The sequence below is a fragment of the Caldococcus noboribetus genome, assembly GCF_055389385.1.
Genome location: NZ_AP042475.1, coordinates 797102 through 854024, shown reverse-complemented (window position 1 = coordinate 854024; position 56923 = coordinate 797102). Strand labels below are relative to the sequence as shown.

At 59.1% G+C, this 56923-nt stretch carries 57 protein-coding genes, 1 tRNA gene and 1 pseudogene (1 of these 59 only partly in view); 31 read left to right on the top strand and 28 right to left on the bottom strand.

Annotated features, from left to right (window positions below):
• The first annotated feature begins 64 nt into the window (after positions 1 to 64).
• The 4 genes from ACZ5GQ_RS04410 (at position 65) to ACZ5GQ_RS04395 (ending at position 1934) form a co-directional block, all read left to right on the top strand.
• Positions 65 to 646, top strand: coding sequence for a hypothetical protein (locus ACZ5GQ_RS04410; protein WP_498855975.1), 582 nt, complete (start codon positions 65 to 67; stop codon positions 644 to 646).
• Positions 639 to 1229 (top strand): hypothetical protein, encoded by a 591-nt coding sequence (locus tag ACZ5GQ_RS04405; protein WP_498855974.1) that lies wholly within the window; start codon positions 639 to 641, stop codon positions 1227 to 1229. The genes ACZ5GQ_RS04410 and ACZ5GQ_RS04405 overlap by 8 nt, the downstream gene beginning before the upstream one ends.
• Positions 1230 to 1332: 103 nt before the next feature.
• On the top strand, positions 1333 to 1650 hold the full coding sequence (locus ACZ5GQ_RS04400; protein ID WP_498855973.1) for an ArsR/SmtB family transcription factor: 318 nt from the start codon (positions 1333 to 1335) through the stop codon (positions 1648 to 1650).
• Positions 1641 to 1934 (top strand): hypothetical protein, encoded by a 294-nt coding sequence (locus tag ACZ5GQ_RS04395; protein WP_498855972.1) that lies wholly within the window; start codon positions 1641 to 1643, stop codon positions 1932 to 1934. The genes ACZ5GQ_RS04400 and ACZ5GQ_RS04395 overlap by 10 nt, the downstream gene beginning before the upstream one ends.
• Here the strand turns inward: ACZ5GQ_RS04395 and ACZ5GQ_RS04390 are convergent.
• From ACZ5GQ_RS04390 to ACZ5GQ_RS04370, 5 genes are read right to left on the bottom strand one after another with little or no spacing between them, the layout of a single operon-like run.
• Positions 1902 to 2822, bottom strand: coding sequence for a DUF4350 domain-containing protein (locus ACZ5GQ_RS04390; RefSeq protein WP_498855971.1), 921 nt, complete (start codon positions 2820 to 2822; stop codon positions 1902 to 1904). The two genes, ACZ5GQ_RS04395 and ACZ5GQ_RS04390, sit on opposite strands and share 33 nt — an antisense overlap.
• The gene (locus ACZ5GQ_RS04385; protein WP_498855970.1) at positions 2819 to 4606 is read right to left on the bottom strand and encodes a DUF4129 domain-containing protein; all 1788 of its coding nucleotides are present in this window, start codon (positions 4604 to 4606) and stop codon (positions 2819 to 2821) included. Before ACZ5GQ_RS04385 ends, ACZ5GQ_RS04390 begins: the two co-directional genes overlap by 4 nt.
• Entirely contained in the window at positions 4596 to 4838 is a 243-nt protein-coding gene (locus ACZ5GQ_RS04380) for a hypothetical protein (protein WP_498855969.1), read from the bottom strand. Before ACZ5GQ_RS04380 ends, ACZ5GQ_RS04385 begins: the two co-directional genes overlap by 11 nt.
• On the bottom strand, positions 4825 to 5532 hold the full coding sequence (locus ACZ5GQ_RS04375) for a hypothetical protein (protein ID WP_498855968.1): 708 nt from the start codon (positions 5530 to 5532) through the stop codon (positions 4825 to 4827). Before ACZ5GQ_RS04375 ends, ACZ5GQ_RS04380 begins: the two co-directional genes overlap by 14 nt.
• 45 nt (positions 5533 to 5577) lie before the next feature.
• A complete protein-coding gene (locus ACZ5GQ_RS04370) occupies positions 5578 to 6135 on the bottom strand; it encodes a DUF8471 domain-containing protein (protein WP_498855967.1) in 558 nt (185 codons plus the stop codon).
• A 97-nt stretch (positions 6136 to 6232) separates the two neighbouring features.
• Between ACZ5GQ_RS04370 and ACZ5GQ_RS04365 the strand changes: the two genes are divergently transcribed.
• Together ACZ5GQ_RS04365 and dnaG are read left to right on the top strand one after the other, a co-directional pair.
• Positions 6233 to 6769 (top strand): hypothetical protein, encoded by a 537-nt coding sequence (locus tag ACZ5GQ_RS04365; RefSeq protein ID WP_498855966.1) that lies wholly within the window; start codon positions 6233 to 6235, stop codon positions 6767 to 6769.
• Positions 6770 to 6925: 156 nt separating this feature from the next.
• Complete coding sequence (gene dnaG / locus ACZ5GQ_RS04360) at positions 6926 to 8236, top strand: DNA primase DnaG (RefSeq protein WP_498855965.1); 1311 nt, start codon at positions 6926 to 6928, stop codon at positions 8234 to 8236.
• 30 nt (positions 8237 to 8266) lie between these two features.
• Here dnaG and ACZ5GQ_RS04355 read toward each other — a convergent pair whose 3' ends face one another.
• Both ACZ5GQ_RS04355 and ACZ5GQ_RS04350 read right to left on the bottom strand, forming a co-directional pair.
• Positions 8267 to 10651, bottom strand: a complete 2385-nt coding sequence (locus tag ACZ5GQ_RS04355; protein WP_498857370.1) for a DNA-directed DNA polymerase — start codon at positions 10649 to 10651, stop codon at positions 8267 to 8269.
• 64 nt (positions 10652 to 10715) lie between these two features.
• Positions 10716 to 11921: an NRAMP family divalent metal transporter gene (locus tag ACZ5GQ_RS04350; RefSeq protein ID WP_498855964.1), complete on the bottom strand. Its 1206-nt coding sequence runs from the start codon at positions 11919 to 11921 to the stop codon at positions 10716 to 10718.
• A 131-nt stretch (positions 11922 to 12052) separates the two neighbouring features.
• On the opposite strand from ACZ5GQ_RS04350, the gene tmk reads away from it, so the two are divergent.
• From tmk to ACZ5GQ_RS04330, 4 genes are all read left to right on the top strand, one after another.
• On the top strand, positions 12053 to 12697 hold the full coding sequence (gene tmk / locus ACZ5GQ_RS04345) for a dTMP kinase (RefSeq protein WP_498855963.1): 645 nt from the start codon (positions 12053 to 12055) through the stop codon (positions 12695 to 12697).
• Positions 12698 to 12758: 61 nt separating this feature from the next.
• Positions 12759 to 13073: a transcriptional regulator gene (locus tag ACZ5GQ_RS04340; RefSeq protein WP_498855962.1), complete on the top strand. Its 315-nt coding sequence runs from the start codon at positions 12759 to 12761 to the stop codon at positions 13071 to 13073.
• 71 nt (positions 13074 to 13144) lie between these two features.
• On the top strand, positions 13145 to 13936 hold the full coding sequence (locus ACZ5GQ_RS04335; protein ID WP_498855961.1) for a DsbA family protein: 792 nt from the start codon (positions 13145 to 13147) through the stop codon (positions 13934 to 13936).
• Positions 13929 to 14381 (top strand): hypothetical protein, encoded by a 453-nt coding sequence (locus ACZ5GQ_RS04330; protein WP_498855960.1) that lies wholly within the window; start codon positions 13929 to 13931, stop codon positions 14379 to 14381. The genes ACZ5GQ_RS04335 and ACZ5GQ_RS04330 overlap by 8 nt, the downstream gene beginning before the upstream one ends.
• 161 nt (positions 14382 to 14542) lie before the next feature.
• On the opposite strand, the gene ACZ5GQ_RS04325 is transcribed toward ACZ5GQ_RS04330, so the two are convergent.
• Positions 14543 to 15397 carry an NAD(P)-dependent oxidoreductase gene (locus tag ACZ5GQ_RS04325; protein WP_498855959.1) on the bottom strand — a complete coding sequence of 285 codons (855 nt, stop codon included), beginning with the start codon at positions 15395 to 15397 and terminating at the stop codon, positions 14543 to 14545.
• Between the two features lie 68 nt (positions 15398 to 15465).
• On the opposite strand from ACZ5GQ_RS04325, the gene ACZ5GQ_RS04320 reads away from it, so the two are divergent.
• Genes ACZ5GQ_RS04320 through ACZ5GQ_RS04300 form a run of 5 tightly spaced genes read left to right on the top strand, consistent with a single transcriptional unit; the run spans position 15466 to position 19245 of the window.
• Positions 15466 to 16512, top strand: coding sequence for an NMD3-related protein (locus tag ACZ5GQ_RS04320; protein WP_498855958.1), 1047 nt, complete (start codon positions 15466 to 15468; stop codon positions 16510 to 16512).
• 6 nt (positions 16513 to 16518) lie between these two features.
• On the top strand, positions 16519 to 16851 hold the full coding sequence (locus ACZ5GQ_RS04315) for a translation initiation factor aIF-1A (protein ID WP_498857369.1): 333 nt from the start codon (positions 16519 to 16521) through the stop codon (positions 16849 to 16851).
• Positions 16848 to 17630, top strand: a complete 783-nt coding sequence (locus ACZ5GQ_RS04310) for a serine protein kinase RIO (protein WP_498855957.1) — start codon at positions 16848 to 16850, stop codon at positions 17628 to 17630. Before ACZ5GQ_RS04315 ends, ACZ5GQ_RS04310 begins: the two co-directional genes overlap by 4 nt.
• Positions 17612 to 18205, top strand: a complete 594-nt coding sequence (locus ACZ5GQ_RS04305; protein ID WP_498855956.1) for a KH domain-containing protein — start codon at positions 17612 to 17614, stop codon at positions 18203 to 18205. The genes ACZ5GQ_RS04310 and ACZ5GQ_RS04305 overlap by 19 nt, the downstream gene beginning before the upstream one ends.
• 50 nt (positions 18206 to 18255) lie before the next feature.
• Positions 18256 to 19245: a ketol-acid reductoisomerase gene (locus ACZ5GQ_RS04300; RefSeq protein WP_498855955.1), complete on the top strand. Its 990-nt coding sequence runs from the start codon at positions 18256 to 18258 to the stop codon at positions 19243 to 19245.
• Between the two features lie 15 nt (positions 19246 to 19260).
• Here ACZ5GQ_RS04300 and ACZ5GQ_RS04295 read toward each other — a convergent pair.
• Positions 19261 to 19338, bottom strand: a tRNA-Asp gene (locus ACZ5GQ_RS04295).
• 41 nt (positions 19339 to 19379) lie between these two features.
• Between ACZ5GQ_RS04295 and ACZ5GQ_RS04290 the strand changes: the two genes are divergently transcribed.
• Positions 19380 to 20411: a Clp1/GlmU family protein gene (locus tag ACZ5GQ_RS04290; protein WP_498855954.1), complete on the top strand. Its 1032-nt coding sequence runs from the start codon at positions 19380 to 19382 to the stop codon at positions 20409 to 20411.
• Here ACZ5GQ_RS04290 and ACZ5GQ_RS04285 read toward each other — a convergent pair.
• The gene (locus tag ACZ5GQ_RS04285) at positions 20395 to 23358 is read right to left on the bottom strand and encodes an alpha-mannosidase (protein ID WP_498855953.1); all 2964 of its coding nucleotides are present in this window, start codon (positions 23356 to 23358) and stop codon (positions 20395 to 20397) included. The genes ACZ5GQ_RS04290 and ACZ5GQ_RS04285 overlap by 17 nt on opposite strands.
• A gap of 224 nt (positions 23359 to 23582) precedes the next feature.
• Between ACZ5GQ_RS04285 and ACZ5GQ_RS04280 the strand changes: the two genes are divergently transcribed.
• The 3 genes and pseudogenes from ACZ5GQ_RS04280 (at position 23583) to ACZ5GQ_RS04270 (ending at position 26538) form a co-directional block, all read left to right on the top strand.
• Positions 23583 to 24107, top strand: a complete 525-nt coding sequence (locus ACZ5GQ_RS04280; RefSeq protein WP_498855952.1) for a hypothetical protein — start codon at positions 23583 to 23585, stop codon at positions 24105 to 24107.
• Between the two features lie 283 nt (positions 24108 to 24390).
• Positions 24391 to 25311: pseudogene (locus ACZ5GQ_RS04275) on the top strand (UbiD family decarboxylase); the annotation flags it as partial.
• A gap of 150 nt (positions 25312 to 25461) precedes the next feature.
• The gene (locus ACZ5GQ_RS04270; RefSeq protein ID WP_498857368.1) at positions 25462 to 26538 is read left to right on the top strand and encodes a tyrosine--tRNA ligase; all 1077 of its coding nucleotides are present in this window, start codon (positions 25462 to 25464) and stop codon (positions 26536 to 26538) included.
• On the opposite strand, the gene ACZ5GQ_RS04265 is transcribed toward ACZ5GQ_RS04270, so the two are convergent.
• On the bottom strand, positions 26539 to 27918 hold the full coding sequence (locus ACZ5GQ_RS04265; RefSeq protein WP_498855951.1) for a dihydrolipoyl dehydrogenase family protein: 1380 nt from the start codon (positions 27916 to 27918) through the stop codon (positions 26539 to 26541).
• On the opposite strand from ACZ5GQ_RS04265, the gene ACZ5GQ_RS04260 reads away from it, so the two are divergent.
• Genes ACZ5GQ_RS04260 through ACZ5GQ_RS04250 form a run of 3 tightly spaced genes read left to right on the top strand, consistent with a single transcriptional unit; the run spans position 27884 to position 30458 of the window.
• Positions 27884 to 28624 carry a recombinase RecB gene (locus ACZ5GQ_RS04260; RefSeq protein ID WP_498855950.1) on the top strand — a complete coding sequence of 247 codons (741 nt, stop codon included), beginning with the start codon at positions 27884 to 27886 and terminating at the stop codon, positions 28622 to 28624. The genes ACZ5GQ_RS04265 and ACZ5GQ_RS04260 overlap by 35 nt on opposite strands.
• Positions 28625 to 28683: 59 nt before the next feature.
• Positions 28684 to 29625, top strand: coding sequence for an ABC transporter ATP-binding protein (locus tag ACZ5GQ_RS04255; protein WP_498855949.1), 942 nt, complete (start codon positions 28684 to 28686; stop codon positions 29623 to 29625).
• Complete coding sequence (locus tag ACZ5GQ_RS04250; protein ID WP_498855948.1) at positions 29622 to 30458, top strand: ABC transporter permease; 837 nt, start codon at positions 29622 to 29624, stop codon at positions 30456 to 30458. The genes ACZ5GQ_RS04255 and ACZ5GQ_RS04250 overlap by 4 nt, the downstream gene beginning before the upstream one ends.
• Here the strand turns inward: ACZ5GQ_RS04250 and ACZ5GQ_RS04245 are convergent.
• The 3 genes from ACZ5GQ_RS04245 to ACZ5GQ_RS04235 form a co-directional block, all read right to left on the bottom strand.
• Positions 30445 to 31149 carry an HAD family hydrolase gene (locus ACZ5GQ_RS04245; RefSeq protein WP_498855947.1) on the bottom strand — a complete coding sequence of 235 codons (705 nt, stop codon included), beginning with the start codon at positions 31147 to 31149 and terminating at the stop codon, positions 30445 to 30447. The genes ACZ5GQ_RS04250 and ACZ5GQ_RS04245 overlap by 14 nt on opposite strands.
• A 277-nt stretch (positions 31150 to 31426) precedes the next feature.
• Complete coding sequence (locus ACZ5GQ_RS04240; protein WP_498855946.1) at positions 31427 to 32005, bottom strand: endonuclease V; 579 nt, start codon at positions 32003 to 32005, stop codon at positions 31427 to 31429.
• 12 nt (positions 32006 to 32017) lie between these two features.
• On the bottom strand, positions 32018 to 34246 hold the full coding sequence (locus ACZ5GQ_RS04235) for a beta-glucosidase (RefSeq protein WP_498855945.1): 2229 nt from the start codon (positions 34244 to 34246) through the stop codon (positions 32018 to 32020).
• Between the two features lie 175 nt (positions 34247 to 34421).
• Between ACZ5GQ_RS04235 and ACZ5GQ_RS04230 the strand changes: the two genes are divergently transcribed.
• Positions 34422 to 34553 carry a hypothetical protein gene (locus ACZ5GQ_RS04230; protein ID WP_498855944.1) on the top strand — a complete coding sequence of 44 codons (132 nt, stop codon included), beginning with the start codon at positions 34422 to 34424 and terminating at the stop codon, positions 34551 to 34553.
• Here ACZ5GQ_RS04230 and ACZ5GQ_RS04225 read toward each other — a convergent pair.
• From ACZ5GQ_RS04225 to ACZ5GQ_RS04205, 5 genes are read right to left on the bottom strand one after another with little or no spacing between them, the layout of a single operon-like run.
• On the bottom strand, positions 34546 to 35751 hold the full coding sequence (locus ACZ5GQ_RS04225; RefSeq protein WP_498855943.1) for a hypothetical protein: 1206 nt from the start codon (positions 35749 to 35751) through the stop codon (positions 34546 to 34548). The genes ACZ5GQ_RS04230 and ACZ5GQ_RS04225 overlap by 8 nt on opposite strands.
• 15 nt (positions 35752 to 35766) lie before the next feature.
• Entirely contained in the window at positions 35767 to 36738 is a 972-nt protein-coding gene (locus tag ACZ5GQ_RS04220; protein WP_498855942.1) for an ABC transporter ATP-binding protein, read from the bottom strand.
• Positions 36735 to 37721 (bottom strand): ABC transporter ATP-binding protein, encoded by a 987-nt coding sequence (locus ACZ5GQ_RS04215; protein WP_498855941.1) that lies wholly within the window; start codon positions 37719 to 37721, stop codon positions 36735 to 36737. The genes ACZ5GQ_RS04220 and ACZ5GQ_RS04215 overlap by 4 nt, the downstream gene beginning before the upstream one ends.
• A 3-nt stretch (positions 37722 to 37724) precedes the next feature.
• Positions 37725 to 38612 carry an ABC transporter permease gene (locus tag ACZ5GQ_RS04210; protein ID WP_498855940.1) on the bottom strand — a complete coding sequence of 296 codons (888 nt, stop codon included), beginning with the start codon at positions 38610 to 38612 and terminating at the stop codon, positions 37725 to 37727.
• A 6-nt stretch (positions 38613 to 38618) separates the two neighbouring features.
• Positions 38619 to 39626 (bottom strand): ABC transporter permease, encoded by a 1008-nt coding sequence (locus ACZ5GQ_RS04205; protein ID WP_498855939.1) that lies wholly within the window; start codon positions 39624 to 39626, stop codon positions 38619 to 38621.
• A gap of 126 nt (positions 39627 to 39752) precedes the next feature.
• Between ACZ5GQ_RS04205 and ACZ5GQ_RS04200 the strand changes: the two genes are divergently transcribed.
• The 6 genes from ACZ5GQ_RS04200 to ACZ5GQ_RS04175 all read left to right on the top strand — a co-directional run bounded on the left by ACZ5GQ_RS04200 (position 39753) and on the right by ACZ5GQ_RS04175 (position 46292).
• Positions 39753 to 41936: an ABC transporter substrate-binding protein gene (locus ACZ5GQ_RS04200; protein ID WP_498855938.1), complete on the top strand. Its 2184-nt coding sequence runs from the start codon at positions 39753 to 39755 to the stop codon at positions 41934 to 41936.
• A 108-nt stretch (positions 41937 to 42044) separates the two neighbouring features.
• On the top strand, positions 42045 to 43175 hold the full coding sequence (locus tag ACZ5GQ_RS04195) for a GH12 family glycosyl hydrolase domain-containing protein (protein WP_498855937.1): 1131 nt from the start codon (positions 42045 to 42047) through the stop codon (positions 43173 to 43175).
• A 247-nt stretch (positions 43176 to 43422) separates the two neighbouring features.
• A complete protein-coding gene (locus ACZ5GQ_RS04190; protein WP_498855936.1) occupies positions 43423 to 44667 on the top strand; it encodes a phosphoglycerate kinase in 1245 nt (414 codons plus the stop codon).
• A complete protein-coding gene (locus tag ACZ5GQ_RS04185) occupies positions 44664 to 45089 on the top strand; it encodes a universal stress protein (protein WP_498855935.1) in 426 nt (141 codons plus the stop codon). Before ACZ5GQ_RS04190 ends, ACZ5GQ_RS04185 begins: the two co-directional genes overlap by 4 nt.
• Before the next feature lie 58 nt (positions 45090 to 45147).
• Positions 45148 to 45810 carry an MFS transporter gene (locus ACZ5GQ_RS04180; protein ID WP_498855934.1) on the top strand — a complete coding sequence of 221 codons (663 nt, stop codon included), beginning with the start codon at positions 45148 to 45150 and terminating at the stop codon, positions 45808 to 45810.
• Entirely contained in the window at positions 45783 to 46292 is a 510-nt protein-coding gene (locus ACZ5GQ_RS04175) for an MFS transporter (RefSeq protein WP_498855933.1), read from the top strand. The genes ACZ5GQ_RS04180 and ACZ5GQ_RS04175 overlap by 28 nt, the downstream gene beginning before the upstream one ends.
• Here ACZ5GQ_RS04175 and bgaS read toward each other — a convergent pair.
• The 7 genes from bgaS to ACZ5GQ_RS04140 form a co-directional block, all read right to left on the bottom strand.
• Positions 46278 to 47750, bottom strand: a complete 1473-nt coding sequence (gene bgaS / locus ACZ5GQ_RS04170; RefSeq protein ID WP_498857367.1) for a beta-galactosidase BgaS — start codon at positions 47748 to 47750, stop codon at positions 46278 to 46280. The two genes, ACZ5GQ_RS04175 and bgaS, sit on opposite strands and share 15 nt — an antisense overlap.
• 28 nt (positions 47751 to 47778) lie before the next feature.
• Positions 47779 to 48687: a prenyltransferase gene (locus tag ACZ5GQ_RS04165; protein ID WP_498855932.1), complete on the bottom strand. Its 909-nt coding sequence runs from the start codon at positions 48685 to 48687 to the stop codon at positions 47779 to 47781.
• Positions 48677 to 50101, bottom strand: a complete 1425-nt coding sequence (locus tag ACZ5GQ_RS04160) for a UbiD family decarboxylase (protein ID WP_498855931.1) — start codon at positions 50099 to 50101, stop codon at positions 48677 to 48679. Before ACZ5GQ_RS04160 ends, ACZ5GQ_RS04165 begins: the two co-directional genes overlap by 11 nt.
• Positions 50098 to 50787, bottom strand: a complete 690-nt coding sequence (locus ACZ5GQ_RS04155) for an ABC transporter ATP-binding protein (RefSeq protein ID WP_498855930.1) — start codon at positions 50785 to 50787, stop codon at positions 50098 to 50100. Before ACZ5GQ_RS04155 ends, ACZ5GQ_RS04160 begins: the two co-directional genes overlap by 4 nt.
• The gene (locus ACZ5GQ_RS04150) at positions 50775 to 51515 is read right to left on the bottom strand and encodes an ABC transporter permease (protein WP_498855929.1); all 741 of its coding nucleotides are present in this window, start codon (positions 51513 to 51515) and stop codon (positions 50775 to 50777) included. Before ACZ5GQ_RS04150 ends, ACZ5GQ_RS04155 begins: the two co-directional genes overlap by 13 nt.
• Position 51516: 1 nt before the next feature.
• Entirely contained in the window at positions 51517 to 52524 is a 1008-nt protein-coding gene (locus tag ACZ5GQ_RS04145) for an ABC transporter substrate-binding protein (RefSeq protein WP_498855928.1), read from the bottom strand.
• A 260-nt stretch (positions 52525 to 52784) separates the two neighbouring features.
• Positions 52785 to 52994, bottom strand: a complete 210-nt coding sequence (locus ACZ5GQ_RS04140; protein WP_498855927.1) for a hypothetical protein — start codon at positions 52992 to 52994, stop codon at positions 52785 to 52787.
• A 262-nt stretch (positions 52995 to 53256) separates the two neighbouring features.
• Between ACZ5GQ_RS04140 and ACZ5GQ_RS04135 the strand changes: the two genes are divergently transcribed.
• Positions 53257 to 53679, top strand: coding sequence for a putative metallopeptidase (locus tag ACZ5GQ_RS04135; RefSeq protein WP_498855926.1), 423 nt, complete (start codon positions 53257 to 53259; stop codon positions 53677 to 53679).
• 49 nt (positions 53680 to 53728) lie between these two features.
• Here ACZ5GQ_RS04135 and ACZ5GQ_RS04130 read toward each other — a convergent pair whose 3' ends face one another.
• Both ACZ5GQ_RS04130 and ACZ5GQ_RS04125 read right to left on the bottom strand, forming a co-directional pair.
• Positions 53729 to 55042: an NAD(P)/FAD-dependent oxidoreductase gene (locus tag ACZ5GQ_RS04130; protein ID WP_498855925.1), complete on the bottom strand. Its 1314-nt coding sequence runs from the start codon at positions 55040 to 55042 to the stop codon at positions 53729 to 53731.
• Positions 55043 to 55076: 34 nt separating this feature from the next.
• On the bottom strand, positions 55077 to 56489 hold the full coding sequence (locus ACZ5GQ_RS04125) for an RAD55 family ATPase (protein WP_498855924.1): 1413 nt from the start codon (positions 56487 to 56489) through the stop codon (positions 55077 to 55079).
• Between the two features lie 136 nt (positions 56490 to 56625).
• Between ACZ5GQ_RS04125 and ACZ5GQ_RS04120 the strand changes: the two genes are divergently transcribed.
• Positions 56626 to 56923, top strand: partial view of a M24 family metallopeptidase gene (locus ACZ5GQ_RS04120; protein WP_498855923.1) — the 5' end (the start) only. It continues 905 nt past the right edge of the window; the window shows 298 of its 1203 coding nt (coding positions 1–298); the start codon lies at positions 56626 to 56628; the stop codon falls past the right edge of the window.

Genomic DNA, 56923 nt, shown 5'->3' with positions numbered 1-56923 from the left:
TTGTACATAATTTTGAAAAATCATTTTAAATTTAATTTGACCTAAACTCCCTTGAGGCGAGACAGTGGACGTAAAGCTGGTGGGCCTCTCGGCGCTTGTAGTTGTGCTAGTGATAATTGCCGGCGCCCTAGGGGTCATGTACTCGTCGTTGGTCTCAAAGTACTCCAGCCTGAAGTCCAGCTACTCCTCGCTGAAGAGCAGCTACTCCAGCCTGAACACCAGCTACACAAGCCTCAGCTCCAGCTACTCTTCACTTAAGAGCGAGTACTCCTCGCTGCAGAGCGACTACTCAGCCCTCGAGAGTATGTACAAGAACCAGCAGGTTGACGTTGTGCTGGCCGCAGCAATGAGCCACTGGAACGACATAGCCATAGAGAGCCCCAGCCTCGTCATAATGCAGTACGCCCCTGACGCGACCCTTGACTGGATTGGCGGACCACTGAGCGGCGTCTACAGCGGCATCTCCGCAATTAATGCGACGTGGAACAAGTTCTTCAACATGTATGAGACTGTCTACTGGTACACAATTGTGCCCCCGACGGTGACCATGGTCAGCCCAGTGGAGTACAATGTGACTGGGTACGCGCAGTTCCTCAGTAGCGCCTACCGCTGTTCCAATACACCCGCTGGTGCTCAACGTGACTGAGATTTTGACCTACACCTACAACGTGTCAGCGGCCCAGTTCCAGATAACTCACGAGGTCTGGAAGGTCAAGCCGCTCTCGCTCAGCGACGTAATAGCTGGCTACCCGCCGCAGACTTACATAGAGGAGCAGATGGCGCTTGCGCAGGCTTACGCGCACTGGAACGACATAGCGATAGAGAACGCCTCCCTGATAATAACAGAGTACGCGCCGAACGCCACGCTGCACTGGATAGGAGGGCCGCTTAGCGGCAACTACACTGGGATCTCCGCGATTAACGCCACCTGGACAAAGTTCGACAACATGTATGAGTACGTGGTCTGGTATGCCCTCGTGCCGCCAACAGTGCAGGTCAAGGGAGACATGGCCATGGTAAAGGCCCCGCTGCAGTTCGTCGTGTTCCCATACCCGACTGCATCTAACCAGCACCCGGTCGAGCTGGTGCTCAACGTGACTGAGATACTGTACTACAACTACAACGCGACAGCCATGCAGTGGCAGATAGTCAACGAGTACTGGATAGTGCACCCGCTCCCAATCTCCGACGTTGCCCCAGGCTACTCTCCTGGCCAGTACCAGGGCTGAGGGGCACGGGCTTGATGAACTACCTGAACTTAAAATCAAGGTCTTTTTTATTCAATCTGCTTATTTACTCAGGCTTACATATGACCTCCTGGGAAACTTATGAATGCCTGAGGGGGGCCTCGGCTTCCGAGACAGGGACCACCTGCTCTGGTGGCTCTTCATAGGATCAAGGGGAGGGGAGATGAGGCTGAGAATCGTGGAGCTGCTCGCCAGGGGGCCTGCAAACGCAAACCAGATAGCCGAGGCCCTTGGAGTTAACTACAGGACAGTCAGGCACCACCTGGAGCTCCTGGTGGAGTCAGGCCTGGTGGTGACCGAGGGCCCCAGGTATGGGCAGCTCTACTACCTTTCGAAGGACATGCTCGAGTCCCTTGGAAGGGTGAAGGAGATTGTCAAGGAGGGGAGGCTGGGGTGGCGCTGACTCTCATGTCGTACTGGAGCGTTGAGATAGCCGTCTCCGTGGTCGGCCTCGCGCTGGCCGCCTACGTGTTCTTATTCTACTACAGCTCAGGGGTCAGGAGGACCTCCATAGGTAGGAAGCTGACAGCGGCTGTGGGGGTATTCACCGTTCAGATGCTGGTCACTATAGCCCTCTCGCTCTACCTCGCCAGGAGGTTCTCAGCCGACGTGGCCGTGCCAATGCTTGCGATAACGGCGCTGGAGGTGGCCGGGCTAACCCTCATCACCCTGGCCGTCAGGGAGTGACCTTTCCTTAGCTATGGAGTTAAGCTTCTCCCTGTCCCAGCCCGGGTGCAGCCTGAGCAGGGCCTCCAACTCCTCCTCAGCCCGCTCAGCTGCTGGCCTGCCGTGGTAGAGGGCTACAACGGCCGTGAGGAGCAGGATCACCAGGACCTGGCCCTCAAGCGAGCGGACGAAGTAAAGCGCCTCCTGGGCGAGCACCCGCAGCGGGGGATTTAGCCAGAGGAACTCAACTATGTAGGCGTCGCTGCTGTTAATAAGGGACTTCACAGCGTTCGAATTCTCGGCCTGGGAGAGTAGCTCGCCAGAGGCAATGTATGGGTCTGAGATCACTATTAGCTCTCCGGCGCCGACCTGTTGATACGCTGCAGCCACGTATGGCCCGCCCCCGGTCAGCGTGCCGTTGACCAGGAGCCTTGAGTTCGGGGGCGCCTCTATGAGGGGCTGGGCCCCAGGGCCAAGCTCAAGGGGGGAGGCGTTGAAGAGCACTACCGTGAAGTTCTTGAAGGCCGCAAGCGGGGCCAGTGGGGTTCCAGCGTTAATCGAGGGGTTAACAATCACGCCCCCTTCGACTCTTATGCTGGAGTTCAAGGAGCTGAGGAGCTCGTTGACGCCAGCCCCTGAGCCTATCACTACGAGCCTCCCACCCATGTAGAGGAACTCCCTGAGGGAGGAGGCCTCACCTGTGGTGGGCCTAAGCTCAGGGTCCACGACTATTGCCACGCTCGCCCTGCCGCTGAAGAGGTCGTTTGGCTGAGGCGCAGGAATTAGGTTAACAATGCGCGCCAACGATGACCCAGGAGGGCGCCCCCACGAGGCCCCTATGGCCAGCCCTACAACAACAGCAAGGACAAGGCCGAGAGCTATGTAACCCAGCGACAGCCCAAGTCTCAAAGCCTCTCGGACCTCCTCAGCTCGTCAACCAGCTTCCTTATGCTCCCAACCGTGACCTCATCCCTCAGCCCGCCGTAGGCCGCCCTCTCCATGAGGTCTGCAAGCGATGAGAGCTTCTCTGCCAGCTCCCTCCTCCTTAAAGCTATGGCGCTGCTAAGCTCCCTTATCGTGGTTGACGGCAGCACCGGCACCCCAAGCCTGCTGCCTATCCTGACCAGGAGGTTCCAGGCGTCGCTGAGCGCGGCTATCGACGTCTTCAGCTCTGGCGGGCTGGGCAACGCCGGCCTGTGGCGGCGGCGACGTGACATGTAAAGCAGGGCCGCCGCCACAGCAATAGGCGCCTCCGTAGGTATTGTAACCAACCTCACAGTCTCTGAGTAGGGCGCGAAGGTTACGTTAACCGGATACATGGCTATGCCCACTGAGTAGCTTAGCTGTAGCTGCGGCAGTGGAACTACTGTAATAAAGGCACCTCTAGAGACCGTCATATATACGCTCTTGTTTTCAAAGCTCACGCTCAGCCTTGAAGGTGTTGGCGAGGTTCCGTAGATTACCAGCAGGCCTGGCGAGAGGCCCCACGCCGTCAGCTCGCTCGGCCTGTCAGGCGGCCTGTAAACGTAAACTCTAGCAGTAGCTGTCGAGGGGCCACAGCTGCCATATGGGGAGGCCGTCACGGTCACGTTACTGTAACCCGAGAGCCCCGGGGGCACGGTTATGCTAACGGTCGCGCTGCCGTTAACTATAACGCCGCTGTAGCTTAAGGCGCCTAAGGTCACGGCGTAGCTAGGCCTGCACGTTGCATTAGAGTAAACTATATGAACCAAAATTTCTTTGCCTGGCATGACGGTGGATGGACTCACACTGATGTTAAGGTGCGTAGGGACGAAGCTCAGTGGTCCGCACGCGTATGAAGTAAGGCTTCTGTTTATTATTATTGCGCTATCAGAAACAACCTTTGCATAGACGCACTCAAGACCTGAGGCATTGTAGATAGGCCGCAGCTCCACGCTGAAGTGGCCAGAGGGGTTCGACGTGACCAGCGTTGTGAGGTTCCCAACGCCTATTTCTACCAGAGAGTTGCCCAGGGGCGAGGACCCGTTCACAAGAACGGTGCCGTTTACATAGAAGGTCTGCCCAAGCACGTAATGCCTAGGGGCGTTAAGGTTTACAGTAACAACGCCGTTAACCTTCTTGGCGACGGATAGCTGTATTATCTTGAGCTCTATGTAGTCCTCCTCGGTGAAGAGGCCCGTCGTCGCCAGCGCCCTGTGGGCTAACGCCATGGCACTCTGGTAAACCTGCGGCCCCAGCTCCGCTTGCCTCACGTAAATATATGAAATTAGCGTGTAGAGCGTGGCGTTGGCCCTGGCTAGATATTGAAGTGAAAGGTTAGCATAGTACGCGGCGAGCGCGTAGTCACCCTTGCTATAATAGCTCTGTGACAACAGGTAATAGCTTCCTCCCATCCTGGTCAGGTTAAAGGCCTCATAGGCCTGGTTGAACAGAGGCGCGAGCTGGGGCGTGGCAGTGAGCTCCCTCTGGGCAATCTCAATAATGGACTCCACCTGTGATGGCGTTGATACTGAGGAAAGGTTTTCTACAAACTCATAAGCCACGAGCGAGAGAGAATTAACGTAGGGCTGGAGCGACGGCAGTTCTTCACTCTGGCTGAAGCTCTGGACAAGCCTGGACCTCTCCCATGAATAGTAGCTGGCCGAAGCAATTACTATGCCCCCTAACGCCGCTAGGGCAACGGCCAGCGCTATGGCCTGCCTAAGGTACAAGCCCCACCACCTTAAGGGAGCTGTAAAGTATGAACGCCGCCGTCACGGCAGCGGCTATAGCCATCACGTACCTATATCCTCTGGGCTTAGCGTACCAGGCCGCAGGTAAATAGCTTAAGGAGTAGAGCCCCAGGTAAACCCCTAGGGACCTCTCACCTCCCGTGATCAGGGCCAGCCCGATGATGGCCGTTGCAAAGAACACGTATATTAGGAATGCCTCACTTCTGTCCACTGCTTTCAGCCCCCAGCAGCCTGAGCTCAACGGCCCAGCCGTCCTGCGTCCTATAGGAGTCGACGACTGCGACTGGGACGCCCCTAAGGGAGGCCACCACCGTAGCTCCAAGCAGCAGTGGAAGGGTTCCCGCCCTGTTCAGCCTGGGCAGGTCATCCAGTACAGGCCCCACGGCCTCGACCACGAGGTTGCTCCCCCTCTCCTCAAGCCTCACGGCCCTGGCCATCTCGGACCTCTCAACAATGACCTCCCTCAGGGCGGACTCCATGTCAGTGGAGCTCAGCGGGAGCGGCGATGGCAGGAAGGCCAGCACCCCCTTGTGCCCGGCTGGCGATGGAAGCAGACCCTGCGGCGTGCTCATTAGGGCCCTGGCCACCGTCTGAGGGTCCACGCCCTCGCTAAGTGGTATGAACATAGCGCACTTTCCTCCCATTGGGGGCATCACTATTGCCTTGCCCCTGGCGTCCGTCTCCTCAAGAACTGTTTCCAGGTTAACGCCGAGAGCTGACAGCATAGACCTAAGCTGCGGCGGCTGCGGCCTCGGCGAGTCCCCGATGACTATTGCGCTCACGCCGGCGATGACAATGCCTATCATGGAGAACGCCAGGGGCCTGTAGTTGAGCGAGAAGTAGGCTATAAGTCCCAGCGCTGCGGCGAAGGCCGTGGTCGTGTAGCCCAGCTCCCTGATGGCCACCCAGCGTCCCAGTGAAGGGCCGTCAGTGCCATTAAAAACATGACGTCAGCCCCTCCTCATGGCCTCCTCGTAGCTGGCTCTCCTGGCAGCTGCAACTAAAATTAGCGCCGCCGAGAGGCCATCCACAGAAATTAGGGTAGTGGTGACGGTTAGGTCAACGCCTACGGTAATCAGTGTTATCCCTATGACGGGCAGCAGGGACAGGCTCATGACTATCGCCAGGGCCGCCTCGTCTAGCCCCCTCCACTTCCACTCAGGGTATAGGGCCCTCACCAGGGCCAGGCCAGGTATGTAAAAGAGTGACGGCGCGCCCATGGCCACCTTTATGAACTCGAGCTGCGCAGGCGAGTGTGGCACTAACAGGGCAGCTATTACTCCTAGGGCCACGCCAAGGAGGGCCAGCCAGGCCCACCATGAGGCAGGGCTCAGCATGTAGGCAGCGAAGCCCCTGCCCTCCCCCCTGATGTCAACCTCCCCTGACTCCCTCATAGACCACAGGGCCCTCGCGACCTCCTCCCTATAGCCCATAGAGCTGGCTAGCTCCCAGACGTAGAGGGATCCTCCCCCCTCCTTAATGGCCCTCCTAATGGCCTCCTCGCTCAACTCTGCCCAGGGCGGAGAGCCTTGGAGACAACTTAATATCTTAATATAACATAAAGCGTTTTACTTCGACCAAGGACTCACTTACCTTAGGGTGACCATGGAGCCCATAAAGGCCAAGAGGCTTGGCAGGGACTCCACGGACGGCGTCTACTATTTTGACTTTAACAGCGGCTACTGGGTCATGATGGAGGAGTCAGCCTCGCCGCTGGTCCCCAGCGAGAGGTACTCCGTCGTTTACTTTGACAACACCCTGTGCCCAGTGTGTAGGAGGTATGACCTGCACTGGTACCCGTTCGTTGAGTCAAACCTTGAGAGGCTCAGGGGCTTCGGGCTTTACATAGTGCTCTGCGACTGGTTCACCCAGCAGTGCACCTCAGCCAGGGGGGCCATGACGTTCATAGAGTACAACGTGAGGGCGTCGCCGACAACCATGCTGATGCTGAGCGACGGCTCAAAGGTTATCTACACGGAGAGGTACGAGGGGCTGCTGACAGAGAGGGACCTGAGTAACATAGTTTTCACCTTCCCTGAAAGGGCGGAGAGGGCGGCCAGGGGGGAGAAGGTCGAGAGGCCCATGACTGAGGAGGAAATGATAGAGCGGCTGTCAAAGACCCTTGCGCAGGGGGAGCGCTAATGCTAGGCCCTAGCACTATACCTTCTATGGCGGCATAGCTTAGATCAAGTCCTGGAGGCCTTATTAAAGGGCTTTTATCCTGCGCCCTCACCTACCTCTTGAGGCAAGAGGGTAGCCAAGACACAGCCCTCTTAGGAGAGAAGAGGTGTGACGAAGGTGTTGAAGTACCTCATAAGGGCATCATTTGAAGTCGACGGAAGGGTGGAAAAGCACGACATAATAGGGGCCGTCTTCGGGCAGACGGAGGGGCTCCTGGGATCCGAGTTCAACCTAGAGGAGCTTCAGAACAAGGATAAGATAGGCAGGGTCCACATAGACCTAAAGTACCAGGGCACTAAGACGGTGGGCGAGATACAGATACCAAGCAACCTTGACAGGGTAGAGACAGTTCTGCTCGCGGCCATGATAGAGACCGTTGACAAGGTGGGCCCATACACTGCAAGGATAACGGTTGAGTCAATAGAGGACCTGAGGGCTGAGAAGCTGAAGTGGATAGTCCAGAGGGCCAGGGAGCTGCTGCAGACAGTTAAGGAGCAGGAGCCTGACATAAAGGAGATAATAAGGGAGGTAACGCAGAAGATAGAGACGCAGCCCAAGGTAATAGAGTATGGCGAGGACAAGCTCCCCGCAGGGCCGGACGTCGAGAAGTCGGACACCATAATAATAGTCGAGGGCAGGGCTGACGTAATAAACCTGGGGCGCTACGGCTACACCAACACCATAGCCATAGGGGGAGCCAAGGAGAAGGTGCCTAAGACCATAATTGAGCTGGCCAAGGGAAAGAAGGTCATACTGTTCGTCGACGGCGACAGGGGCGGGGAGATGATAATGAGGACAGTGCTGAGCCAGATGCACGTTGACTACGTGGCCAGGGCCCCGAAGGGCATGGAGGTTGAGCAGCTCACCGGTAAGGAGGTGGCCAGGGCCCTGGCCCAGATGGTGCCAGCCGAGGAGGCGATGAAGCAGCTTGGCATGATCCCTGCTCAGCCTCAGCAGCCGCAACCTCCAGCTGAGGCCGCCGCCCAGCAGCAGGCCGTTGTGCAACAGCCTCCTGCTCAGCCTCAGCAGCCGCAACCTCAGGCTGTCGAGGCCCAGGCGCCGCCTCAGCAGGCCCAGCCCCAGCAGGCTGAGGCCGCTCAACAGCAGCAGGTGGGCGTTACATCGCTAATAATGCCTAAGCAGGTCCTGGACAGCATGAAGGAGCTTAAGGGGACGCTTGAGGCGGTGGCCTACGACAGGTCCTGGAACGAGGTGGCGAGGCTCAAGGTTAAGGATCTCTTCAACTGGATGCAGCAGATAGAGCCAGGCAAGGTCTACGCTGTCGTCTTTGACGGCATAATAACGCAGAGGCTCCTTGACGCGGCCTCTGAGAAGGGGGTGGCCCTGCTCATAGGGGCCAGGATAGGAAGCAAGGTGTCCTCAAGGAAGGGAGACGTTGTATTCATGACTTTCAGTGACATCATGTGACCAGGGCCCCTCCCGTCCTCTCCCTTTTTGTCACTTCTTGTTTATGTAGTCGAAGAGCGAGGCCTGCCTGCCGCCCGCCTTGAGCTCCTTCTCGCTGATGCCGAAGAAGCTGAGTATCCTGAGCGCCGCCGGCACTATCTGCTTGTCTATATAGTAGTTAACGTCTATGTCCTGCGGCTTCACCAGGAAGTAGGGCCTAGCCCTCCTGCTCAGCGGCCCATCACCTTTAACAATGACGTAGCCTATCTTTGAGCCAACGTCGACCTTGAAGCCCAGCTTCTCCATCATTTTTGCCACGTACACGTGCGGCGCCTCGGCCTCGTACTTGTCAACGCTCTTGGTCAGGGTCTTCCATATTATGAGCTTCTCCACCTCTACCTTGCCGTTCCTGAGGTCGTTTATCACCTGCCTCACGTAGTCAACGGCCTTTCTCACGTCATCGCTCCTAAGCACTATCTCAGCCACCTTGGCCTGGGTGTCCTTGGCCAGGTCGCTCCAGTCGCCCCTGACGGCCTCAAAGCCCACTATGTCTATCTTGCCCTCCGGCGTGAGGCCGGCGTACCTCTTCTTGGCCTCTGTGAAGAAGACCCTGCTGTAGACCTTGTCTATCTTTATGTCGAACTCGAGGCCCTTAGTTATGCCCTCTATGACTTTCTCCACCTTCTCCGGGTCGTTCTCAACGAAGAGGCTGTCGGTGTCGCCATAGTAGACCTTGAGCCCGAGGGACTTGGCCAGGGAGGCCGCCTTGGTTATCAGGTCCCTGCCCCACGCGGTGACCGACTCGGCGCACTGCTTGCAGTACCACCTGGCCCCAGCCCAGCCCATGTAGCCGTAGCTGGCGTTGGCGAGCACCTTTATGGCCCTCTGCCTCTCGTTGAGGAGCCTGTACTGTGGGCTCCCCTCGGGGTACTTCTTCATGGCAGCCTTTACTTCAGCCCTCCACTTAAGGAACCTCTCCAGGACCCTCTTGAAGAACGCGTCCCTGTCCGCGCAGAACCTGTGCCTGACGCCCGGCGCCTCATTTACCTTCTCGCAGGTCTCCCCCTCCTTAAGCAGGGTGTCGGGGCCAACGTTGTACTTTACCATTATGCTCGGGTACATGCTGGCAAAGTCAAGGACAGCGACGTTGTGGTGAACCCCTGGCCTGGGCTCAAGCACTATGGCGCCCGTGTAGGTCTCCAGCTCCCTGGTCTCCTCCTCGGCCCTGTTGGGAACCAGCTCCCCCAGCTTCCTGGCCTCCCTCATAAACCTCATCTCAAGCCTGAAGGCCACGCTGGCGGCGGCCACCTGGTCGAGGGGCATGCCGCTTATCTGGCTCAGCTGCGCCCCGAATGGCAGGAACTGGTAGGCGAGGCCTAGGGTTGACACCACGTCGTCCATGTTATATGCAAGTAGGGTCTTCCTCTTCTCTGGGTCGTCCCAGTACTCAGCTATCCTCCACCAGTCAACGTTGACCCTCTTCTCCTTAGGCATGACTCCGAGGTAGTCAGCGACCTCGTCAAGTGTCTTGACCTTGACCTCCTCTATCTCCTCAGCGAAGTTGTAGAGGTCAACGTTAAGCCTCCCCTGCACTGAGATGTGCCCAAATACGCTTGGAGTAGGCTCGGCGCCCCTCTTCCTGCCGACCTCAAGCTTGACCCCGTTGACTTTTGCCCTCTCAAGGAGGTAGGGCCAGTCAAAGGAGTTCTGGTTGTAGCCAACTATTATATCGGGGTCCTTGGTCCTCACTATGTCAACAAACTTCTGTATGAGCTCCTTGTCCGAGTGGCCCGCGGCCTCCAGCTGCAGCCTCTCGCCGCTATTAAAGGCGACCCCTATTATGATGACTGGGTCCCTCGATGGGTTGGGCGAGCCCTGCGGGTTGTAGGCCTCTATGTCAAACGCCATTATTCTGAGGCCGTCAAGGGGGTCAACGTCGGCCATTGAAGGCTCCTCAACAGGCCTGTCTATGAGCTTATAGGCGCCGTCCGCGATTATGTCGCTCCTGCTGACGGGCTCCACGTCAGCCACATACCACCTCATCGGGTACAGGTTCAGGTCTATCAGGTACCTCATGGAGAACCTCACGTCGGCCTCCAGGACCTCCGCGACCCCTGGAAGCTTGGCGGCCAGGTCGCGGTACTCCCTCACGCTCTCAGGTATCAGGGTAGTCACCTTGAGCGCCGTCACAGGCCTTCCGAAGTACTTCATGTCAACCTTCTCAACTGACGTGATGGGGCTCCTGGGCCTCGAGAGCCTCCTCAGCTCCTCTGCGAGTTTGTCAGGGTCTGCGTCCTTCTGAGGCAGCACGTAGAAGTAGGGCCTAAAGTTATAGTCCAGGAGGAGGAGCCTCCTGCCCTTTACGTCCCTGGCCCAGACCTCTATTACAGGCCTCCTGCCCTCCACCGAGTAGCTCACGTCAAGGAGCTGGAACATCAGCTTCTCGGCCACTAGCTGCACCAGGCTAATAAGGGCGTCCGAAGGCTTAAGCCCTTGCTCTTCAGAGTGACGCGGCTATCGCTATAAGCCCTGAGGCCACGACAAGGACTGACATGACCCAGTAGGCAGTTGCCCTCGCGCCCTTGAGCCTCGCGCCCCCCATTATGTCCTCCCTGGAGGCTATCCTGCCCAGCATGTAGAGCAGCGGCGCCAATATTATAGTGAAGGCCGCCATAAGGTCAAGTATCAGGTTGACTAGGTTGCTCAGGGAGAGGGACACTATTACAAGGGCCGGAAGGCTCTCGAGCACGTAGGTCAGCCTGTAGGCCGTGGTTCCCCTCTTGAAGTCCACCGCCTCTAGGAAGCCCCAGGCGGAGCCGAGCGATATGACCACCAGGGCCAGGAAGCCCGACGCCACGAAGCCAACGCCCATTACGTACCTGCTTGCTGGGCCCAGCGGCTCCAGGGCGCTGGCAAGAACCCTGGCATCAAGCGCCGCCCCGGCCCTCTCGCCGAGGAATATGCCTACGACGACTGTTGCAACCATGAGGAGCTCTGACACTATGGCTCCAACGAGCGTCTCAAGCCTCTCTGGCCTCAGCTCCTCCGGCCTTAAGCCCTTCCTGACGTCAGCGCCTGAGTGAAAGAAGAGCATCCACGGCATTATCACGGAGCCCGCGCTGGCTGCCAGCATGTAGTCGAAGCTAGGCCTCCAGAGGGGCCAGGGGCTCAGCAGGGCGCCGCCGATCCTCCCGGGGTCAGGCCTCGTGATCAGAGCTGTGTAGAGCAGCGCCGCCACGAGCAGGAAGCTCACGGGCAGCAGGAAGGCCTCGGCGTGCCTGTACCTGCCGCTCCACGCCACCGCTATGTGCACCAGGAAGATCGCCAGCAGGCCGGGGAGCACCGGGAGTCCCAGGAGCTTAAGGCCCACGGCGATTCCAGCGTACTCGGCCACGTACTCCATAACGTCGGCAATTGCCATGGGAACCGAGGCCAGCTGGGCGGCCCTTCGGCCGTAGAGCCTCTTTATGGCAGTGCCCAGCCCCATGCCTGAGACGGTCCCAAGGGTGCCCGCGGCGTCCTGGATCACAAAGAGGGGCACTGTGAGGGCCAGCATGACGCTTACCATTATGTAGCCCCAGGCAGCCCCTACCTGGAAGCCAGTTACTATGGAGGCTACGTCGACGTCGGCTATCATTACAAGCCACGCTGGCCCGAACGTCCTAAGCGAGTCCTTTATCTCCCTGCTCAGCCTGCTGGCGTCCATCTTCAGCTCTAAGCTCTTTTAGTTGCCTGTGGCTTTTTTAAGTGTGCCTAATTTTTAAGGTTATTTAACTAATATCGGTTATCCGAGGTAAGCTGTAAATTAATGCCCTCCAGCCGTCAGTTGGTCAGGCCTTGAAAGGCGCCATAGTGGCCCTTGAGGGGATAGACGGAAGTGGGATAACAACGCACGCGAGGCTGCTGGCCCAGGGGCTTTCCTCGATGGGCTACAGGGCCATATATACCAAGGAGCCCACGGAGGGGCCGGTGGGACAAGTCATAAGGCAACTCCTGGCCCAGGGAAGGCCTGAGCCAAGGCTTGCGGCGCTGCTCTTCGCCGCTGACAGGTCGTGGCACCTCTGCTGCGACCCCTCCCTGCCGGGGGGCGTCGTGGGGGCCCTGGAGCAGGGCTACATAGTCGTGATGGACAGGTATAAGTACAGTTCCATAGCCTACCAGGGGGCCTCAGGCGCCGACCCGGGCTGGCTCTGGGAGGTAAACAGCTTCGCGCCCGAGGCCGACCTACTGATATTCATTGACGTCCCAGTGGAGGTAGCCATGTCCAGGGTGGCCGAGAGGCAGAGGAGGGAGGGCTACGAGGTCGAGGAGTTCCTCAGGAGGGTCAAGGAGGAGTTCTATAAGGTCCTAAGTCAGGCCGAGGCCAGGGGCGTGACCGTGGTCAGGCTGAGCCAGGTAAAGGATGGCAGGCCCCTCAGCGTCGATGAGTTCTCATCATTAGTCTTAGGGGAGGCCCTCAAGTTCCTTAAGGCAACGAGATAAGGCGTGCTGGGAAACGCTTAAAACTTGGACAAGCAGGGGATTCACTGGACGGTGAAGGTAAATGGCCAGAGACAAGGTTACTGGCGCGGCACTGCTGATAATCTCTATTTTCATAATAGTTATCTACAACGTAGCCATGTGGTACCCGCCGCTCTCCAGCCTGGCCGCGTCGTTCCTGCTGAAGCTCACGGACTCCATAATAGTCATAGTGGTGCTCGCCATACTTGCCTGGATAGGCTACACGCTTGTCACGACCCCTCCGCCTAAACCCATAGAGGAGATAGAGAAGGAGCTCGAGAGTGAGCTCAAGAGCCTGACATCGCAGCAGGGAAGCTCCTCATCGTCCTCAAGCCCCAGCGGCGGGCAGAAGCAGTGAGGTTGCTTAATTTAGAGAACGTTCAAGGAGTTTTATTACCGTCAGAGGCTAGGGGGCCCGTGGGTGGTGTTTTGAAGGGTAGGAAATCATTAACGAGCAGGGTTGAGGCTATCATTATAATAGTTATAGCAGTTGCGGCCATAGCTGGGGCGGCCTATGTACTGAGGCAATTCTCGTCACATAGCAGGGCCCTGGCGACCACCACACCAGAGCACCAGACAAGCTCGTCAAGTGTGACCTCGTCGGGCCCCCTGACTCTGAGCGACATAGAGTCGCTGAACTCCAGCTGGATAATATCGCTGGGCCCCCCTAACTCATCAAAGGTCATAGTTGTAGTTTATGACCCTGAGTGCCCCTACTGCTCCCTTGAACTTAATGCCACCCTTCCCTTCCTCTACTACGTTTCAGAGAACACCAGCCAGGCCAGGGTGATATTCCTTGGGCTTCCAATACACGAGTACTCCGTCCAGATGCTCGAGATACTCTACGAGGTCTACCACCTCTACGGTCCAGTGGCCTTCGTGAAGCTACTTGACGTCAACTACGCTTACTACACGAGGAACATAGAGCTGTACCTGAACCACACAACGAGCCAGCTTATCATACCGACAAACTACACCCTAATATACATGGCTGACGCCCTGGGCTATAACGTCACTCAGCAGGAGTCAGAGGCCTGGTACCCTGCCGTCGAGGGGGTTGCAGACTTCCTCCTGTCGCACAACATAAGTGCCACGCCGACCCTCCTAGCCTTTAACGGAACCGGCGCGCCCGTGTACTATGAGGTTGGGCTGCAGCAGCCCCTGTATATAGAGGGCAACCTAACGGAGAGACTTGGCCTGAAGGTGCCCGGGCTTGGCTGACTGCGACCTGAGGGAGGTCAGGGTCCCGTGGGGAAGGTACCTGGTGGCTATCTGCGAGGGCCGCGTTGACGACAATGAGCTTGAGAGGCTGTCGGCCGAGCAGGGCCTCAGGGCTTTAGTGCTAAGGCACAGCAGGAGGCCTGACCCCTGCGAGGCAGCCCTTTACCTTGCCTACTCCAGGGAGGACCTGGACCAGGGCAGGGTGAGGCTTAGAAAGCAGCACTTGCAGGCCCTCCTGTATGCGACCAGGTCAAGGCAGCTGTCCGAGGCCCTGAGCAAGTCTAAGGGAGGCACCGTTATTGTGATAGTGTCTGACGACCCTTCAAGGCTTGAGGAGGTGGCCTCGGAGCTCGGCCTGAGCCTGGGCGACGTTAAAGAGGCCAGCTGCGACCCCTCGTCACTTCAGGACCTAAGCTCCTTCAGGGTTCAACTGCTGCTCAGCTGAGAAGCCAACAGGTCTATTTAGTAAGGCTAAAGTAGCCTTAACTCCTTGTCCACAAAGATGTAATCGACCTAGCTAGAGAAAATTTGAGCTCTAGAGGCGAAGCGCTCAGTGGCCCGATGATTTGATGGACCGCTGCTGAGCCGTGAGGATGGAATCCAAGGCTATGAGGGCCTCTTGGGCCTCACGAACTCTATTATCTTAGTGTAGTCGAGGTCTCCCAGGCCGTGGGCCTCAGCGCTCTTGTAAAGCCTTGCGGCTGCCGACGTCACGGCTGCCGGCAGTCCGGCGTCAAATGACGCCCTACTGGCGTATTCAAGGTCCTTAGCGGCCAGGGAGAGCCTGAAGTGAAGCTGCGAGCCTGAGAGCATCCTATCTATGTACTTTTCGGCCACCCCGGCAAAGGCGGTCCTCCTCATCACTTCCTTCAGCCTCTCAGGGCTGACCCCATAGGCCTCAGCGAGGGATATGGCCTCGGCAAGCGACGACATAGTTGTTATCAGCACCGAGTTATAGGCCAGCTTGAGCGCCATGGCTGAGCCAGGGCCGCCGCCCACCTCCATCAGCTCCCCAGCCGCGCTCAGGACCCCCCTTGAGAGCCTGATGCACCCCTGGTCACCGGCCACCAGGAAGAGGGCGCTACCCTTCTCCAGGTCGTTGGCCCCGCCAACTACGGGGGCCTCGACGTAGCATATGCCAAGCCCCGCGAAGTGCTCTGCCAGGGCCCTGCTGGTGTTAGGGGTTATGGTGGAGGAGTTTATGAAGAGGAGGCCGTCGGCCCTCCTCATGTCAGTGGCCACTGATATTATTGCGTTGTCGTCAGAGAGGAACGCTATGGCCGCGTCAGCGGCCTCCACGGCCCTCCACGGGGAGCTGAAGGCCTGGCCTCCCACCTGTTTCGCCAGCGCCTCCGCCTTCTCCTTAGTCCTGTCCCACAAGTGCACCTGGAAGCCCTGGGAGCCAAGCCTCCTGGCCATGGCTGAGCCCATGAGGCCTGCCCCTAAGACGGCTACCTTCACCTAAGCCACCGAGGTATTTAGCTTCAGGGAGCTATTTCTGCCTGTGCAGGGAGGTTGGAAGTACAGCCTTGCCTGAAAGGATCTGTCCAATGTGCGGCAGGAGCAGCAGGGAGGTGGAGTTCATAGGCAGCCTCTGCAAGGACTGCTTCGTAAGGAGGAACGGCATAGCGAGGCTGCCCGAGCAGGTGGAGGTCACCTACTGCACGTCGTGCTACGCCCACAGGGCCTCGGGCAGGTGGTCAGACCCGTACTCAAGCCTGGAGGAGTCGCTAACTGATTACTTAGAGGCATACCTAGCTAACAAGGTTAAGCCCGTGGAGCCCCTGGACGGCGTGAGCATAGACGGCGTGAGGCTGGAGCTGCAGGGGGGCGCGGCGACCGCCTACGTTGACCTCGAGGGAAGCTACGGCAACGTCAGGGTTAAGGGGACGGCGGTCGTCAAGATGTTGCTTAAGCCAACCCTCTGCCCCGTGTGCTCCTCAAGGAAGACCGGCGAGGGCTACACGGCCGTGGTGCAGGTGAGGTCGCACCCAAGGCCCATAGGCGAGGTCAAGCACCTGGGCGAGAGGCTGCGGAGGATAGTGGCATCAATAGGTGACGACATAGTTAAGGTTGAGGAGCGCAGGGAGGGTCTTGACGTATATGTCAGGGAGCACTCGGCCGCGAGGGTGCTCGCCACGAGGCTCAGGTCCGAGTTTAACGCCAAGGTAATAGAGACATACAAGGGGAGGGGAGACAGGCTGAAGCTTTACGTCTCCGTGAGGTTGGCCACCGTGTCCCCAGGTGACGTGCTGGACGTGGGCGGCATGCCCTACTTCTACATGGGGGACTCCCAGAACGGCCTGCTGTTGGTGAACCTTGACACGGGCAAGAGGGCCACCATGAGTCCAGAGGAGCTGTGGGATCGGGGCTTCAAGCTCTACGAGGGCCAGAACCTGGAGAGGATGATGCTGCTGAGCAAGCAGGGCAACAGGTACGTGCTCGTTGGCGACGAGGGCTCCATAGAGGTGCCTTCAGACCAGGTGGAGGTCTTCACTGAAAGTGTAAATGAGGGCGACCACTTCTTAGTTTATTTATCCAGGAGGCGCATCTACCTCGTGAGGAGGGAAGAGTAGCGCTTGGTGGAAAAGAGGAAGCAGAGCAAGGGGGAGACGCCCCTTCCAAACGATGAGGAGGGCACAATGCTCTGCGTGACTGAGAGGATACTCGGGGGTAATTTCGTGGAGGTAGTTTGTGCTGACGGCAATAAGTACAGAGCCATGATACCGGGCAAGATGAGGAGGAGGGTTTGGATACACGAGGGCGACCTGGTGCTCTTCCTGCCCTGGGGGACCCCAGACAACAAGGGGGAGCTGGTCTACAGGTACAGCGAGTCCGAGTCCAAGGAGCTCACCAAGAAGGGCCTCGTACCTAAGGACCTCCTTGACCTCATGAGTGGTGAGGGCGCCGCTTGAGCCCGCACAGGATCAGGATTGACAGGGAGGAGAGCAAGGTAAAGGATGAGGACGTAATAAAGACCGTGGAGGAGGTCTTCGACTCCTTCACTAATTACCACGTCTACAGGCTCAGGAACTCGTTGAGGGCCTTCAAGGAGCTCAAGGGAGCCATAAGCGCGGGCAAGGAGGCCAGGGTGTACTGGGCCAAGGGGTGGAGGGGCGAGGACCTGGCGGTAAAGATATACCTTACATCATCGGCGGAGTTCAGGAAGAGCATAAAGAACTACATAGTGGGCGACCCCAGGTTTCCATCGGTGCCGTCCAAGTTCAGGAGCCTCGTCTACCTGTGGGCCAGGAAGGAGTACGGCAACCTTGAGGACATGTCTAGGGCGGGCGTCAGCGTCCCGGCCCCCGTGGCTGTCTCAGGTAACGTGCTTGTCATGAAGTTCCTTGGCGAGAACGGCCTCAGGGCCCCCCTGCTGGTGGAGGCCTGGAGGGAGCTCGAGGACGAGGACGTAAAGAGGATATTCAACATGCTAGTTGATGACATAGAGAAAATGGTGTGCAGGGCCAGGCTGGTCCATGGCGACCTGAGCGAGTACAACATAATGATATGGGAGGGGAGGCCCTGGATAATCGACGTGGCCCAGGCCGTGAGCCTCGACCACCCCAAGTCGAGGGAGCTCCTTGAGAGGGACCTGAGTAACGTCTTTAGCTTCTTCTCTCACAGGCTGGACGTGAGCGGGAAGGAGGAGAGCCTCAGGAGGTCCTTAGAACAATGCCTGGAGGCGAGCTGAGGTCCCAGCCTCAGGCCAGGGCCTACGAGCCTGTGCCGCCTGAGGAGCTGGGGAGGATTAAGGAGCTCATAGGTGGGATCTCCAAGCAGGTCAGGGAGAGGCTTGGGGTCTCCATAAGGGTTGACGAGCAGAACTCAGCCGTCATAGTGGAGCCTCTGACGCCGCAGGGCTCAGCCAACGTGCTCAAGGCTAAGGACATAGTCAAGGCTCTGGTCATAGGCTTTCAGCAGTCTGACGTTACAGAGCTATTTGATGACGACGTGATTCTGGTGGTGGTTGACGTGGCTTCAGCCCTGGACGACAAGGAGAACCACGTGAGGAGGGTTCTGGGCAGGATAATAGGCGAGAACGGGCGGGCAAAGAGGGCCATAGAGGAGATAGTGGGCGTGAGGATAGCAGTTAATGACGGCAGGGGACTTGTGGGCATAATTGGCGACTACGAGAGGGCGATGATAGCCAGGCACGGGATTGAGATGCTCGTGGAGGGCAAGATGCACGGCACCGTCTACAAGAGGCTTGAGGCCATGATGAGGGAGCTCAAGAGGAGGGAATCCACTGAGCTCTGGTACAAGTGAAGTGACCAGCTTTATTTCCGCGGCGTTTAAACCATTTACTGGGAAGGGGCTTGTCGTCTACGGTCCTCTCAGGTGACGTGTCGCTCCTAAAGGGTAAGGTCATAGCGGTCCTAGGCTACGGCAACCAGGGCGAGGCGCAGGCCAAGGTACTCAGGGACAGCGGACTTGATGTCATAGTTGGCAACGTTAATGATGAGTACAGGAGGAGGGCTGAGAGGGACGGCTTCAGGGTCTATGACATACCGGAGGCGGCCTCCAGGGCTGACGTGATAATGATGCTTCTTCCTGACGAGGTTCAGCCCCTGGTCTTCAATGACGTGGTTAGGGCCGTGGGGGACAGGGACGCCATAATAGACTTCGCCAGCGGTTACAACGTCGCCTTCGGCCTTATAAGGCCCCCAGACAGATATGACGTGGTTATGGTTGCCCCCAGGATGATAGGCGCTGGCATCCTGGAGCTCCACTCGAAGGGCATGGGCTATCCCGTGCTGATCGGAGTCGCAAATGACCACAGCGGCAGGGCGTGGGACTACGCGGCGGCTATAGCCGCCGGCATAGGGGCCATAGGGAGGCCAGGAGGCATTGGGGTTAAGGTCACGTTCAAGCAGGAGGCCTTCATAGACCTTCTTGACGAGCACACTAACTGGCCCCTGATACTGGCCAGCTTCATGGCATTCTTTGACGTGGCCACCGAGAAGTACGGGGTGCCCCCAGAAGCGGTCCTGCTGGAGATGTACGCCTCTGGGGAGATGGCTGAGGTGGCCTCGAGGATGGCCAGCATGGGAGCCTTTGAGCAGCTGAAGCTCCACTCCACCACGAGCCAGTATGGACAGCTGAGCAGGGCCTTCAAGTTCTATGACATGGTTAGGCGGGTAGTTGAGGACGAGGCGTCCCAGATATGGCTCGGCGACTTCGCCAGGGAGTGGACGCTTGAGCAGCTGGCCGGCAAGCCCAAGTTCAACGCCCTGTGGGACGCAGCCAGGGGCTCTGACCTGGCCAGGGAGGAGGACAGGCTGTTCAGGCTGTTGGGAAGGAGGTAAGCGGGCGGTGCGCCGTGGCGCCGCGGCCGGGATTTGAACCCGGGTCACGGGCTTGACAGGCCCGCATACTATGCCGGGCTGTACTACCGCGGCGTGCCATCGCATATAGCCCATGTTAGGGGCTATTAACCTTTTTGCGTGAGCTCTGCCTGGGCTTCGCCTTGAGGCTCGGCGGCTGCATAGCTGTCAGAGGGCCATCAGTAGTAACAGTCAATGAAGGGGACCTGAGGGTCCTTGGCGCCCAGGTGCCGCCAGGCTCCTCGCTCACCGTGCCTGTGGGCAGGACTGTAATAGTTGAGGGCGAAGGGGACCTGGCGGTCAGCGGCCAGGCGGAGCCCTGCGACAGCGAGGCCCTCAAGGCTATAGAGGGCGTCGTGGAGGAGGTCAGGGGCGCCAGGAGGATCCTGCTTGTAGGCCCCACAGACAGCGGCAAGAGCACGCTGGCAGCCTACCTCTATAACTCAGGCGTCGTGAACTCACTCATATCAACTGACGTGGGCCAGAACGAGGTCTACTGCCCCGGCTTTGAGGCCCTCTCGATGCCCAGGAGGCCCTTCCTGCCGGGCTCCCCCCAGGACCAGCCGCTCTCCGCCTGCCTCGTGGGGGACTTCACGCCTAGGGGGCTCGAGGGCAGGTACATATCATGTGCCATAAGGCTCTCAAGGCTGTCGGGCAGCTTCGTCATAGACACCGACGGGTGGGTGTCGCAGGAGGGAGTTGAGCTTAAGGCGGCGCTGTCCCTCGCGGTAAACGCCGACGCAGTGGTTGCCATAGGCCTTGACGACGAGGCCGTGGCTACCCTTAGGCACGAGAAGGCAGGCCCCCTAGTGGTCATACCCAGGCTTGCGCCTGCCTCTAAGAGCGCCCCTGAGAGGAGGACCAACAGGGACAGGCTGATAGCCTCGTGCATTATGAGGTCAAGGAGGAGAGCCCTGAGGCTCGAGGGCCTCGCCATAGAGGGCAGGAGGCCTGACGGTGACTGGCAGGGGCTCCTCGTCGGTCTTGAGGGGCCTGGAAGCGACTACTTTGGCGTGGTTGAGAGGGGGCCCTCCAGGTCTGGCGCTGTGTCCGTGATTTCAGAGTACTTAGGTGACGTGGCGGCGCTTAAGCTGGGCAGGGCAAGGCTCGACCTGGGCGCCTTCAGCGGCCTCATTGGGCAGGCCTGAGGAGCAGCGTTATGATCTCCCTGGGCCTGTAGGAGAACCTCACCGTGTCGCCATCCACGCTCAGCTCCCTTGGAACCTCGTCCTCCTCCAGTATGTTAACGCTCCTGGCCTCCCTGACCCTGAACGGGGCCCTGAGTACCCCTGTGCCAGACGAGTTGTTGGCCTCGAATATTCTAACAACTATGCCGTCGCCGTCCTCGGGGGCCTTAACGGCCTCAAGCACCAGGTTATCAGGGGAGAGCTCCATCAGTGACCTCTCGCCGCTCCCTGGGCCCACCGTGAGCTGGAAGGCGTACTCATAGGCAACCCTAGGCACGTTGGCCGACCTCCAGTCGCCCTGGTGGACGTATATGGCGTAGGTGAACTCCTGCCTCCCAAGGTCAGTGGCGGGGTCAGGGAACACTGGGGTCCTGAGCAGGGTCAGGCCAACGCTGTTGCCGCAGACGCTGGCGCCGTACTTCTTAGGCGACAGTATGGCTGCGCCCCTTGAGGAGTCGTAGACATCTATGAACTTCTGGAATGGCACCTCGAACATGGCCCTCTCCCAGCTGTTGTTCCTGCGGGCCGGCTCCTCGAGCACGCCCAGCGGGGCTCCGTAGGCGTAGTAGTCGTTGTTGACATTAAAGGAGTGCCACACCTTGAGCATCTGTTCCCTGTCTATGGCATCAATTGTTACCTTGAACTCAACCAGCGGGAGCCCGGCGTACACCCTGACCTCCTCGGTGACCCTGCTCCTGCCGAACGAGTACGTTATGGTTGCCGAGGCCCTGAGGGGGCCTGACTCCTTGACTGTGACGGAGTCGGCCTTGAGCTTGACCTCGCCGAGGCGGTAGCCGGGCTCTATGTCCCAGGCGTCCGCCCAGCCGGGCGAGTTCTGGTATAACGCAAGCTCGTTGGCCCTGCCCAGGACGAACTCGTGGTTGCCCTTCTTCAGCAGTATTGACGATATCGTGCCGTCGCGCTCTATGACAACCCTGAGCGTGGAGCTCTCGAGCACGACCTTATCGCCATCAACTTTAGCGGTAGCTGAGTCGCCTGGGTCCGCCGGCCTGAGGGAGGAGTAGCCCATGGGTGGGGCCCTGACAAAGGTAAGGTAGCCTTCGTCTACCCTCTGGGCCCCGTCAACCGGAGAGTTTACTACGACGTACCCTGACCTGGGCCACGGCAGCGAGTTGAACACGGCGACTCCCGAGTCGCCGGCTAGCATTGACATGGCCTTGGAGGCCCCGGCCCTGGCCCTGTCTATCACGTCCTGCAGCTCCCTGTAGACCTCGTCGTAGACCTCCCTTATGGCGGAGCCCGGTAGCACATCATGGAACTCGTCCTTCATTATGACCTTCCAGAGGGACTGCACCTCCGACCTGTCATAGGCGTTGGCAAGGGCTGACCAGACCTCGAGCTCCCTCACCCACCTCTCAGCGTCAAAGTGAAGGGCCTTCATGTTAGAGTGGCTGGTGTACGTGCCCCTGTGAGTCTCAACGTACAGCCTTCCCCTCCACCTGTCGAGTGACGAGATGTCAATGTAGCTGAAGTACTCCGACGGCCTTGAGTGAACAAGCCTTGGGAGCCCTGGCATCTCGTTTATTATATTGAACAGAAGTTCCATGTCCTCAGTTGGTCCCCCGCCGCCGTCGCCGTAGCCATAGGATATGAGCGTCGGGTACTCCTTACTAGGCCACCTGTCCCACTGCTCTAGCACTGAGGAGGCCGTCAGCGGGGAGTTGTAGCCCCTGTCCCCGAAGCCGAAGACAACCGAGGGTATAGGGTTCCCCTCTCCCCCGTCCCAGAGGAACGGGCCGTAGGGGAACTGGTTTGTGTCGTTCCAGGTGAGCTTGTGGGTAGCGAAGTACTTGATGCCCGAGAGCCTGGCTATCTGGGCCAGGGTCGCCTGGTAGCCGAAGCTGTCTGGCAGCCAGAGCACCTCTGCCCTCCTGCCAAACGTGCGCTCAAAGAACCTCTGGGAGTACAGCAGCTGCCTCGCCATGGACTCGCCCGAGGTCACGTTGGGGTCGAACTCGACGTAGCCCGCCCCCAGCTCCCACCTGCCCTCCCTGACAAGCTGGGCTATCCTGTCAACGAGCTCAGGGGCGTCCTGCTGGAGCCACTCATAGTAGAGTGAGGACGACTGAACGTACTTCATGTCCCTGAACTGATCCATGAGGGTGAGCACCGTGGCAGTTGTCCTGAGCACCTTCCTCCTGGTCTCGCTGAACGGCCACAGCCACGCGGCGTCTATGTGTGCATGACCAACGACGTGGGCGACCCCTGGCTTGCCGTGCCTTTCGACGAGTTCCTTCAGGCCCTCCCTCAGGGCCCTCAGCGCCTCCGAGAACTGGACGCCCTCAGGCTCCACGTAGACGGTGGACAGGCCCTCGTCAAGTGAGGTCAGCACCCTCCCCACGTCGTAACTGGTCCTGTAGATGGTAGAGGCCACCTCAAGCTGTGCCGGCGAGACCGAGGGAACCCTGACCAGGGACAGCGACCTTGAGAGCAGCGAGAGCAGGTCGTCCCTGAGCTGCTGGCTATGCGTTGACTGGGCCACCTCAAGGGCTGAGGAGGCGTAGAGGAACAGCGCGTAGCCATCAGGGTCCCTCAGCGCAGTGTAAGCCCTCGGGGGGTCCAGGGGCCTGCCCATCTTGAGGGCGGGCTCGCCAAAGTCGTCGTATATGGTGAGCTCAGCGGTCACAGTGTGCTGGCCCTGGGGCAGGGGAACCTGGTGGTGCTCCCTGTCAATTTCATAGTACGGCCTTCCGTCAAGCCTCACCAGGGCGGGCACGGGGTGCGCGGTGACGACCATGTAGAAGTCCTTGGGCGCGTCAGACGAGTACCTGTAGGAGTAGAGCAGGGACCCCTCCCGGAACCATGGGACTGGCCTCACATCCCTGAATGATGAGGCGAGGATCAGCAGGATCCTGTGGGCCAGCGCCTGGGGCGTGAGCTTCTCCAAGCCCAACACCAGGGCAGAATGGCTTAAAACTTACTCTTACGCGTTTTCTGCCCCTTTCTCTCTACCAAGCCTTGCCGCGCAGCGATCTCGCAGGTCAAGCCTTGTGAGGGTTTTTAAACCTTGGCGGGCTGAGCCGTCACGGTGAGGAGCGGGTCGCCAGGAGGATACTCTGGCTCAGGGCGGACCCGGAGGGCATAAGAGAGCTGAGGAGAAGGCTGTGGCTGTTGGTTCCTCAGGGCGTGGGAGTAACCTTTGACGTGACCTCGCTCTGGGAGGTAGCCGTTATGCCTATGCCCGGCTCCCCTGAGTACAGGCTGCTGGCAGACAAGGTGAACGGCAGGCCCAAGATCTTCGAGGAGAACCCGCTCAGGGCGCTGCTCCTGGCCATAGCTTATCCCCTACGCAGCTTCTCGAGCCTAAGGGTTGGAATAGACCCCGGCAGGAGGTCCTGCGGCGTCGCGGCGCTTGCAGACGGCCTGCTGTTCCACGCGTCCTCCATAGACTGCAGCGAGGTGGGCCGCGAGGCGTCGTCAATAATTAAGGCGGTCCCATCTGGAAGCTCCTCAGTGTTCCTGGGCTCTGGTACCGGCTGGGAGGAGGCCGCTGACGCGCTGCTGGAGGCGGGCGTTGAGTTTAAGGTAGTTGATGAGTATGGCACATCAAAGGGCGACCTGGGCCTCCCGCTCCCCCTTAAGGATAAGAACATGAGGGCGGCGGTCAGGCTGGCGCTCTCACCTCCTGGGGATTAGGATCTTTAACCTGAGCTCAGGTGCTTAGCGAGGGCTTAGCTTGAGGGCCTCGCTCAGCGAGTTCGTTGAGGAGGTAGGTTATGATAACGTGGGCCGCCTGCCCAGGGAGTTCGCCGTAGCCGCTGAGCTCAGGAGGAGGCAGGGCAGGGGCAGGGCAGTCAGGTTCCTGGTCGAGGGCTCAGAGCAGGAGGCCGTAGGTAACGTGGTTGACAGCAGGGACAAGGTGATCAGGGCCCTCTCTGCGAGCGACCTGAGGGATGCGTACCGCAGGGTCCTGAAGGCCATGAGCGAGCAGGGGGAGCTCAGGGAGGTCGGCATGCCAAGGCTTAAGGAGGCCTCCAGGGGGCTAATGTCGCTCCCCGCGGTCAAGTTCTATGAGAAGGACGGGGGCCTCTACCTCTCAAGCGCCATGTTCATAGCGTGCTACGACGGCATATGTAACGCGAGCATACACAGGGTCATGTTGTTGGGCGAGAGGAGGGCCGTAGTGAGGCTCGTGCCAAGGCACCTCTGGTACCTCTACAACAAGGCCATGTCAAGGGGCGAGCCCCTGCCAGTGACCGTGGTGGTGGGCGTCCATCCCGCAGTGCTCCTCGCGGCGGCCTCGTCGCCGCCCCTTGGGTTCTTTGAGCTCAGGGGGGCCTCAGCCATAGTTGGCGGGCTTGAGGTATTCAGGAGCCCCCTCCACGGCAACCCAGTGCCTGCCAGCGCCTCAGCTGTGGTGGAGGGCTACCTGACCCAGGAGCAGGCGGACGAGGGGCCCTTCGTTGAGGCCATGGGAGGCTATGACAGGGTCAGGAAGCAGCCCGTGCTCGAGGTGAGGTCCGTCCTGATAAACCCTGACGAGGTGTCCCACGTAATTCTCCCCGGCGGCCTGGAGCACGGCATGTTGATGGGCTTCCCCAGGGAGGCCGCTATATATGACGCCGTCTCCCGCGTGGTGCCCGAGGTGGTGGCGGTCAGGCTGACCCCGGCCAGCGGCACGTGGCTGCACGCGGTGATATCCATAAAGAAAAGCCACGACGGTGACGCAAAGAACGCAATAATGGCAGCCTTCGCCGCCCACCCCAGCCTCAAGCACGTGGTCGTAGTTGATGACGACATAAACGTTGACGACCCTTATGACGTCGAGTGGGCCATAGCTACGCGCTTCCAGGCCGACAGGGGGCTTGTCATAGTCACAGGGGCCAGGGGCTCGACGCTCGACCCCAGCAGCTCCCAGGACGGCCTCACTGCCAAGGTTGGGGTTGACGCCACGAAGCCCATGGGTCAGGGGAGTGCTTCGAGAGGGCCAGGATACCTGGGCTCTGATAACGTAAATTTACCCCTGCTCAGCTCACATCTTGGGGTCAGCTTGGACGCAGAGGAGAGGCTGTCGCTCATTACGAGGAACCTGGTCGAGGTAATAACTTATGACGAACTCAAGGAGAAGGTGAGTTCAGGGGTCCAGCTCAAGGGCTACATAGGCTACGAGCCAAGCGGCCTGGCCCACATAGGCCACCTCATATGGATGTTCAAGGTTAAGGACCTGGTGGAGGCAGGCGTGCAGTTTAACATCCTTGAGGCCACGTGGCACGCGATGATAAATGACAAGTTCGGGGGCAACATGGAGCTCATAAGGAAGGCCGCGGTCCTCTTCAGGGAGGTCATGAGGTCCCTGGACATACCGGTGGAGAGGATAAACTTCGTTGACGCTGAGACCATGGTTTCAGACAAGGACTACTGGGCCCTGGTGCTTAAGGTCATGAAGATGACAAGCCTTGCGAGGATGAAGAGGGCCCTCACAATAATGGGAAGGACCATGGATGAGGCGGAGCTCGACGCATCCAAGCTGGTCTACCCTGCCATGCAGGTCTCCGACATAATTTACATGGACCTTGACATAGCGCTTGGGGGCCTCGACCAGAGGAAGGCCCACGTGCTCCAGCGCGAGGTGGCCGAGAGGATGGGGAAGAAGAAGGTGATAGCGCTCCACACGCCGATACTCACGGGCCTCGAGGGCGGCAAGAGGATGGACAACGCTGAGAGCGACGAGCAGGCCGCAGCATTTAAGATGTCCAAGTCTAAGGCCTCGTCAGCCATATTCCTCAACGACAGCCCAGAGCAGGTCAGGGCCAAGATAAGGGCCGCCTACTGCCCTCCAAGGCAGGTTGAGCTCAACCCGGTAATTGAGATAGCCAGGTACATACTCTTCTCGAGGCCCGGCTTCACGCTTCACGTGGATAGGCCAGCCAAGTACGGCGGACCTGTTGACTTCACAAGCTACGAGGAGCTCGAGAGGGCCTACGTGGAGGGGAGGCTCCACCCCCTGGACCTAAAGGAGGCCGTGGCCGAGGCCCTCAACAGGATCCTCGAGGGCCCCAGGAAGCTGTTTGAGAGGCCTGACGTGGCCGAGCTCGTGGCCCAGCTGGAGTCTAAGGTGACTAGGTAGCTAGGCCTGCCTGAAGGCCTCCGCCAGGGCCTCCATGGGCGATGGGTGGGGCGGGGCCAGCCAGTAGAGCCTCTCGGCGTCAAGGCCGGAGCCCATGGCCATGGCGAAGGCCGTAAGTATGGCGTGGGCCTCAGGGGCGAACGCCTGCGCCCCGAGCACCCTCCCGGACTCGTCAACCAACACCTTGACCCAGGAGTCCTGGTGGCCCAGCATCAGGGTGTAAGAGTTAGCCTTCATGCTGTACCTTACGACGTCGAACCTTATTCCCATGGACCTGAGCTCCTCCTCCGTGTAGCCCACGTAGCCCATCTCAGGCACCGTGTAGACCACGGACGGAACGTCAAGGTAGCTCATCCTGTAGACCTCCCTGCCCATTATAATGTTCCTGGCCGCCACCAGGCTGCCCCTTACTGCCGCGTGGTAAAGCATTGCCTTGCCGGTGACGTCGCCCGCGGCGAACACGTTGTCCCTGCTTGTCCTCATGCCTGGGGACACCCTTATGCCAGGGCCCACCTCAAGGCCGAGTACCTCAAGGCCGTACCCCTCGAGCCTGGGCCTCCTGCCCACGGCCATTAGGACCTCGTCAGCCTGCACCTCTATGGAGCTCCCGTCCTTTGAGACCGCCCTGAGGACCTTGGCCTGGCCTCTCCTCTCCACTGAGGAGGCAGCGTAGCCGAGCCTCACCTCAACGCCTCTCCTCTGCAGGGTCCTGAGGGCCGCCCTTGAGAGGTCAATTGGCATGTTGGGCAGGAGCCTGTCCATCATCTCAACAAGCGTTACCTTGACCCCAAACCTTGAGAGGGTCTCGGCTGCCTCGACGCCTATATAGCCACCCCCAACGATTGCTATGGAGTCTGGCAGCTCCCTGGGGGTCCTCATGTAGGTATAGAGGTCGTCGCTCGTGATGCACATCTCAGCCCCTGGGATCCTGGGCACAACGTTGACAGAGCCGGCCCCTATGTGAAGGTACCTGAAGGACACGCTGAGCTCGCCCTCCTGAGTCCTAACCCTGAGCTCCCTGTCGCTCACTATGGTCGCCCAGCCCCTGATCACCGTGAGCCTCTCGGACAGCTGCTCTGCCATCCACTTCAGCTGCGAGAAGACCTGGGACTGGACCCTGTCCTTGGCCTCAACCGCCCTCCTCCAGACCTCGTCAGGGTCAACCTTGGCGCCCGTTGAGGAGGCCTCGTCAACCCTCAGGGCCCACTCCCTGAGCGCCTTGGAGGGCACGCAGCCGCTGTGAAGGCACTCGCCTCCGAGGAACTCCCTGTCATCAACGAGCACCGCCCTAAGCCCTGCCCTCGCCAGCTCAAAGGCGCCTGGGTAGGAGGCGCCGCCCCCTCCTATGAGGGCCACGTCTGCGGTTAGGGCGCCGGACAAAAGCTTCACCGCTGGGCCTGGGGAGCCAAGGTATTTCAGTCTTGTCCTTGAGCATTACAATATTTACCTTGGCCTCCACAGGGCGCCCGGTGGGCGGGTGCTCAGGGCCAGCGAGTCCATAGCGGCCTCTCGCCTGGAGTCCATGGGCTTCAGGGTGCTCGAGTTTCACAGGAAGGTAGTGGTTGACGGCGTCGAGGTCTCAGACATAGACATAGTTGCAGAGAAGGACGGAGTTACCTATGCCGTTGAGGTGAAGGCAGGCCTGGTGGACGTCTCATCAGTGAGGCAGGCCTACGTGAACTCAGTGCTGACCGGCATGAAGCCGGCCATAGTGGCCAGGGGCTACTCCGACGAGGCCGCCAGGGCTGTGGCCTCAAGGCTTGGAGTTGAGGTTATAATACTGGATGACCAGCTCTTCGTTCAGCCTGACGAGCTGAGGGAGCTCATAGTTGACGCGGTTGAGGAGGCCCTGGAGAGGGTCACGCTGCCGCTCTCGTTCTGCGGCAGCCTGAGCGAGGAGGAGCTGAGGGCCATAAGGGCCATGGCGTCTGCCGAGGACTTCAGCTCCGCGGCTAAGGCGCTCGGGGTCACGGCGGAGCAGCTTGGAAGGCTCGTGGAGTCCATGAGGAGGAGAGGAGTCATGCCGAGGGGGGACTTCAGGGCCATGAGGGTTGCCTCAAGGCTTCTACTGCTCTGCAGCAGGTGAGCTTATATCTAACTTATGTTACCGATATATCAATGAGAGAGTGAAGCAGCACGGAGGCCGTGGAGACCCAGAACCTCACAAGGATCTTCAGGGTTAAGTCTGTTGAGGTCAGGGCGCTGGACGGAGTCAGCCTAAGGGTTCCAAGGAACTCAGTGGTGGCCCTGGTGGGGCCAAACGGATCAGGCAAGACTACCCTGATAAAGATACTCTCGACCCTACTGCTGCCAACCTCGGGAAAGGCCTACGTCATGGGTCATGACGTCACCAAGGACATAAAGGAGGTCAGGGGCAGCATAGGGCTCGTGCTGACGGGCGAGAGGCTCTTCTACTACAGGCTGACCGGCTACGAAAACCTGCTCTTCTTTGCAGGCCTCTACAACATGAGCCTCAGCGAGGCGAAGAGGAGGGCGAGGGAGATGCTGGAGCTCGTTGGCCTGAGCAGGTGGGCCGACGTCCATTACATGAAGTACAGCCTCGGGATGCAGAGGAGGCTGGCCCTGGCCAGGGCGCTGATTCACGACCCTCCCGTGCTCCTGCTTGACGAGCCCACCCTGGGCCTTGACCCAGTCTCCGCCAGGGAGCTGAGGGGCCTCGTGAGGTCGCTCTCCAGGGACAAGGCAGTGCTCATGACTAGCCACTACATGGGCGAGGTGGAGGGCCTGGCGGACTATATCTACGTGATAAAGTACGGCAGGATAATAGCTGAGGGCACGCCGGCGGGGCTCAAGGCAGCGGTGGGCAAGGTAGTGGAGGTGTCGCTCCCCTATGAGGCTGTCTCCCAGGACCTTAGGAGGTTCATGGTCCTCGTCAGGGGGAACAGGGCGGTGCTCAGGGTGCCCAAGAACATGGCGGACAGGTTAGATGGCAGCGCGGAGTACTACAGGGAGGACGAGCCAACGCTGGAGGACGTGTACGCAGTCCTGGTGGGCGAGGAGGCCATGGAAATAGACCACAGGGTCAGGGCCAGGGGGGCCTGGGCCTGGAGGGGTGGGATGGCTTGAGCCTCGCCAGGAGGCTGAGCATACTTGCCACGAGGCTCTACGTCTACGTTTACCTCAGGGGCTTCAGGGTGTGGAGCACTTACAGGACGCAGATAGCGCTGAACTTAATCAGCTGGGTTCTCCCGGTGTTCACCTATTACTTCACTGGAACCGCGCTGGGAGCAAGGATAGTCAGCGGGGCCTTCAGGATGAAGCCTCAGGACTACACACCATTTGTTGTCATAGGCCTGGCGTTCCAGGGCTACGTCTCATCAGTAATAACTACAATAAGCGGGAGGATGAGGAACGAGCAGCTGATGGGCACCATAGAGTACTACCTGATGACGCAGAGCGGGGTCCTTGGCATGCTGATATACTCTGCCCTGTGGGGCTTCATAATGAACTCAATAAGCATGGCCGTGACCCTGGCCATAGGCTACGGCCTCGGGGTCAGGTACATGGCCTCGGGCCTGCCAGCCGCAGTAATCATAGTGGCTGAGCTGCTCACGGCAACTGTCGGGCTCTCTATGATGGCCGGCGGCATAGTGATGATAACAAAGCAGGGGAACCCGGTGGCGTTCTTCTTCTCTACAGTGACCACCCTGATAGCCGGCACCGTGTTCCCAGTCTCGGTGCTCCCATCGTGGCTGAGGTACGTAAGCTACGCGGTGCCGCTAACGCCGGCCCTGCAGGGCCTCAGGCTCGCCCTCCTTGAGGGCGCCAGCCCAGGGGGCGTCCTCTGGTACATCCTGGTGCTCCTGGCCTACGATGTAGTTCTGCTGCCCCTGGGAGTCGCTGTTTACACCTACGGCTTCAACAGGGCCAGGAGGGACGGCACGCTCAGCGAGTACTGAGCCTCAAAATTACCTGCGGGAGCCCCCTGAGGTCGGGCAGAACCGCAAAGCCCAGGGAGTCAAACACTGAGGCCTCGCTTACCTTGCCCCTGGCCACGAGCACCGCCCTGAGTCCCGCGGCGAGGGCGCCGCCAAGGTCCTCGGAGGCCCTGTCGCCCACGTGCACCACCTCGCTGACGTCAACTCCTAGTCCCCTCGCCGCCGCCAGGAAGGCCTCAGGGCTCGGCTTCGAGTGGCCTATCTCATCTGCAAATCCCATGAAGTCAAAGGCGTTGCCAAAGGCCCTGCTCAGCAGGGTCTTAGTAGCGGAGCTCGACCAGAACAGCGTGTTGCCGAGGACTCCAACCCTCAGGCCGAGCCCCCTGACCTCCCTCACAGCCTCAAGGGCGTCCTGGAAGGCGACGCTGCTCACGTCAAGGGATGCCACCGCGTCGTTTATAACCTGCAGCAGGTCGCCCTCGTAGCCGAGGTAGGAGGCCAGGTAGCTGACCGAGGCCTTGACGCTCTCCGCGCCCCCAAGGCCCCTGAGCTGCCTAAGCCTCCTGACCTGCCTGTCAGCCTCGCCCACGGCCCTCCTAACGTCGTCCAGGGGCCTCCCTGTGACCCTTGACACGGCCCCTACCATCGCCTCCCTGGCCACCTTAAGGTTGAGTAGCGTGTCCCAGACGTCAAAGGTGACGGCCCTTATCAAGCCCCTTCCCCTGGAAGGCTGTCGGCCGCTTGTCCCTGCGACTTCACCTTAATCACTTTATGTTCGCTCATGGTCGAGCGCAGGGACCTGGCCCTCAGCCGCTGGCCAACGCCGGGCCAGCGGGTCATGGGTCCCCGTCGAGGCTAAGGGCACGGGTCTCCCATCGCCTCAGTCCTCCTCGGCCTTTTGGGCGGCGCCCACATCGGCCTGAGGGTCACCCTTATCAATTGTTGCCATAGATCAATATAAAAGGGTTTCTAGTGATGTGAGGAAGGACTTAGTCCTCCGCCTCTTCTCCCTTCTGCAGGCCCAGGACCTCTGAGGCCTCTGAGGCTAGCCTGTGGGCGACCCTTATGGGCTCCGGGACCCTTGTGAACACCTGGTAGAGTTCCACAAGCTTAGCTGCCTCCTCGACGTCTATGCCCCAGGTCACGAGGTAGAGCCTGCCCCTCCTAGTGTTGACCTCCCTCGCCCTCGAGACCAGCGATAGGGCCTTAAGTCTCAGCTCCGCGTCCCTGAAGTGCTGCCTCAGGGGCTTCGAGAGCCTCTCAAGGCTTGGCATGTAGGAGTAGGCTACGACCACGGGCATGCCCGTCAACCTGCTGAGGCCCGGCAGTGAGACGAAGTTGAAGCCCCCTATGGTTATTGAGTCCAGCATTATGACGCCGGGAGGCCTTGCCATGAGCGACACCACGCCTGAGATCACTGAGGTGGCGTCAAGCCCATCGACGTGTATAAGGCCTATTGAGGCGCCCTCGGGCCACAGCTCCCTGTAGGAGACGCAAGCCACTGCAGTGAGGCCGCCCCCCAGCTTCCTGACGACGCCGTCGTCGCACGCCACAGCAGTGAACTCCAAAGCGATGGCCCCTCAGTAGCTGGCAGTGGCCCACAGGTAGCCGCTGCGGCCCCTGAGGATGACCTCCTCAAGTCTCACCGAGCCGCTCAGCCTTATGTCGGCTGAGGAGGGGCCTACGTAGAAGCTGTAGGTGCCCCCAGGCACGACAAGCCTGTCCCCTGGCAGGTAGACAGAGAGCGCATCATAACTGACCCTGAAAGTAACCCGCCTGGCCTCGTTGACCTTTAGGGGCACCCTGGCGAAGCCCACCAGCTCCATCTTTGGCCTCTCGTAGACCTGGGAGGGAGCGCTCATGTAGAGCTGTGACACCTCCTCAACATCAAGGGGGCCCAGGTTCCTCACGACAAAGGAGGCCTCAACGCCTTCATCATAGGTCCTCAGCTCGAGATCAGAGTACTCGACCCTGGAGTAGCTCAGTCCATGGCCAAACGGGAAGAGCGCTGAGGGCCTCCTCCTGGTGATCCTGGAGTATGAGGACCTGCGAAGGTTGTATCTGACAGGTATGTCGCCAACAGACGCGGGTATCGTCACGGGAAGCCTGCCGGAGGGGTTGACGAGGCCTGCCAGAGCCCTTGCTATCGCGCTGCCCCCCTCCTCGCCAGGGTAAAAGGAGTACAGGATCGCTGAGGACGAATTAACCACGTCCTGAGGTATAACCAGGGGCCTGCCGGAGACTATCACTGTTACCAGCTTAACTCCAGCGCCCGCCAGCTCCCTGAGGAGCTTCACCTGGCACTCAGGCAGCGTCGGATCCCTGTCCACACCCTCGCCGGAGGTAATCTCGGGGTTCGCCAGCCAGAAGCCCCCAGCAAGCTCGCCGACCACGGCCACTACTACGTCGTGCCCTGGGGCCGCCTCAGCCGCAGCCCTGACCTCCTCGTCGCTGCAGCTGGTCCAGCTGCTCACCCTGACAAAGTCTACGCCGAGACCCAGGTCCCTAAGGCCTTCAAGGACGCTTATAACCTTGGTGACCTCTTCCCTGAGGCCCCTGTGAGCCTGAAGGTGATAGTCAAAGAGCAGGGCCTTGCCTTCCGCCGCGCTGGGGCCCGTGAGGAGAACCCTTGCACCCTGCTTCAGCGGCAGGACTCCGTCGTTCTTAAGAAGCACCAGGGACCTCTCGGCAGCCTCCCTGGCCAGCTCCCTGTCGCCTGGCTCCTCCAGGGGCTCACCTGAGTAGCTCACGTAGGGGCTCTCAAAGAGGCCCAGGGCCACCTTGACTGCCACCACCCTCTCCGCCGCCCTCCTTATCACGGACTCCGGCACTCTGCCTGACCTGGCCATGTCCACCAGGGCCCAGTACAGCCTCTCCTTCATGGGCGCGTAGCCGTTCTCCATGTCAACGCCTGAGGTTATCGCAAGAAGCGAGGCCTCCTCCTTTCCCTGGGCGACGCCCTGGACGTCAAGGAGCATTCCTAGCGCCTCGGCGTCTGACACTGTGAAGCCGCTGAAGCCCCACTCGCCCCTGAGGACGCCGTCTATGAGGAACCCGTTGGCGTGGCTCGGAACCCCGTCGACGTCGTTATATGAAGGCATAACTGAAAGGGGTGAGGCGGCCTTGACGGCGGCCTCAAAGGGAACCATCACGAGGTTCCTGAGGTCCAGGTAGCCCATGGCTGCATTGGCCCCGTTCCTGCCGCCCTCGGAGGCGCTGTAGGCTACGAAGTGCTTCAGAGTCGCGGCAACTCCCTGGGACTGAACGCCCCTGACGTAGCTGACCCCCATGGCTGCCGCCAGCCTGGGGTCCTCACCATAAGTCTCCTCGCACCTGCCCCACCTCGGGTCAAGGCAGAGGTCAAGGACCGGGGAGAAGAGCTGCCTGACGCCAAGCCTTGATGCCTGCCTTCCAATGGCCTGGGCTACCTTCAACATCAGGCCTGGGTCAAAGGTGCTGGCCATGGCCAAGGGGGAGGGGAAGGCTGTGGCCCAGGGCACCATTAGCCCTCCGGCCCCCTCCTCCTCAGGTATGGCAGGTATGCCTACCCTCTCCATCAGGAACCGCTGCAGCCTGTTGAACTCCCTGGTGGCAGCGGCCAGGTCCATCACTACTCCATTGCCATAGACTCTCTTGACTATGCCAACCCCGCTGCCGACTAGCTCTCTCGCCTTCTCTTCAGAGAACTTCCCATCATCAAGGAGGTCCGTGAACGGTATGGCCTCCAGCTGGGCCACGGCCTCCTCTAGGGAGAGCTTTGAGACCATCTCCCTTGCCCTAAGGAAGTGCTCAGGCCTAAGCTCCAGCAACTCAGCCCTGCGGCGTCGCTGGCCAGGCGGAATAAAAGCTCGCAAGCGGCCGTTTTGAACGGACGTCAGATGCAGCATTAGGCGCTGTATACTTTTTTCTACTCATTCATGTCTATTTTAATAGATTCTTCAGTATTAAGAAAGATTTTTAAAGGTCAGAATGTATTTGCAAAGTATGGTGATGAAGGTGGCCTACCAGAGGAAGGACATTAGGGAGAGCGAGATCAGGTACTCTACGGACGCTAGGTATGTGATATGTGAGAAGCTAGGTTACACCACCTGCCTCAGCCTCTACGGGTTCAAGTGAAGCTGCCTTTTCTCCTAGCTAACAGTGCTACAGCCGCTATTAGGACAACTATTATAATGATAACTGCGGCAGAAATAAGCAAGCGTCCGCCCTCGTGGGCCTTGCTTGGGGTGGCAGTCAACGAGGGGGCAGCGCTGGGGGTCTCCGTGGCTACTGAAGCGTTGGCAGTAGTGCTTAGCGTCGCAGTAGCCGAGGTTGTTGTAGTGGCAGTCGCGGCTGTCTCGCTGCAGACGTTTGTAGGGGAGCCATTGACCAGGTACCAGGAGCTGATGTTGAAGTTCATGATCATGTCGCCGCCCGGGGCGTCAACCTCGGCTCCAAGCTGTATAACGCTCAGGTAAAGCCCTTGCTCCCACTGGGTGCCGTTGAACTCCCCAATTATGTTGAGGGTCTTGTTCATCAGTTCGCCTAGGTCGACGCCGTACTCGCCCCTGAGGAGCCCGTGGTACTGGCCCCCGCTTAAGTTGATCTCAGGTATCAGTATTATGAGCATCCAGCCCGAGGGACCTCCGTTGCGTGGAAGTATGAAGACCTGATATGTTACGTTTTCAATAGAGCCGTTAATGAGAGTTGGCATTGTTATAGGCTTCCACGTGACCCAGTACGGCAGCCCAGCGAGGCTCTGGTTGGCAAACATCCAGAGCATTAGTTCAACGTCGCTTGGCCCAAGCGATGTGGCTCCCGGGCTCCTGACCAGCCAGATGTCGTATGAGAAGTCGTTGTAGGCCCCCCTGATGAGCGAGAGGGAGTAGTTCACCACGGACCAGACGTTAGACACCTTTGAGGCAGGCATGGGGAGGCTCAGGAAGCTATAGCTTGAGGTCCTCGTGTAGAAGGGCCCCCAGGAGTACCAGCCGTACATTATGTCAGGGAAGCCCACCACCGGCGTGAACTTGACGGCCCTCGAGACGCCCATGACGTTAATGTAAACGTAGAGGTGTCCTCCCAGCAGCACCATGGTGACGTTCCCAGAGCCCCCAACAAGGTTCCAGAGCATGGTTGATATCATAGCAGTTGCCCCATCCTGGAGGTTACCTATGTAGGCGTTGTAGTTGTTAACGCCGGCCAGCGTGAGGAGCGTGTAGTTCTCCCTTGGTATCATAGTGTAGTACTGACTGCACGCCGCTGCCCAGGGGCTGGCCGTTGCAAAAATCGCTAAGCCTACAGCCAGGGCCAGGTAAAGAAGCCTTATATGCATAGCGTTAGTCACCCATCAGGAGGTAATCTTCAGGGCCTCTGCTGCATAATGGCAGGAGGTCCAGTGGCCTGGCTCAATCTCCCTCAGCGTGGGCTTATTAGACCTGCAGTAATCCCTCGCCATTGGGCACCTGTCGGCGAACACGCAGCCCTTTATGTAGCCGGTCTTGAACTCTATGGTTGTAGTGGTTATGCGATCCTTCCACTTGGAGGTGACGCGGGGTATGGACTTCATCAGCAGCTGTGTGTAGGGGTGGGCGGGCCTGCTGTAGACGCTGTCAACGTCGCCATACTCCATAATCTCACCCTTATAAAGCACTAGTATCCTGTCCGCTATGTAGGACGCCAAGCTAAGGTCATGGGTTACGAAGAGCACCGAGATGCCCTCCTCAGTCTTGAGCTTATAGAGCAAGTTAAGCACGTTGGCTCTTAGCGAGGCGTCTATCATCGAGACTATCTCGTCCGCCAGGAGCACCTTTGGCCTTATTAGGAGGGCCCTGGCTATCATTATCCTCTGCAGCTGTCCGCCGCTCATCTGATGCGGGTACTTGCCCAGGGTCTCGTCAGGGTCCAGCCCCACGAACTCCAGGGACTCCCTTATGGCCTTCATCCTCTCAGCCTCGGACGCGGAGGGCATGTAGGTCTTTGCAGCCATGTATAGGGGCCTCTCAACCCTGTAGAATGGGTTGAAGGAGGAGTAGGGATCCTGGAGCACGGCCTGAACCTCCTTCCAGTACTCCTTGTTACTCCACTTCTCGAGCGGCCTGCCCCTGTAGAGCACGGTGCCCGAGGTGGGCTTCTCTACCTTCAACAGTATCTTGAGCAGCGTGCTCTTCCCGCTGCCGCTCTCCCCTACGATTGAAAGCACTTCGCCCTCCTTTACGTTGAATGACACGTTGTTAAGCGCGTAAATCCTCGTTGTCCTGAAGAAGCCGGTGCTGAAGACCTTAGTGAGGCCTTTAACCTCATAAAGGTCCTCGCCGCTCACTGGGCCTCACCTCCGGCGTATAGCCAGCAGGTAACCGTTCTCCTCCCGCCGTCTAGGTGAACGTCTGGCGGGGGCTGGCGAGAGCATATGTCCTTTGCCACTGGGCACCTGGGGTGGAACCTGCAGCCGCTGGGAGGCGATATCAGGGATGGAGGCTCTCCTTTGAGCCCCTCGACGCGCCTCTTAGTTATCCTGACCCCTGGCTCGGGGATGTTTGATATGAGGACCTTAGTGTACGGATGCTTAGGGTTAGTCATTACGTCCTCTGCAGGGCCTGTCTCAACTATCTGGCCAGCGTACATGACTGCTATGTCTGTTGATATCTCGTTTACCAGGGCTATGTCATGAGTTATAAACACCATGGACTTTATGGAGCCCTCGCTAACCAAGTCCTGCAGGTACTGTATTACCAGCCTCTGCACGACTACGTCTAAGGCGCTGGTGGGCTCGTCAGCTATAAGAACCTCGGGGTCCAGGAGGGTGCTTATCAGGATGGTCACCCTCTGCCTCATGCCACCGCTGAGCTCTATGGCGTACCTGTCAAAGACCCAGGGAGGAAGGCCAAGCTTCAGGGCCCTCTCCCTTGCCAGCTTAATCCTGTACGCGAACTCGTCAGACTGGACATCATGGGATATCAACAGGTCCCTCACTATGTCCTTTATTTTGCTGGTGGGGTTCAGGGCATTCATGGCGTACTGTGGTATTATCGAGATGCCCGTAGCCCTCAGCTTCCTGAGCTCCTCAGGGTGCATGGTAAATATGTTTACGCCCTTGAACAGGACCTCGCCAGAGACAACCTTGAGCGGAGGCCTCATAGTATTTGATAGGACGCTGCCAAGCGTGCTCTTCCCGCTGCCGCTCTCCCCTACGATTCCCAGGACCTGCCCCTGCTCTAGGTCGAAGGAGACGCCGTCCACAGCCTTAACCTCGCCGGCAGGCGTGAAGTAATAAGCCTTAAGGTTCCTTACTTCAAGCAGCTTCAACCCTCATGCACCCCTCAGCCTTGGGTTAAACACCCTGTCCATGCCTATGGCTATTGCTGTGAGGGACGTGGCAATGAGTATTATGACAACCACTGGCGGCATCCACCACCACCACCAGTTGTAGACTAGGGCTCCCCAGCCCCAGGCGTAGCCTATCATGAGGCCAAGTGTTATGGTGTTTCCAGGGCCAAGCCCTATGGCGTCAAGGCCCACGTCCGCCATGAGCGCTCCGTTGAGGGTAGTCACTAGCATTATAGCTATGTAGGGGAGCATTTGCGGTATGACCTCAGTGAGGGCTATGGCGAGCCCGCTCATGCCGTTAAGCTTAGCGACAGTAACGTAGTCCCTGCTTCTCATGTTCAGGGCAAAGCTCCTGTAGGCCCTCGCTCCCCAGGGCCACGAGAACGCGCCTATTATTATAGCCTCGAGCTGAAGGCTTGGATGGTGCACTATGGAGGCTATCAACAGAAGTATGGTGAAGGTCGGTATGACGAGGAAAGTGTTAGTAAGGAAGTTAAGCACGGCGTCAGGTATGCCGCCCATGAAGCCAGCTATGACGCCTATGGCTAGGCCTATGAGCGTGGCCAGGACGGCTGCCACTGTTGCGACGAACAGCGTGTGCTGAGTGCCGAAGAGCAGCTGGGAAAAGACGTCCTGCCCGAAGCCTGTGGTGCCTAACCAGTACTTAGGTGACGGAGGGCTGTTGAGCGGCCCCACTGGGGCCAGGTAGTCCTTGTAAGGGGCTATTATGCCGGCCAAAAGGGCAGGGATAACTACTATAAGGAGAACGATCACTCCTCCCAGGAAGAACTTCTCCCTCAGGAGGGACCAGAGCAGGGAGCTCCTGAGGTTCTGAACCTCGATCCTGGGCCTTGGGATCCTCCTGCTCAAGGCCTTTCACTCTCCCACTTCGGCTACTCTGACCCTAGGGTCAAGCACGCTATAGAGTATGTCAACAATGTAGTTGGCCAGCAGCACCACAGTGGCTATGACGACGAAGACTCCAGCCACGGTGAGGTAGTCGTTGTCCGTGGCGGCTATGCCCATTATGTAGCCCATGCCAGGGTAGCCAAATATGAACTCGAGGACGTAGGAGCCGCCCACAACAGTTCCAAGGCTTAGCGCTAGGCCAGTTATCTGGGGCAGGAAGGCGTTCTTCATGGCGTACCTGGACAGTATTGACGGGCGAATTCCCAGGGCCTCGCCATAGTTCATGTAGTCGCTGCCCTTCTCGTTAATTATGAGCTGCCTCATGCCGAGGACCCAGCCACCAAGCGAGACGATGGTTACGGAGGCAAATGGCAGTATCCAGTGCCTGAAAAATATTGGGAGGTAGGACCAGGTGAGCCTGGGTATCGCTGAGAAAGTGTACCCTGTGGCTGGGAGCCAGTGAAGGTCTACGGCGAAAACTAGTATGAGGAGGAGGCCAAGAACGAAGAACGGTATGTTATTTATGGCCACGAAAAGTATCATAGAGGCCCTGTCAGTTATGGTGCCAGTCTTCCTGTAGCCTATCTGGGCCCCCAGCAGGTTGCCGATGAGCCATGCAACTACAGTGGAAGGTATTATTAGTATAAGGTCATAGGGCAGGGCCTCCGCTATTACTTTGTTAACGGTGGCTGGGAAGAACGCTATTGACGGTCCAAGGTTTCCATGAAGCAGGTCCTCCCAGAAGTGGACGTACTGCAGCCACAGCGGCTCATTGGCGCCGAACAGGCCCTCTATATAGTTTACCATCTCCTTATACTCCTGTGGAGATATCATGGAGGAGCCCTGGGTCAGCGATCTGACCATCTGCGAGACGGTGATCTCAACGGCGTTGTAGGGCAGGAGGCGAGGGATTATCCATGCAACCGTCACCGCGACGAACCATGTAAGCAGGTAATATAACCCCTTATACAGCACGTGCTTTACAAACGGCGAAAGTTTAAACATATTCACGCCTCGTGTATTAGGTTTAACTCCCTGTGTGGTTTTAAGTATACCTTTCACTGTGCTAAACATGCACTTAAAAATGTGTACAGGATACTGTTGTACTTGAGTGAGAACGTGAAGGGGAGGTCTTTAGGACTTCTTGCCATGGCAGTTATAGCGGTCTTCGTTATAGCCATGGCAGGATACCTTGCCCCTGCCGTAAACTTTAGCCCCGTAAGGGCTCAGACCACAACGTCGCTGATCTCGCTGCCCCCTGATCAGACGGTGTACGCAGGCGGCATCTCATGGAGCCCGATAACCACGCTCAACCCGTTCTCCACGGCAAACGTAATAGACGCGCTGGAGCTGGGCCTTGTTTATCTGCCGCTGTTCCTCTGGTCCCCTGCGACGCTACAATATTATCCGGCCCTAGGAGAGAACTTCACGGTAACCTCAGTCACAGTGCCCGCCTCCATGGTCTATGGTCCCAACGCCACTGGCACTGTTGAAAGGGCTGCCCTCCTTGTGTGGATCTGGCCCAACGCCACTTGGCAGGACGGCGCCCCCGTCACCTCAGACGACGTTGTCTTCACGTACTACCTTGGCAAATACTATCCCTCGCTGGCATGGGGCTGGCTGTGGTCCCCAGGTCCTGGGGCCCTGCTGAACGTCACGCCAGTTAATGAGAAGGAGGTAGAGTTCATATTCAACAGCTCACCGTCATCGCCGCCGTGGGGCAACATACTTGCAATTCTAACAAGCCCCTCGTACCCGGTGCTTCCGCTCCACGAGTTTTACCCGAGCCTCAGCGCCTTCTTCGCCAACGCCTCCAAGTGGAGCCCAATAACTTGGAGCCCCAACACCTCGCAGGTTATAGGAGATGGCCCATACGAGATATACGCCTACACCCCAAGCGAGGTCGTCTTCAAGAAGTGGAGCGGCTGGTGGGGCTGGAACATATGGAACGTGCCTGACAACGGGGCCTACGCGCCAACTTACCTGGCTGACGTAGTGATAACCTCGAACCCACAGGCCATATCAATGTTCGAGAGCGGAGAGATGACGTGGGGCGGCTACTTCCTGACCAACGTGTGGCAGCTCAGAACTAACGGCATCTACACCTATCTTAGCCATGCACCTTGGAACCTGCAGGAAGGCCCGTGGGTGGTGCTGCTCATAAACGAGATGTACCCGCCCTACAACATAACCCTCGTGAGGAGGGCAATAGCCTATGCCATAAATACCGAGCAGCTGGCCCAGGTGGGAGAGAACGGGCAGGAGGAGCCAACTAACGTAAGCAACGGCTTCGGCTTCTTCGCGCCATACAACATTTACAGTAAGGCGTGGGGCAGGTACATCAATATGAGCATAGTGCAGAAGTACGGCTGGACCTTCAACTTGACTGAGGCCAAGCTCCTCATGGACGAGGTCGCTAAGGAGTACGGCTGGCACATGAACTCGCAGGGCTACTGGGTGACGCCACAGGGATGGGTAGTCAACGCCACAATAATAGCGCCCTACGGCTGGACTGACTGGATGACTGATGCCCAGCTCATAGCCCAGAACCTGTCTAAGATAGGAATAGATGCCTCCACGGTGTTCCCGTCTTACAGCCAGTGGTACAGCGACGTAGCAGAGGGCGAGTACTCCATGTCGCTCATGTGGTCATGGTCAGGCGTGATACCCAACACGTGGTTTGAGTACTTCCTGTGGACCCCTGGCACCGCGGCTGTTGGCAGCTGGGCGTGGGCTGACATGGAGAGGTTCAACAACACGGCAGCGTGGCAGGCCTATAACGACATGAGGGAGATATACACCATAAACCCAGACAACATGAGCGCGCTCATGCCGCTCTACGACAACCTGCTAACGATATTGCTAAACTACACGCCAGTCGTACCGCTGTTAACTAACGGTATATGGTACGAGTACTCAACCACTTACTGGCAGGGATGGCCTAATGAGACCACAGGCTACCTGTTCCCACCGGCTCCATGGGACAACCCAGGCAACGCTTACGTGCTAGTGCACCTATATCCCAAGGGAGTTACCATTACGACGTCTACCACTACATCAACGACAACTACAACAACCACGTCCACCGTTACAACAACTACCACCACTACATCAACGACAACAACTACCACCACAACAACATCAACGACAACTACAACAACCACGTCGACTCCAACACCAGTGCCCACCAAGAAACCCTCGTATACTGGGCTCTACATAGGTATCGCTGTAGTAGTCATAATAATCGTGATAGTAGCGGCGGTGTTAGCCCTTAGGAGGAGATAAAGGAACTCCTATGGGTGAACTTGTTGCCTAAACTGTTTCTTCCTTTTTTTCTTAATAACAATGGTAATTATATCCTTGGCTTTTGTTGGTCTGCCGAGCTCGCAGCGCTTGGCAGGGCAGGTAGCAAGAGGCCAAGGCATGGGTGAGTGGGAGAACATCCAGCTAGTGCCTGCAACTAACGCAGCTCAGCTTCAGGCAGTTCCGTGCATAGCGATATCTCAGGCCCCTGGCGGCCCATATGCCCAGCTTAACCTGACGCTGCCTTCAGGGGTAAGCGTTGTGGTCATGACAGACGTCTGGAACACCAAGAGCGGGCGCGGGGATGTCACGGTAAGAGCCTGCAGAAATTACGTCTCAGCTTATGTGAACGTCAGCAACGCTACTGCGTCTGACGTTTACGACACTGTTATGGGATACCCCGAGCTCATGTATGGCTACAAGCCGTGGGGGCAGACGATCACAGGGGAGTCCCCTTACCTGCGGCTGCCACAGCGTGTAGGCGAGCTGCCCCCTGTACTGGCTTACATCAACTATACCCTCAGCTTCACTGACGGCAGGGGCGACTTCTCATTTGATATTTGGCTCACCAGGAGCTATGAGCCGTCCTCGGCCACTGTGGGGGACCTGGAGGTAATGGTGTGGTTCTACCACAGCCCCGGCTTCAACCCCATGGGCTACCCAGCCCCCAACGCAACGTTCTACGTGCCCACCTTCATAAACGGCACCCTCGTGAACGCGACGTGGCAGGCCTATGCGGCCAAGAGCATACCGTGGACCTACATAGCGCTAGCCCTTAACCCTCCCCTCAGCGGCGGCTCCATAGAGGTTCCGCTGACCCAGCTCCTTGATGACGCGGGCCAGCTGTACGACAAGATATGGAACTATAGCTTTAGTGACCTGTACCTTAACGACGTTGAGCTCGGCATGGAGTACACGTCGCTGACCTGGCCCCCGGTGGACGTCAGCGTAAGCGCATGGTACAAGGTTTACTCCTTCGGGTTCCTCGTGTCGCCTGAGGCCATCACAACAGTGACAAAAGTTGTTACCCAGGCAGCTTCGCCTATAACGATAACTAGCGCCGCAACGGTCACAACTGCCACAACCTCCATCACAACCAGCCTAGTCACGGTGACCACGAGGTCCTGGGGGAGCAGCACCCTTTACCTGGTGGTAGCTGCAGCGATTGCGGGCCTACTGGCTGGCTTCTACATAGGGGGCAAACGTGGGGCAAGGCGTTAGCTACTTTTTGTATCAATCAATGCATAACGATATAGATCCATAAGTTGTAACAAATGTATTAAAAGTCCAGAATAGATTAAGGAAGTTGGTGATAAAATGAGCAGGAGGGCCCAGAGGAGCTCCAGGAAGGAGGGCTCAGGGGATGAGTGGCTCAGGTACGTGGTCCTAGCCATGATGTCGGCGCCATAGTTTAAGCGGGCGGTGACCTCAGGCCTTTAACTTCCTCCTCCCTTTTAAGGAACCCTGGGTGTCGCTGCTGATTCAGCTCGGTGATAAGCTGATACCAACGCTTGACGACCTGAGGCCCAGGAACTCCAAGGTTTTGGTCAGGGTAGACTTTAACTCCCCAGTTAACGACTCAGGCATGCTCATGGACGACTCAAGGATAAGGGCCCACCTTCAGACCATAAGGGAGCTTGTAGAGGACGGCAACGGCGTTGTCCTCATGTCGCACCAGGGCAGGCCGGGCGAAAAGGACTTCGTGAGCCTCTCGCAGCACGCCAAGGTGCTATCAAGGTACCTTGGAGTTGAGGTCAAGTTCATAGATGATGTCATGGGCCCCTACGCGAGGCAGTCCATAAGGTCGCTGAGGCAGGGCGAGGTAGCCATGCTTGAGAACGTGAGGTTTGCCTCCGAGGAGCTTGTGGAGTCGCCGCCAAGGCAGCAGGTTAACACGTTCCTGGTAAGGTACCTGTCGCCGCTCTTTAACTACTACGTTAACGACGCCTTCGCCACCGCCCACAGGAGCCAGCCCAGCGTCGTGGGCTTCCCCCTTGTTCTGCCATCAGCGGCGGGTAGGCTCATGGAGAGCGAGGTCAGGGCGCTGGCCAAGGTGCTTGACAGGTCCCTGGGACCCAAGGTATTCGTGCTGGGAGGAGCTAAGGTGGCCGACACGCTCAAGGTAATAGAGAACTTGGTGAGGAACAGGCTCGCCGACAGGATCCTCACGGGAGGGCTCGTGGGGGAGCTCTTTGCGGTGGCCAAGGGCGTTATGCTCAGCATACAGAGCATGGAGGCCCTCGAGAGGTCAGGCGCCCTGGCCCTCCTGCCAAGGGCCAGAAGGATATTAATGAGCGGGGCCCCCATAGAGGTGCCCATGGACTACAGGGTGATGGTCGGCGGCGAGGTGAGGGAGGAGCCCTTGGGCAGGGTGAGCGGGCTAATAATGGACATAGGCAGCGGCACGGTCGAGGTCTACTCATCAATGATAGAGGACGCTGGCCTAATCGTAATAAGGGGCCCCATGGGGGTCGTGGAGCTCCCTCAGTTCAGGGAGGGCACAATGGCAGTCCTCAGGGCCGCCATGGAGAGCAAGGGGTACACCTTAATTGGAGGGGGGCATGTGGCCGCCCTCAGCGGCCTCGAGCCTGGCACCAGCAACTCCAGGGTCCACGTCTCCACTGGGGCCGCGGCCTTCCTGGCATTCCTCTCTGGGGAGGGCCTGCCGGCTATTGAGGCCCTCTCCCAGTCTGCCAAGGGGGTGAGAGCTTGAGTGGGCAGGGGGGCTCCGAGCCGAGCTACACAGTCAGCTTCTGGCTTAAGGAGCTGCTGGTGCCCGTGGACGGCTCAGGCTCAAGCATGAAGGCCCTTGACTTGGCCCTCGACTTTGCCATGAGGTACGGCTCTAGGATAACTGCGCTCCTGGTGTGCAACGACAGCTCAAGGGCTGAGTCCGTGAGGAAGCAGGTGGAGGAGAGGGCCTCGGGCAAGGCAGAGATAGCCTTTAAGGCGGTCAGCTACGACCCCTCCATGTCAAGTGTCGCCAACGAGATACTGAAGGCCATAGCTGAGGGCTCCTATGACGCGGTGATCATGGGAGCCCGGGGAACCAGCATAAACGGCGACATAAACGTGGGGTCAGTGGCAATGGCTGTGGCTGCGCATGCGCCGGTGACCGTGATACTGGTAAGATGACAGCATATCGAGGTATACTAATATATCTGTTACTCATATATTCTCGCGGGCTCCTAGGTTGAGCTCAAGGTTAGCCCTTGTTGGGGTCCTCGTGCCTTTCATGCTTTCAGCGTACGCGGTCTTCTCAATCTCGCTTGTGGTTAGGCAGCTCTCAGAGTACCTCTTGGTGCCGCCATCCCTAATCCTCGTTGCCGTGCTGCTGAGCTTCATAGGCGGCGCGGCCGGGGGCGTCGTGATGGGCTATGTGGCTGACAGGCTCGGGAGAAGGCCGGCCATAATGATATCATCCCTTCTCTTCGGCGCCTCCGTGCTAGTAGCGTCGCTCACAAGGTTCCTGTGGGAGCTCTACGTCCTGTGGTTTATTGTCGGCGTTGGGGTGAACTCACTTAATGGGGTCTCATATGCAGTGGTGGTAGAGGTCCTCAGGTCCTCCAAGGGCGTCTTTGGGGGGCTCATGCAGGGCCTCTACTTTGCCGGCTTCCTGCTTGACGTGGTGACTTTCGCCCTTCTCAGGTACTGGAGGCCCTACCTGCTCACCGTAGGCGCCGTGAGCCTGGCCGCCTCGCTTGCGGCCTCGCTCCTGGTGCCTGAGACCGCCAGGAGATGGGCCAGGCCAGCCTCAAGCATGGCCAGGATGGACAGGGGGCTCGCTGTCATAACAGTTGGCCTCACCGCCATAGTTGCTGGGCCTTCATGTTCTCGGTGCCCCTGCTCTCCGTGACTCCATCCTTCCTGCCCAGCATGGGGTTGGGCCAGGGACTGCTAATAGGCCTCTCGCTCCTGGGCCTCGCGAGCTTCACGTTGGCGGGGTACCTCTCGGACAGGTACGGCAGGCTGCCGGTTCAGGTGGCCTTTGCTGCCATGGGCCTCTCCTCCTCGGTTCTACTCATATTTGCTTACCGCGGCCTCCTGGGGGCCCTGGCGCTAGCCCTCATGTTTATCTTCACAGGCTACTTTGGCTACGCTGGCGTGTGGACCGGCGAGACTTATCCTATAGAGTACAGGGCAACGGCGACAAACTTGGTCTTCGTTGTGGGCAGGGTAATGGGAGGTCTGTCTGCAGTCATAGCTGCCTCGCTCTTCCCTAGCTCACTTAGGGTAGGCACTGCTCTCACATGCGTTATAGCTAACGTCATAGCCCTGGCCGGCTCAGGCGCCTACCTTTACGGCAGAAGGCTCGAGGGGAGGTCACCTGTGGCCTGAGTTCAGGCCCCTGAGCGGTGGCACAGAGTTAAGGTGCTCTATCTCGTCAGTTATTGCCCTGTTCCTGGCTATCTCCCTGTATATTAGTGCTGAGGGCCTCCAGTAGAGCCTCTTGGTTGAGTAGTCCACCATGAGGAGCCCGAACCTCTTGCTGAAGCCTGACGCCCACTCGTAGTTGTCGGCCAGGGACCAGTGCAAGTAGCCCAGCACGTTAACGCCGTCCTGCAGGGCCCTGTGCACCTGGTATATATGGGACACCAGGTAGTACGGCCTCTGGTAGTCGCCCTCGTCAGCTATGCCGTTCTCAGTCACGAGGAGCGGCAGGTGGTACCTGTCCCAGTACTCCCTTAGCACGTTGTAGAGGCCCTCAGGGTAAAACTCCCAGCCGAAGTCACTGCACGGCCTTCCTGCGGGGCTCACGCCGTTAGGCTCGCAGCCGTGACCGTACCCAGGCACTATTTCATAGCCGTCCCCTCTGGCCCTCACCACCTGCCTCGTGTAGTAGTTAACGCCTATCCAGTCAAGTCTACCCCTCAGGTCATCCCTCGCAGCTCCCCCGAGCTGCCCTCTTATCACGGCGTCAAAGAATGCCCACCTGTTGTCGAACTTGGCCCTCTCGGCCGCCTCCCTGTCAGCCTCGGTGAGCGGCGTGAAGTCAGAGTTTGCATAGATGACTCCCACGGGCTTCTTAGTGATGGACTTGACGACGTCGTAGGCCCTGGCGTGGGCCTGCACGAGGTTCCTCATAGCCTTCCCAGCGCACTCAAGGCACAGGTAGCCGGGCGGGAAGCCAGACTTGACCGCAGCGTAGCCGAGCCCCCAGACGACGTTTGGCTCGTTCATTGTGGAGTACATATATACCAGGTCATCAAGCTTCCAGGCCACATAGGCTGAGAACTTGGCGAACTCGATCACGGTCCTCACGTCAAGCCAGCCCGAGGGGGCCGAGAGGTTTCCCTTTCTCACCGCAATGGGGTCGTGGAGCCAGAGGGGCAGGGGCCAGTGGTAGAGGTTCAGTATGAATGTTATCCCCCTTGACCTGAGGTCGCTGAACATCTCCCTGTAGTGGTTAATGGCGTCCTTATTGGCAATCTTGTCAAGCTGCTCCAGCGCCCCCTCGCTCACGTCAACGGAGATAACTTCATCACCCTTAACCTCGGCGTCTACCTTGACGTCAAAGGTAGGCCTTGGGAATATCCTGCTCCACTCGACCCCTATCCTGGCGGCCGTCAGCCCCATGGCCTGGGCCGCGTCGTGGAACTTCCTGTAGTTGCCCCAGTACCCGGGGCCGTTCTCAGGGAAGTCCCCGCTCACGAGGCCGGCGGCTATGTTCTCGCGGTCGTGGACCCAGGCGTACCAGTCGCTGTTGGGGTCCTCGCTGCCGGGGGTCCCCATCTCTGACTGGAAGCCTGCCTGGGACCAGCCAAACAGGAAGTCCCTTGGGAAGGTAACCGCCAACTTAGTCGCCACCTGCCGTTCAACCTTACTACATTTTAAGGGCTTCAGGGTGGGACGACAGGGCTATCGCAAGGGAGTAGACGGTGGCCAAAATAAGGGTGACGTAGAACCTGTACCTGTTGGCCTTCAGCAGGGGCTCGCTCCTGACGCCTAGCACCGTGAGGACCGCCGGCATTGCTGCAGGGGAGGCGGCCAGGGTCAAAAGGCCCCAGGGCCAGAGCAGGGCGGCAGGAAGGAGCAGGGAGGTCATAACCATGGCGGCGTAGAGCCACGAGGCGGCCCCCTTGCCTAGCCTGACGGGCAGGGTCCTGACCCCGTGAACCCTGTCCCACTCGTAGTCCCTTATGTTGTCTGCTAGCACCACAGAGGACGTTATGAACGCCATGGGCAGCGAGAGGGCTGCCTCTCTGAGGGAGATGGCGCCGGAGACCGTGTAGGCCGCGCCAACTATCATGAGGACAGCGGTGACAAAGACGTCGAGCTCGCCGAGCCCCCTGTACTTGAGCCCCACTGGGCCGCTGTAGCAGAACAGCAGGAAGGCGCCCACAGCCAGGAAGAGGGGCAGCAGCGGCCTGTTGAAGGCTAGGGTGGCCACTGCCACCAGGGCTGAGCCGAAGGCAAAGAGCGACAGGCCAAAGGACCTGAGCCTCCCAAGGTCTATGCCAAGCCCGTAGAAGCTGTGAGGCCTCATCATGACGCCCGGGGCTCTGGGGGCGTCCACGCCCCTTAGCGTGTCGAAGTAGTCATTTAGCACGTTCTCAGCGGCCTGGAAGGAGGTGACCCCGAGAGCGACCATTATGGTGAGCAGCACTGGCACTGGCCTGAAGCCGCAGAAGTAGCTCATAGCTATTACGCCTCCCACCACCGCCCTTGCGAGGCTGTTAAGGAGGGACCACGGCCTAGTGGCTATGAAGTACCTCCTCAGGCTACAGGCCATACTCGGCCCACCTCATGCTAACCAGCTCTACTACGTCCCTGTCAGGCTCCAGCTCCTCCGGAGGCTCCGCCCCAGCCTCGTCCTTCAGCTTCCTGGTGGCGTCGACTATCAGCTTGCTGCCCACCCTCCTCCTGGGCAGGTAGGAGATGTCAAGCTCGTCGGCCGGGGCCTGGGGCACAACTATGACGTCCCTTGACGGGTCCACGAAGCTTGAGACCGCCCACGTGACCTGGCCCATGTCGTGCGGGTTTATGTCGCTGTCAACTACAATTATTATCTTTGTGAGCGACATCTGGCCAGTGCCCAGGAGGCCCATGGCCACCCTGACGGCCTCCCCTGGGAGCCTCTTCCTTATTGACACTATGGCCATCCCCTGGACCCACCCCTCCGCTGGGAACGAGATGTCAACGACCTCCGGGAAGAGGTACTTGACCAGGGGCAGGAAGGTCCTCTCAACGACCTTCGCTATGACCGAGTCCTCCATGGGTGGCCTGCCCACCACGGTGCCGTAGTAGATGGGGTCAGGCCTGGCGTACGCCCTCTCAAGCTTGAATGTCGGGAAGGGCCTGTCGGGCCTGTCGTAGAAGCCCACGTGGTCCCCGAAGGGCCCCTCGGGCCTCACATCGCCCAGGTCTATGTAGCCCTCAAGCACGACCTCGGCGTGAGCGGGCACCCTTATGCCGTTAGGGAGCTGGTGGACCTCGACTCCCTCCCCCCTCAGCGAGCCGGCCACGAGGTACTTGTCAAGGGGATACGGCGCCGGCATGACCCCGGCCAGCAGCGTGCCTGGGTCAGCGCCTATCACCAGGGCCGCCGGGATCCTGCCCTCACCCCTCTCCCTTGACCTGGCCTCCTCAAGGTAGCCCCTCTTGTAGGTCTGCCAGTGGACAACGGCCTCCCTCTCGTTGGCTATCATGACCCTGTAGACGCCGAAGTTCGTCGACTCGCCCAGCTCGCCTGACTCCCTGTGCACCAGCAGCGCGTAGGTGAGGTACCTGCCCCCGTCCTTGGGCCACGTCTTAAATGCAGGTAGGTCGGTCAGCCTGAGGTCAGGCCTCTCCTCGAAGTCAGGCCTCCCCTGCCTAGGCACATATGACGCTGCCCTGAGCAGGGAGGTCAAGTTGCCCCTGATTATGTCCGCCGGCGAGGGCATCCTGGAGCCGAGCTCGTCCAGGCTGCTGGCCCCAAGGCCAAGCTTTACGGCGTCCTCGCAGCAGAATATGTTGCCGGCCACCCTCCACCCTGGGCTTCCCTCGACGTTTTCAAAAAGCACAGCTGGCCCTCCAGACTTCATGAGTCTCCTGAGTATCTCAGGTATCTCAAGCACGGGGGAGACCCTGGCCTTAACCCTCCTCAGCATTCCCCTGGACTCAAGGAGCTCCAGGTACTGTCTCAGGTCCCTTAGCGCCATCATGACCACCCTGCCGCCTTCCTAATAACCTCGGCCCTCTCGCTCGGCGCCGCCTTCCTAAGGTCCTCATGGGCCACCACGGTGCCCGGCCTTCCAGCTATGGCCGTGACCACGTCCGCCACCTGGGCCGTCTCCTCGATCTGGTGACTTACAATTATAACAGTCTTTCCCTCGCCCGCCAGCGACCTAAGTATGTCATTGAGGGACCTGACGGCCTCCAGGTCAAGGCCCGTGTAGGGTTCGTCAAGGAGCAGCACGTCAGGGTTAGTTACCAGCGACCTAGCTATGGCCACCTTCCTCCTGGTGCCCCCGCTGAGCTCCCTGGGGTAAGAGTTCAGGAACCTGGTTATGCCAAGCCTCTCGGAGGCCTTCACGGCCTCCTCCCTGGCCTTCTCGACAGGAACGCCGTAGACCTCGAGCGGCAGCGTTATGTTTCTCAGCGCGGACCTCCAAGGCAGGAGGGAGTCCCCCTGGGGCACGAGCGAGACCCTTCCCTTGACCTCTACGAGGCCGCTGTCAGGCCTTATTATGCCAGCTATGATCCTGAGCAGCGTCGTCTTGCCAACACCATTTGGCCCCACCACGGCGTGGACCTCGCCGGCCCTGGCCTCAAGGCTCACGCGGTGTAGCACGGTAACCTTGCCAAAGCTTTTGGACACTTCCTTAACTAGCACGGTCACTCCATCCATCTCATGGCCCACCTCTCTATGGGCCTCAGGGCGCCCAGGTCTATGATTATCATGACGAGCACCAGGAGCAGCGACCAGGCCTCAAAGGCGGCGTACTGGTGGAGCTCGAAGAAGAGGTAGAGGCCATAGCCTATGCCCCCTGCAGTGCCGAAGGCCTCAGCCACGGGCGACACTATGAGCGCCACCCCCAGGGCTGACCTGGAGCCTGAGGCGAAGTAGGGGACCGAGGCGGGGAGGTCTATGTAGGCGAGCCTCCTGAGGCCCCTGAGCCTCAGGGCGGCGGCCAGGTCCCCAAACCTTGCCCTTGACGTGTTGAGCCCCTCTATCAGCGACGTCTCAAGGGGAGGGAATGCAGAGAGGCCGCTGACGAGTATGGGAACCAGCCTGCTGGAGAAGCCTAGAAGTATGAGAAGGGCGAGGCTCCACGCCACTGGGGTGACGCTGTGGAGCACCTCCCTGACAGTCTCCACTGTTGACTCGCCCAGGTCCCCAAGCTCATATATGGCCGCCCCAGCAACCGCCATGGCTGAGGCCACCGCGTACCCTCCCACGGCGTCAGCAAGGGTTATCGCCGTGCTCCACGCCGCCGCCCCTGGATGGGCGGCCAAGTACCTGAGGGCTGGGACCGGGCCAGGTATGAGGCCGGAGGATAGCGTGGAGGAGAGCTGCCAGGCTATAACGACCAGGGCGACGCCGAGCACGTAGCCAACGGCCCTCTGGGCCCTCATGTCAGCTGAGCCCCAGGTCGCTGCACGTTATTATTCTTGATGTGTTAGGCATCGTGGGCAGGAACCCTGACCTGACCAGGTACTGCCACTCGGACACGAGCTCCTGGTATTCCTGTTGGTTTATGCACACAGAAGTCGGCGTGTCGTTAGTAGACGCCCATACCAGCTGGGAGACGTTGCCAGGGACGCCGTAGAGCTTCTCAAGGGCGAGGACCGCAAGGCTCTCGTTGCTGTCCCAGGCATTAGCGGACTCGGCGTGCAGCGTGAGCACGTTAACGAGCAGGTGTCTGTTGTTGACAAGCTTTGAAGTGGCTACCCAGACCAGGAAGGGGGCCGTCTCCTGCCCGGTCAGGTTGTGCCACATCTCCTGGTAGGTGGCGATCACCTTCATGTGGTAGAGCTCAACGGCCTCTGCCAGCATGGGCTGCCATATGACTCCCGCTTGGGCTGAGCCCGTGAGGACAGCGTCTATGACGTTGCCTGGGGCCGCGTTTATCACGTGAACCACGTCAGGGCCAGTTAAGTTGGGGGACACCGTGAGGTTGTAGAGCTCCTTCATCATTATCATGAAGAGGTAGTAGGTCCCAGTGCCCACTGGTATGGCAACGGTCTTGCCCGCCAGCTGGGCCGGCGACGTTATGTTTGAGTTGGCGGGCACTATTATACCCTGGAAGAGCGGGAAGTCAACAGCTATTACATAAGTGCTGTTGCTCTGCAGCAGGGCCAGCCCAGCGAGGTCGGCTGGCAGTATAGCTATGTCAACATCGCCCTTGAGCAGGGCGTCATACAGCGAGGGGGTCAGCGAGTATATTACGTAGTTAACCTTGACAGGCACATTTGATATCGATGGGTTAACCCTGTAAGCATCAAAGGAGGAGACGCCAACTGATATACTTCCAACGCTCACCGCGTTGCTGTTGTGGTTTACCAGGAGGGCCACGGATGCCCCCACTACGACAATTATGACAATAATAGCAACAACCAACAAGGTGAGCCTCGTTGTGACCACCGGAGAGTGGTGTAGAGGTCTTAAATTTAAACTTAACCTGTCAGATTTAAAATTATTAGAGTTTTTAATTAAAACACCTTTAATTTATTGATTAAAATGCTCAAACATTAGCTGAGAACATTACCTTGAGGTCCGCGGCAACAACTATTATATCACTAAAGTCCCTGACAACGCCAAGAACCCTTGGCACAAGCAGCCCTCAGTTGAAGGCGGCAGCAGCTTGCCCAGGCCGACCTTAACGGGGCCGTATCGCTGTTATTTCAAGCTTTCTCGGCGCCCTTTCCACCGCGGGGCACGAGGAGCGCGGCCCAGAAGGCCACGGAGGCCAGGAGCATGGCGGTCCCCGCATACATGATGTACCTGCAGGTCCCGCAGCCCAGGGCAACAGCTAAGGCGCTTAGGAACATTGCGACGGCGCCAAGTCCTCCGAGAAGCGACGCGGCAAGCGTGGAGGCGTCGTCCTTTTCCAAGAGGGTCCCCTGTAGCTGACGCCCTGTAGGCCTTATGTCTGCAGCGGCCGTCAACGGCGCCCTTGCAGGAGCCGTGGCTAGGTGAGCTTGCTGGCCCTCAGGCGAGCCGCAGCCCCTTGACGCTGGGTCTTAGCGGCGGCGCAGTAAAACATGACATGGACCCTCACGGTTGCCGCGCCCTTCAGGGGCAGTAACAGGTCTACAAAGGCTTAGCAATCGCTTTTGCACCCCAATAATTCTCCCTCTTCTTACTTGCGCTGCGGTGGTCGCGCTGATAACCTATCAGAGGGACGAAGCCCTCGAAAGAGCCGTGAAGTGCATAATAGAGAGCGCGGGGCTTGACAACATAGACCCAGGCAGGGTGTACGTAGTAAGGAGCAGGGGCTCAAGGTCAAGGGCCGTAGCAAGGATATACTCGATGCCCTCCGCCTGGAGGTACGTCCTCAACATGGAGCCAGCCTACCTCATAGAGTTCATCTCAGAGAGGTTCGACAGGCTGCCGCCAGAGAGGAAGGCAGAGGTCATAGTTCACGAGCTGCTTCACATACCGATGACTTTCAGCGGCGGCCTGAGGCCTCACGGCAAGTATGTAAACGACAGGATAGCGGCTAGGATAGCCGCTAGGGTGGATAGGCGGTGCCTTGAGGCTTTAAGCCTAGCTGGACAGCGGGGCCTGGGCCGGTGATGTCACCATCAGTGTCGGATTGATGAAGACGGGTTATCCCCCTGAGGCCCTAGACCTTCATCAGCTGCCTGGCAGCCAAGACTATGGGGTCCCAAGCCCTGCCCGAGCTTGGGTGATAGCCTATCTCGACGAAGAAAAGGTCCTCCGCGGTCATCCTCTTCATGATGGCTGCCGCTATGATCCCCAGCCTCCCCATGACCTCCTCAGGGCCGGAGACCTGGCCGCCTATTATGACCCCGCTCGACTCCTCGGCCAGGAGCTTTACTGTGACGTCGCCGCCGCCCGGGTAGTACCTGGCCCTTGACCTAGTGGTCACCGTCGAGGTTACGTACTTTATGTTGGCCCTCCTCGCCTCAGCCTCGTTGAGGCCTACCCTGCCAAAGGCAATGCCCTCAAACCTCGTCACTATGTCCCCAAGGACTCCCGGGAACCTCTTGTCACCCCCTGCGGCGTTGACGCCCGCCACCAGGCCTGACTTGTTTGCTATAGGTGCAAGAGGCCTCCAGTCCGGCTGCCCAGTGACCATGTTCCTGTGCTCCATGGCGTCGCCTGCAGCGAAGACGTAGTCGTAGGTGGCCTGAAGCCTGTCGTCAACGGCTATGGCCCCGTGGGGGCCCAGCCTCAGCTGCCCCCTGACGAGGTCAACGTTGGGCTCAACGCCTATGGCAGCTATTACTAGGTCCGAGGCCAGCTCGCTGCCGTCCGTGAGCCTAACCCTGTCCCCGTTCACCTCGGCCACCGTGGCCCCCAGCCTGAGGTCAACGCCAGCCTTCCTGGCCATATCGGTTAGCCTGGAGCCCAGCTCCTCGTCCAGGTCCCTGCTCATCAGGTAGGGCCCCCTGTGCACCAGGTGGACGACCTTGCCCATGTTCCTCAGCTGCTCAGCCATCTCAACGCCCAGGACCCCTCCCCCAACTACCGTGACCTCTCTAGCTGCCTCGGCGGCGCTTCTTGCTATCTCGGCATCAGCCGGGTGGTGAACGTAGACTACCCTAGCGCCGTCGGCGTTGGGAAGCCTCCTGGGCCTCGCCCCAGTGGCTATGACAAGCCTGTCAAACTCAAACTTGACCCTCTGCCCACCTACCCTGGCCACTGCAGCCCTTGACTTGACATCGAGCTCCTCGGCCTCCGCGTTTGTAATAACCTCTATGTTCCTCCTCTCCCTGAAGAACTTAGCGTCGTAGGCCTGGAGCAGCCAGTAGTCCCTGAAGAGCCCACCTATGTAGTAGGGAACCCCGCAGGGGGCGTGGCTTATTATGTTGGTCCTCTCGAGGACCGTTATCTTCGCGTCAGGCGCCTTCCTCCTGGCCCAGGAGGCCGCTGACATGCCGGCGGCTCCGCCGCCTATCACAAGTATCTCCACGCACTTCCCTCGCTGTCCGCTGATGCCAGGGAGTTTAACGCTCAGCTACAGCCTCCAGCCTGAAGCCCCTGTTGAGGAGCCCCCTGCAGCCCCCGCTCAGGTCTACCTCTATTGGCTTTACCGGCGGCGTGGGCTCCCCCCACACCCGGAGCGGTTCAAGAATGGCTTTCTCGCCCCTGGCTGACAGGTAGAAGACGTAATCATAGTAGCCCGAGAGCGGGATGCTCCAGACAGACTCCCTGGGAGACGCGTAGAGGTGGAACGTGTTTATGTTCATTGAGGCCCTCCTGAGCAGGGTCCTGTAGACAAGCCCCACGTAGTCGCTTCTGTCGCTGAACTCGCCAAGCAGGTGTATGCCCTCTACTATAACAACATCCGGCCTGAAGCTGAGGTCGCTAGTGTAGGTCATTATCTCCGCCTCGCCTATGGTGAGCGAGGAGGCGTCGTAGCTCTCTATGAGCAGGCTATCAGCCCTCCTTGCGACTTCGGGTCCACAGCCCTCCAGCAAGTCCCTCATACTTGCCACGCCATGTATGTAGGAGCCCACCTTAACCTTGAGGCCCGAGGCCAGGGCAGGCGCGGCCAGGTACCAGAGAGAGAACTTAGTGGGGTCGAGCGATGGGTCATAAACTATCAGCGTGCCGGTGCCCATAGGCATTACAAAGTCGTTGAGGCGGTACCTGCGCGCCGGCTTCACGCCGCTGGGAAGGGCCTCAGGCCTCAGGGGTGGGGCGAACTCAATTCCTCTCCCGGTGAAGGCGTAGGGGAGGGACGCGTACCCTATGTTGGTCCCCCTCATCTTCCTTATCTCGGCGTACCTCTCCAGCTTCCCCTTGACGACCCTGTACCTCAGGACTATTATGCCGTCAACTATGAACTCCTCCGGCCCCAGGCCCGAGGACTCCTGGCCGACCGGGAGCTCAGCTATGAGCAGGGCCGTGGCCCCCCTCCTCTTGAGCCCAAGGTATAGGGCTGAGTGCATTATCTCCCTGGCCCTCGGGGGGTCCCTGGCCAGCTGCTCAACCGCCGTCACGCTGTCAACCACCACGCGCCTGGCCCCCATGCTGTCGGCCTGCGAGAGCACGTCCTCGACGACGTCACCGAGGGCGTCGGGGTCGCTGACGCTGAGGGCCTCGTAGTACCTGAAGAGGCCCCTGGACTCCAGGGGCCTGAAGTCCATGCCGAACTGGGAGGCGTTCGCCATGAAGTCCTCCCTGGGCTCCACGAAGCTGACGTAGAGCGAGGGCTCCCCGGCCGCCGCCCCGGCGTAGGCGAACTGGCTGGCCAGCGTCGTCTTCCCGGCGCCGGGGTAGCCCGCAACGAGTATTATGGAGCCCCTGGGCACGCCCTCCGAGAACATCTCGTCTAGGCCTGGCACTCCAAGGAGTATTCTCTGTCTGGCGGCCTGGCTGCCCTGGCTCAAGGCGACAACCTCTGGCTCAGTCATGGCAGGATGTTGTTGCAGTGGGTTTTTAATTTAACTCCCCCAGCGCAGACCCCAGCTGATTAAGTAAGTTTCTTTTGGTACCAGGCCTTCATGGGCGCATTTTACCTTACTAGGCCGCTGAGGCTGGGTGCAGGGCTTGATACCCAGAGTCTCTGAGGCTGAGCTCAACAGGAGGCTGAACGCGCTCAGGGAGAAGGTGGCCGCCTCAGGGGCCCAGGCGGCGGTACTGACGTCGTCCATAAGCATATTCTACTTCACTAACCTCTCCTTCATAGCTACTGAGAGACCCGTTGTAGTAGTGATACCAGTGGACGGCGAGCCGTTTGCGGTGCTGCCCAGCGTCGAGATGGGCCACGCCGAGTACAGGAACTCCAGGTGGGGAGGTGTCGTCAGGCACTTCGAGTACTACTTCGACTACCCGGGGGAGGTTCACG

What these genes read in the sequence shown, in the direction of transcription:
- ACZ5GQ_RS04400 (WP_498855973.1), top strand. Translation starts at nt 1,333, where the DNA reads ATGCCTGAGGGGGGCCTCGGCTTCCGAGACAGGGACCACCTGCTCTGG.
- ACZ5GQ_RS04365 (WP_498855966.1), top strand. Translation starts at nt 6,233, where the DNA reads ATGGAGCCCATAAAGGCCAAGAGGCTTGGCAGGGACTCCACGGACGGC.
- ACZ5GQ_RS04355 (WP_498857370.1), bottom strand. Translation starts at nt 10,651, where the DNA reads ATGTTCCAGCTCCTTGACGTGAGCTACTCGGTGGAGGGCAGGAGGCCT.
- ACZ5GQ_RS04350 (WP_498855964.1), bottom strand. Translation starts at nt 11,921, where the DNA reads ATGGACGCCAGCAGGCTGAGCAGGGAGATAAAGGACTCGCTTAGGACG.
- ACZ5GQ_RS04340 (WP_498855962.1), top strand. Translation starts at nt 12,759, where the DNA reads ATGGCCAGAGACAAGGTTACTGGCGCGGCACTGCTGATAATCTCTATT.
- ACZ5GQ_RS04305 (WP_498855956.1), top strand. Translation starts at nt 17,612, where the DNA reads ATGCCTGGAGGCGAGCTGAGGTCCCAGCCTCAGGCCAGGGCCTACGAG.
- ACZ5GQ_RS04260 (WP_498855950.1), top strand. Translation starts at nt 27,884, where the DNA reads ATGAGGGCCACGTCTGCGGTTAGGGCGCCGGACAAAAGCTTCACCGCT.
- ACZ5GQ_RS04230 (WP_498855944.1), top strand. Translation starts at nt 34,422, where the DNA reads ATGGTGATGAAGGTGGCCTACCAGAGGAAGGACATTAGGGAGAGCGAG.
- ACZ5GQ_RS04225 (WP_498855943.1), bottom strand. Translation starts at nt 35,751, where the DNA reads ATGCATATAAGGCTTCTTTACCTGGCCCTGGCTGTAGGCTTAGCGATT.
- ACZ5GQ_RS04175 (WP_498855933.1), top strand. Translation starts at nt 45,783, where the DNA reads ATGTTCTCGGTGCCCCTGCTCTCCGTGACTCCATCCTTCCTGCCCAGC.
- ACZ5GQ_RS04165 (WP_498855932.1), bottom strand. Translation starts at nt 48,687, where the DNA reads ATGGCCTGTAGCCTGAGGAGGTACTTCATAGCCACTAGGCCGTGGTCC.
- ACZ5GQ_RS04160 (WP_498855931.1), bottom strand. Translation starts at nt 50,101, where the DNA reads ATGATGGCGCTAAGGGACCTGAGACAGTACCTGGAGCTCCTTGAGTCC.
- ACZ5GQ_RS04155 (WP_498855930.1), bottom strand. Translation starts at nt 50,787, where the DNA reads ATGGATGGAGTGACCGTGCTAGTTAAGGAAGTGTCCAAAAGCTTTGGC.
- ACZ5GQ_RS04150 (WP_498855929.1), bottom strand. Translation starts at nt 51,515, where the DNA reads ATGAGGGCCCAGAGGGCCGTTGGCTACGTGCTCGGCGTCGCCCTGGTC.
- ACZ5GQ_RS04125 (WP_498855924.1), bottom strand. Translation starts at nt 56,489, where the DNA reads ATGACTGAGCCAGAGGTTGTCGCCTTGAGCCAGGGCAGCCAGGCCGCC.